Annotated in this window: 51 protein-coding genes and 2 pseudogenes (1 of these 53 cut by a window edge); 30 read left to right on the top strand and 23 right to left on the bottom strand. The window is 60.5% G+C overall.

The window, feature by feature from the left end; translation table 11 throughout:
• Positions 1-357: 357 nt before the first annotated feature.
• A complete protein-coding gene (locus HCN50_RS30115) occupies positions 358-894 on the top strand; it encodes an ATP-dependent DNA ligase (protein WP_311968249.1) in 537 nt (178 codons plus the stop codon).
• Between the two features lie 563 nt (positions 895-1,457).
• Positions 1,458-1,778: a hypothetical protein gene (locus HCN50_RS30110; RefSeq protein ID WP_171713496.1), complete on the top strand. Its 321-nt coding sequence runs from the start codon at positions 1,458-1,460 to the stop codon at positions 1,776-1,778.
• A 636-nt stretch (positions 1,779-2,414) separates the two neighbouring features.
• Here the strand turns inward: HCN50_RS30110 and HCN50_RS30105 are convergent.
• On the bottom strand, positions 2,415-3,296 hold the full coding sequence (locus HCN50_RS30105; RefSeq protein ID WP_171713495.1) for a LysR family transcriptional regulator: 882 nt from the start codon (positions 3,294-3,296) through the stop codon (positions 2,415-2,417).
• Between the two features lie 112 nt (positions 3,297-3,408).
• Between HCN50_RS30105 and HCN50_RS30100 the strand changes: the two genes are divergently transcribed.
• The 3 genes from HCN50_RS30100 to HCN50_RS30090 all read left to right on the top strand — a co-directional run bounded on the left by HCN50_RS30100 (position 3,409) and on the right by HCN50_RS30090 (position 5,613).
• Positions 3,409-3,954 carry a VOC family protein gene (locus HCN50_RS30100; RefSeq protein WP_171713511.1) on the top strand — a complete coding sequence of 182 codons (546 nt, stop codon included), beginning with the start codon at positions 3,409-3,411 and terminating at the stop codon, positions 3,952-3,954.
• A 630-nt stretch (positions 3,955-4,584) separates the two neighbouring features.
• Complete coding sequence (locus HCN50_RS30095) at positions 4,585-4,797, top strand: hypothetical protein (protein ID WP_171713494.1); 213 nt, start codon at positions 4,585-4,587, stop codon at positions 4,795-4,797.
• Positions 4,798-5,226: 429 nt separating this feature from the next.
• Complete coding sequence (locus tag HCN50_RS30090) at positions 5,227-5,613, top strand: hypothetical protein (protein WP_171713493.1); 387 nt, start codon at positions 5,227-5,229, stop codon at positions 5,611-5,613.
• 195 nt (positions 5,614-5,808) lie between these two features.
• Here the strand turns inward: HCN50_RS30090 and HCN50_RS30085 are convergent, their stop codons facing one another.
• On the bottom strand, positions 5,809-7,077 hold the full coding sequence (locus HCN50_RS30085; RefSeq protein ID WP_171713492.1) for an NAD(P)/FAD-dependent oxidoreductase: 1,269 nt from the start codon (positions 7,075-7,077) through the stop codon (positions 5,809-5,811).
• A 1,739-nt stretch (positions 7,078-8,816) separates the two neighbouring features.
• Between HCN50_RS30085 and HCN50_RS30080 the strand changes: the two genes are divergently transcribed.
• Positions 8,817-9,002, top strand: coding sequence for a hypothetical protein (locus HCN50_RS30080; protein WP_171713491.1), 186 nt, complete (start codon positions 8,817-8,819; stop codon positions 9,000-9,002).
• A 569-nt stretch (positions 9,003-9,571) separates the two neighbouring features.
• On the opposite strand, the gene HCN50_RS30075 is transcribed toward HCN50_RS30080, so the two are convergent.
• On the bottom strand, positions 9,572-11,878 hold the full coding sequence (locus HCN50_RS30075) for a DUF8189 domain-containing protein (RefSeq protein WP_171713490.1): 2,307 nt from the start codon (positions 11,876-11,878) through the stop codon (positions 9,572-9,574).
• Between the two features lie 66 nt (positions 11,879-11,944).
• Positions 11,945-12,392, bottom strand: a pseudogene (locus HCN50_RS33945) (integrase core domain-containing protein); the annotation flags it as partial.
• Positions 12,393-13,154: 762 nt separating this feature from the next.
• On the opposite strand from HCN50_RS33945, the gene HCN50_RS34540 reads away from it, so the two are divergent.
• The gene (locus HCN50_RS34540) at positions 13,155-13,364 is read left to right on the top strand and encodes a hypothetical protein (RefSeq protein ID WP_171713489.1); all 210 of its coding nucleotides are present in this window, start codon (positions 13,155-13,157) and stop codon (positions 13,362-13,364) included.
• A gap of 156 nt (positions 13,365-13,520) precedes the next feature.
• On the opposite strand, the gene HCN50_RS33140 is transcribed toward HCN50_RS34540, so the two are convergent.
• The 3 genes from HCN50_RS33140 to HCN50_RS30050 all read right to left on the bottom strand — a co-directional run bounded on the left by HCN50_RS33140 (position 13,521) and on the right by HCN50_RS30050 (position 15,726).
• A complete protein-coding gene (locus HCN50_RS33140) occupies positions 13,521-14,147 on the bottom strand; it encodes a hypothetical protein (protein WP_210265152.1) in 627 nt (208 codons plus the stop codon).
• Positions 14,148-14,197: 50 nt separating this feature from the next.
• Positions 14,198-15,433, bottom strand: a complete 1,236-nt coding sequence (locus tag HCN50_RS30055) for a TAXI family TRAP transporter solute-binding subunit (RefSeq protein WP_171713488.1) — start codon at positions 15,431-15,433, stop codon at positions 14,198-14,200.
• A 137-nt stretch (positions 15,434-15,570) separates the two neighbouring features.
• A complete protein-coding gene (locus tag HCN50_RS30050) occupies positions 15,571-15,726 on the bottom strand; it encodes a hypothetical protein (protein ID WP_171713487.1) in 156 nt (51 codons plus the stop codon).
• A 306-nt stretch (positions 15,727-16,032) separates the two neighbouring features.
• Between HCN50_RS30050 and HCN50_RS30045 the strand changes: the two genes are divergently transcribed.
• The 5 genes and pseudogenes from HCN50_RS30045 to HCN50_RS30035 all read left to right on the top strand — a co-directional run bounded on the left by HCN50_RS30045 (position 16,033) and on the right by HCN50_RS30035 (position 19,815).
• Entirely contained in the window at positions 16,033-16,386 is a 354-nt protein-coding gene (locus HCN50_RS30045) for a hypothetical protein (RefSeq protein ID WP_171713486.1), read from the top strand.
• 1,397 nt (positions 16,387-17,783) lie between these two features.
• A complete protein-coding gene (locus HCN50_RS33935; RefSeq protein ID WP_235977301.1) occupies positions 17,784-18,017 on the top strand; it encodes an Arm DNA-binding domain-containing protein in 234 nt (77 codons plus the stop codon).
• Between the two features lie 106 nt (positions 18,018-18,123).
• Positions 18,124-18,249, top strand: a pseudogene (locus HCN50_RS34890) (phage integrase central domain-containing protein); the annotation flags it as partial.
• Between the two features lie 64 nt (positions 18,250-18,313).
• Entirely contained in the window at positions 18,314-19,027 is a 714-nt protein-coding gene (locus HCN50_RS33930) for a tyrosine-type recombinase/integrase (RefSeq protein ID WP_311968248.1), read from the top strand.
• Positions 19,028-19,239: 212 nt separating this feature from the next.
• Entirely contained in the window at positions 19,240-19,815 is a 576-nt protein-coding gene (locus HCN50_RS30035) for a DUF1993 domain-containing protein (protein WP_171713485.1), read from the top strand.
• 143 nt (positions 19,816-19,958) lie between these two features.
• Here HCN50_RS30035 and HCN50_RS30030 read toward each other — a convergent pair whose 3' ends face one another.
• The 3 genes from HCN50_RS30030 to HCN50_RS33135 all read right to left on the bottom strand — a co-directional run bounded on the left by HCN50_RS30030 (position 19,959) and on the right by HCN50_RS33135 (position 21,637).
• Positions 19,959-20,756, bottom strand: coding sequence for an OBAP family protein (locus HCN50_RS30030; RefSeq protein ID WP_171713484.1), 798 nt, complete (start codon positions 20,754-20,756; stop codon positions 19,959-19,961).
• A gap of 277 nt (positions 20,757-21,033) precedes the next feature.
• Entirely contained in the window at positions 21,034-21,201 is a 168-nt protein-coding gene (locus tag HCN50_RS30025; RefSeq protein WP_171713483.1) for a hypothetical protein, read from the bottom strand.
• Positions 21,202-21,301: 100 nt separating this feature from the next.
• Positions 21,302-21,637: a hypothetical protein gene (locus HCN50_RS33135; protein ID WP_210265151.1), complete on the bottom strand. Its 336-nt coding sequence runs from the start codon at positions 21,635-21,637 to the stop codon at positions 21,302-21,304.
• Positions 21,638-21,744: 107 nt separating this feature from the next.
• Between HCN50_RS33135 and HCN50_RS30015 the strand changes: the two genes are divergently transcribed.
• Both HCN50_RS30015 and HCN50_RS30010 read left to right on the top strand, forming a co-directional pair.
• Positions 21,745-24,084 carry a hybrid sensor histidine kinase/response regulator gene (locus tag HCN50_RS30015; protein ID WP_171713482.1) on the top strand — a complete coding sequence of 780 codons (2,340 nt, stop codon included), beginning with the start codon at positions 21,745-21,747 and terminating at the stop codon, positions 24,082-24,084.
• Between the two features lie 330 nt (positions 24,085-24,414).
• Entirely contained in the window at positions 24,415-24,876 is a 462-nt protein-coding gene (locus HCN50_RS30010; protein ID WP_171713481.1) for a hypothetical protein, read from the top strand.
• 161 nt (positions 24,877-25,037) lie between these two features.
• Here HCN50_RS30010 and HCN50_RS34885 read toward each other — a convergent pair whose 3' ends face one another.
• A complete protein-coding gene (locus HCN50_RS34885; RefSeq protein WP_171713480.1) occupies positions 25,038-25,448 on the bottom strand; it encodes an SgcJ/EcaC family oxidoreductase in 411 nt (136 codons plus the stop codon).
• A gap of 373 nt (positions 25,449-25,821) precedes the next feature.
• On the opposite strand from HCN50_RS34885, the gene HCN50_RS30000 reads away from it, so the two are divergent.
• On the top strand, positions 25,822-26,283 hold the full coding sequence (locus HCN50_RS30000; protein ID WP_171713479.1) for a hotdog family protein: 462 nt from the start codon (positions 25,822-25,824) through the stop codon (positions 26,281-26,283).
• 1,138 nt (positions 26,284-27,421) lie between these two features.
• Here HCN50_RS30000 and HCN50_RS34880 read toward each other — a convergent pair.
• Complete coding sequence (locus HCN50_RS34880; RefSeq protein WP_171713478.1) at positions 27,422-27,718, bottom strand: HNH endonuclease signature motif containing protein; 297 nt, start codon at positions 27,716-27,718, stop codon at positions 27,422-27,424.
• A 615-nt stretch (positions 27,719-28,333) separates the two neighbouring features.
• Positions 28,334-30,526, bottom strand: a complete 2,193-nt coding sequence (locus tag HCN50_RS29990; protein ID WP_171713477.1) for a hypothetical protein — start codon at positions 30,524-30,526, stop codon at positions 28,334-28,336.
• Between the two features lie 511 nt (positions 30,527-31,037).
• Between HCN50_RS29990 and HCN50_RS29985 the strand changes: the two genes are divergently transcribed.
• From HCN50_RS29985 to HCN50_RS29975, 3 genes are all read left to right on the top strand, one after another.
• The gene (locus HCN50_RS29985) at positions 31,038-31,859 is read left to right on the top strand and encodes a hypothetical protein (protein ID WP_171713476.1); all 822 of its coding nucleotides are present in this window, start codon (positions 31,038-31,040) and stop codon (positions 31,857-31,859) included.
• A gap of 56 nt (positions 31,860-31,915) precedes the next feature.
• The gene (locus HCN50_RS29980) at positions 31,916-34,018 is read left to right on the top strand and encodes a M14 family zinc carboxypeptidase (protein ID WP_171713475.1); all 2,103 of its coding nucleotides are present in this window, start codon (positions 31,916-31,918) and stop codon (positions 34,016-34,018) included.
• A gap of 281 nt (positions 34,019-34,299) precedes the next feature.
• Positions 34,300-34,494, top strand: coding sequence for a hypothetical protein (locus tag HCN50_RS29975; RefSeq protein WP_171713509.1), 195 nt, complete (start codon positions 34,300-34,302; stop codon positions 34,492-34,494).
• Between the two features lie 219 nt (positions 34,495-34,713).
• Here the strand turns inward: HCN50_RS29975 and HCN50_RS29970 are convergent, their stop codons facing one another.
• Positions 34,714-35,328: a cell envelope biogenesis protein TolA gene (locus HCN50_RS29970; protein ID WP_171713473.1), complete on the bottom strand. Its 615-nt coding sequence runs from the start codon at positions 35,326-35,328 to the stop codon at positions 34,714-34,716.
• 548 nt (positions 35,329-35,876) lie between these two features.
• On the bottom strand, positions 35,877-36,227 hold the full coding sequence (locus HCN50_RS29965) for a response regulator (protein ID WP_311968247.1): 351 nt from the start codon (positions 36,225-36,227) through the stop codon (positions 35,877-35,879).
• A 1,085-nt stretch (positions 36,228-37,312) separates the two neighbouring features.
• Here HCN50_RS29965 and HCN50_RS29960 point away from each other — a divergent pair.
• From HCN50_RS29960 to HCN50_RS29945, 4 genes are all read left to right on the top strand, one after another.
• Positions 37,313-37,519 (top strand): YgaP family membrane protein, encoded by a 207-nt coding sequence (locus tag HCN50_RS29960; protein WP_027558682.1) that lies wholly within the window; start codon positions 37,313-37,315, stop codon positions 37,517-37,519.
• Positions 37,520-37,524: 5 nt separating this feature from the next.
• Positions 37,525-38,070, top strand: a complete 546-nt coding sequence (locus tag HCN50_RS29955; RefSeq protein ID WP_171713472.1) for an RNA polymerase sigma factor — start codon at positions 37,525-37,527, stop codon at positions 38,068-38,070.
• A gap of 382 nt (positions 38,071-38,452) precedes the next feature.
• Positions 38,453-38,962, top strand: coding sequence for a methyltransferase family protein (locus HCN50_RS29950; protein WP_171713471.1), 510 nt, complete (start codon positions 38,453-38,455; stop codon positions 38,960-38,962).
• A 614-nt stretch (positions 38,963-39,576) separates the two neighbouring features.
• The gene (locus HCN50_RS29945; RefSeq protein ID WP_171713470.1) at positions 39,577-40,212 is read left to right on the top strand and encodes a glutathione S-transferase family protein; all 636 of its coding nucleotides are present in this window, start codon (positions 39,577-39,579) and stop codon (positions 40,210-40,212) included.
• Positions 40,213-41,457: 1,245 nt separating this feature from the next.
• Here the strand turns inward: HCN50_RS29945 and HCN50_RS29940 are convergent.
• The 6 genes from HCN50_RS29940 to HCN50_RS29915 form a co-directional block, all read right to left on the bottom strand.
• Positions 41,458-44,151 (bottom strand): bifunctional acetate--CoA ligase family protein/GNAT family N-acetyltransferase, encoded by a 2,694-nt coding sequence (locus HCN50_RS29940; protein WP_171713469.1) that lies wholly within the window; start codon positions 44,149-44,151, stop codon positions 41,458-41,460.
• A 267-nt stretch (positions 44,152-44,418) separates the two neighbouring features.
• Positions 44,419-44,850 carry a hypothetical protein gene (locus tag HCN50_RS29935; RefSeq protein ID WP_235977300.1) on the bottom strand — a complete coding sequence of 144 codons (432 nt, stop codon included), beginning with the start codon at positions 44,848-44,850 and terminating at the stop codon, positions 44,419-44,421.
• A gap of 104 nt (positions 44,851-44,954) precedes the next feature.
• Positions 44,955-45,788 carry a universal stress protein gene (locus tag HCN50_RS29930; protein ID WP_171713468.1) on the bottom strand — a complete coding sequence of 278 codons (834 nt, stop codon included), beginning with the start codon at positions 45,786-45,788 and terminating at the stop codon, positions 44,955-44,957.
• Positions 45,789-45,927: 139 nt separating this feature from the next.
• Positions 45,928-46,818, bottom strand: coding sequence for a CHAD domain-containing protein (locus HCN50_RS29925; RefSeq protein ID WP_171713466.1), 891 nt, complete (start codon positions 46,816-46,818; stop codon positions 45,928-45,930).
• Positions 46,819-46,820: 2 nt separating this feature from the next.
• On the bottom strand, positions 46,821-48,392 hold the full coding sequence (locus tag HCN50_RS29920; RefSeq protein ID WP_171713465.1) for a bifunctional aminoglycoside phosphotransferase/ATP-binding protein: 1,572 nt from the start codon (positions 48,390-48,392) through the stop codon (positions 46,821-46,823).
• A complete protein-coding gene (locus HCN50_RS29915) occupies positions 48,389-49,372 on the bottom strand; it encodes a zinc-dependent alcohol dehydrogenase family protein (protein ID WP_171713464.1) in 984 nt (327 codons plus the stop codon). Before HCN50_RS29915 ends, HCN50_RS29920 begins: the two co-directional genes overlap by 4 nt.
• Positions 49,373-49,695: 323 nt before the next feature.
• Here HCN50_RS29915 and HCN50_RS29910 point away from each other — a divergent pair, with 323 nt between their 5' ends.
• Both HCN50_RS29910 and HCN50_RS29905 read left to right on the top strand, forming a co-directional pair.
• The gene (locus HCN50_RS29910; protein ID WP_235977299.1) at positions 49,696-50,331 is read left to right on the top strand and encodes a DsbA family protein; all 636 of its coding nucleotides are present in this window, start codon (positions 49,696-49,698) and stop codon (positions 50,329-50,331) included.
• A gap of 74 nt (positions 50,332-50,405) precedes the next feature.
• A complete protein-coding gene (locus HCN50_RS29905; protein WP_171713463.1) occupies positions 50,406-51,374 on the top strand; it encodes a Bug family tripartite tricarboxylate transporter substrate binding protein in 969 nt (322 codons plus the stop codon).
• Between the two features lie 21 nt (positions 51,375-51,395).
• On the opposite strand, the gene HCN50_RS29900 is transcribed toward HCN50_RS29905, so the two are convergent.
• The gene (locus HCN50_RS29900; protein ID WP_171713462.1) at positions 51,396-51,656 is read right to left on the bottom strand and encodes a PilZ domain-containing protein; all 261 of its coding nucleotides are present in this window, start codon (positions 51,654-51,656) and stop codon (positions 51,396-51,398) included.
• Positions 51,657-51,964: 308 nt separating this feature from the next.
• Here HCN50_RS29900 and HCN50_RS29895 point away from each other — a divergent pair, with 308 nt between their 5' ends.
• The 3 genes from HCN50_RS29895 to HCN50_RS29885 are packed head-to-tail and all read left to right on the top strand — an operon-like array spanning position 51,965 to position 53,578.
• On the top strand, positions 51,965-53,167 hold the full coding sequence (locus HCN50_RS29895; RefSeq protein ID WP_171713461.1) for an acyl-CoA dehydrogenase family protein: 1,203 nt from the start codon (positions 51,965-51,967) through the stop codon (positions 53,165-53,167).
• Positions 53,168-53,177: 10 nt separating this feature from the next.
• Positions 53,178-53,339, top strand: coding sequence for a VOC family protein (locus tag HCN50_RS29890; RefSeq protein WP_171713460.1), 162 nt, complete (start codon positions 53,178-53,180; stop codon positions 53,337-53,339).
• Positions 53,339-53,578, top strand: a complete 240-nt coding sequence (locus tag HCN50_RS29885) for a VOC family protein (protein ID WP_171713459.1) — start codon at positions 53,339-53,341, stop codon at positions 53,576-53,578. Before HCN50_RS29890 ends, HCN50_RS29885 begins: the two co-directional genes overlap by 1 nt.
• Before the next feature lie 270 nt (positions 53,579-53,848).
• Here the strand turns inward: HCN50_RS29885 and HCN50_RS29880 are convergent, their stop codons facing one another.
• A complete protein-coding gene (locus HCN50_RS29880) occupies positions 53,849-54,556 on the bottom strand; it encodes a Spy/CpxP family protein refolding chaperone (RefSeq protein WP_235977298.1) in 708 nt (235 codons plus the stop codon).
• 533 nt (positions 54,557-55,089) lie between these two features.
• On the opposite strand from HCN50_RS29880, the gene HCN50_RS29875 reads away from it, so the two are divergent.
• The 3 genes from HCN50_RS29875 to HCN50_RS29865 form a co-directional block, all read left to right on the top strand.
• Positions 55,090-56,430 (top strand): ABC transporter substrate-binding protein, encoded by a 1,341-nt coding sequence (locus HCN50_RS29875; protein WP_171713457.1) that lies wholly within the window; start codon positions 55,090-55,092, stop codon positions 56,428-56,430.
• Positions 56,431-56,559: 129 nt separating this feature from the next.
• A complete protein-coding gene (locus HCN50_RS29870; protein ID WP_171713456.1) occupies positions 56,560-57,492 on the top strand; it encodes a carbohydrate ABC transporter permease in 933 nt (310 codons plus the stop codon).
• Positions 57,489-57,671: the 5' portion of a carbohydrate ABC transporter permease gene (locus HCN50_RS29865; protein ID WP_171713455.1), read on the top strand. The gene runs 729 nt beyond the window's last position; only the first 183 of its 912 coding nucleotides appear in the window; it begins with the start codon at positions 57,489-57,491; the stop codon falls past the right edge of the window. Before HCN50_RS29870 ends, HCN50_RS29865 begins: the two co-directional genes overlap by 4 nt.

Genomic DNA, 57,671 nt, shown 5'->3' with positions numbered 1-57,671 from the left:
GGTAGTTGAGGAGTACCCGGTCTATGCTGCACGGCGAGTGTATGCGGCACCTCCCGTGTATGCGTACGCGGGTCCGGGTTGGCGTGGCGGATGGGGCCACCGGCGTCACTTCCACGGTGGTTGGTAAGGTCTCGGAGTTAGTTGCGCTGCCGCTGCGATCTGCAGATGCGCGAACTGTCGGCCGCGATCTCTGATTTTGCCGTGCGACGCGAGAGCCGAGATCGCGGCGGTTGATTCTTGGGTTGGTCTGGTTGGACTCGCATTTTCGCGTGCGGTTGCCTATTTATCCCGCATGCGTACGTCTGCATTTGATCCCTGCATTCCGACGCCGGGGACCAAGGTTCCTAACCGGCCGGAATGGCTCCACGAGATCAAGCACGACGGCTATCGGCTCATCATTGTGAAGGCAAGCGCGTTCGGCTGTTCACGCGCAACGGGTACGACTGGAGCCACCGGTATCCCCTCATTGTCGAAGCCGCTCTGAGAAATCGCCAGAGCTCCTTTGTGATCGACGGAGAAGCCGTGCTACTCGGCGTATATGGCAGATCCGACTTTAACGGCCTGCACTCGCGCCAGCACGACGAAGAAGTCCAGTTCTATGCCTTCGACATGTTGGTGAGCGACGGCGAAGATATCCGTAACCTGCCGCTCACCATGCGAAAGTCGAACCTAGCGAGACTCCTCGCGCGGCGAGTTGGTGGCATCTTCCTGAGTGAGTTTGAACAGGGAGAGATTGGCCCTGACTTGTTCAGGCATGCCTGCCTAATGGGGCTTGAGGGGCTTGTGTCCAAGCGCGCTGACAGCCGCTATCGTGGCGGCCGCCCGCCAGACTGGATCAAGGTCAAGAATCGCCAGCATCCGGCGCTGCAACGAGTCATGGAGGCAATGTCATGACAGTCTGGGTCAATGTCGATACGTCGCGCCAGGTTGGAGACGTCGACCACCTGAAGATTTTCAGGCCGAAGCCGCCGACGCTTGGTTCAAGGACAATGATCCGGAAGGCGTTGCCTTCGAATATCCGGTGGCTAAGCCAATGACAGCGGTTCTGCCTTTTTTCCGATGGCTGAGGTGGTAGCGTGAAGTTGCAACCGCGAAGGGGAGGACGCGATGAATTTCGCTCTCGTTCTGGCGGCACCACTGCTGTTAATTCTGACTGGCACGAGTTTCACTAGTTCACCAGCGCAGGCGCAGGTTTCCATCAGTAGACCACCCAGTCCACCTACCTGGTCCTTGTTGGACCGTTTTCCCGCTTAAAGAATACGAAGGCAAACGCTGGTTCGAGGCTCCTTCGTGCCAGGCCGGGTGGGCTCCCAAATGCGCCAGGCAAGCTGGTGTGTGCGTCACCCAGTTAGGTGAACAAGCGGCCCTCTGCAGGGAATGGCGATGCGTGCTTGTGGACACGAGAAAAGCCCCTCCCGAGATAAAGAAACCACGGTCGTCGGGCGGGTGAACGGGTGATGGCGCTGCTTCGGCGGCTCTACGGCAAGCTGCACTTTGAGGTCAAAGAGACCAAGAAGAACTCCCTCGTCCCCCGTTTCCGTGTGAACCTTCAAGTGCCCCTTCCCGTGGTAAAGCCACCACGTTCGGAGAGAAGCCCGAAATTATTTACCGAGGACGGTTTTGACACCGAGCCAGACCGCGCCGCAGAAGCAAGTAACGATCATGGTCAGCACCACCTTGAAGGTGAGGCCCTGGGCCTGCTCAACGCTCTTGCGCCATTTCCGCAGGTGAGCGAGATCTGCGCGCAACTCCTTGCCGTCCCCCTTCTTCCAGGATAGCGGAACGTCCATCCTCCCTACCCGCTTGCAAAGCACCTTGGAAACATTCAGCTTCCCTGCTCGGCGACCAATCATGGTGCACAAACCCACGGTCGAAAGCTACGGCGGAAGGTATTACACAAGCCCGATCTCATGACCAAACTCTCGGAAGGAAAGATGCGGGCGACGAGACTTTGCTGACGCGATATGGTCACCGGGTCAAATCCGGAAATGACCACCTGGGGCACTCCCTACCGCCAGCATCGCGTCTGTGCAGGATGTCAGGCAGGGCCTATGTCACCTTGCATCCGATCGCGGTGCAGTTGCAGCAGCGTTGGTGGAAAACCCGAAACAGGCGCCATGCGCTCGGCGATGAAGGCCACCGGAAATGGTCGCGGGTCACTCCGCACGACGTTTGGGTCGACGCGTTTTCGTGGCGTGACGCACCGAAGCTGATATCCGCTTTGTTCCTAAAGCGACGCGGCTGCTGCGCAGCAGCGAAATGACGCGATGGGCCAAGTCCGGACATGCCTTGGCACCGACATAGGCGCCACGGTCGATGAAGATGGGCACCATTGCTTCGCTGTGACCCTATGAGATTGCCTCCCGCGCCGCGCGCATAATTTGCGAGGCCGCTCGATCCAATGCGACCCTAGGTCACGGATGTAAGTGCAGGCGCTTCACACTGGATAATGCAAAGGTGATGAACTTCCTGACACGCGCCGCCACGAATTTCTGGGCGGGGTAGGCGAAATAGAGTCCTGTCAGCGGTGAGCGAAGATCTGGCAACACGCGCACTAGCCGAAGTTGGTCTGCGAGAAAGGCCGGGAGAAATCCAATCCCGAGCCCCATGGCGACAAACGTCCTGATCGTCAGCAGGTCGTCGCAGGTCAGGCCGCCCGACAAATCGACGCTGACCTTCCGGTTTCTCATCAGCATGGGCAGAGGTTGGGCCCAAGGCTTGCCGAATCCAATCAGGTCATGGTGCTTGAGATCATCCACGTAAGCGGGGACGCCGCGTCGGTTGAGATAGTGTTGGCTTGCGAACAGTCCCGAGGGGCCCGTTACAAAAGACCTTGTCATCAGACTTGAATCCCGCAATGGACCGACGCGAATAGCGAGATCGATGCCTTCTGCGATCATGTCAACGATCCGGTCGGTGACGATCAACTCGACTTTCACCGTCGGGAAGGCTTCGCGAAACGCGCTGATGATGGGCGGCAGCAGGCTTTGCGCGATATCGACGGCCGCTGTGAGCCGAAGCAGCCCGGTCAGGCCGCCCGCCTCTGCCGTAACCGCGGCTTCCGCTGCCTCGATCTCACGAAGCCCAATACGGCATCGTTCAAAAAAGATCTGGCCCGCTGGCGTGATGCGGAGCTTGCGGGTCGTGCGCTGGATCAGGCTGACGCCGAGGCGCCGCTCCAACGCCGCAACCTTAGCGCTCACTGTGCTTGCGGGCATGCGGAGCCTCCGAGCGGCGCTGGTAAAGCTGCCCGCCTCCAGCACCTGGACAAAGACACTGATCTCATCGATGCGCATCGTTCTATTATGCAGATTTGTGGATAATAAATCCAGATTATGCTATCTTGAGGAAAAACGGCTTCTGAGCAATCTGCTCTATCAGAGAAGGGCAATGCCGAGGAGCTGGAAGATGAATGGACTGATCACGCCGCCGGCCATCGCGACCGATAGCGCGCCGATCGACCCGCGCGTCCGCGTCGGACATGTCCATCTGAAGGTTGCCGACCTGGAGCGATCGCTCCAGTTCTATTGCGGGGTGCTTGGCTTCGGCCTCACCGGGCGGCTTGGTGACCAAGCAGCGTTCCTCGCGGCCGGCAGTTATCATCACCACCTTGCGATCAACACATGGGAAAGTCGGGGCGGTTCGCCGCCGGCACAAGGATCGACGGGCCTCCACCATGTTGCCTTCGTCTACCCCACGCGGGCCGCGCTCGGGGGCGCACTCTGCCGCCTTCGTGCAGCGGCCGTACCGCTCAGCGGCGCCAGCGACCACGGTGGTTCGGAAGCGATCTATCTCCGCGACCCAGACGGCAACGGCGTCGAGCTTTATTGGGATCGACCAGAGAAGGAATGGCCGCGCAATCCTGACGGTTCATTGAAGATTGTCAGCAAGCCGCTCGATCTCGAGGATTTGGCCGCGGACGGATCGTCCGCCCCGCCTGTCCAGCAAGGATAATCTGCGTTTGGTGAAAGAGGCCTTGGCCGATCTAGGCCGTGTACTCATTAAGCGGCTGGCCGCCTGATGTCCGCTCCCTCCAAAACCGGACATTAGAACGTCGTCAGCGTTGCCCTACTTGCAAACCGAAGTTTGAACCTCGCTTTCGACAGATCCATCTCCGAAACTCCCGGACGGATGGCGATGGTTCAGACACTGGATGCTCCACCGCCTTCGACAGGACAACTCGGCGTCAAAGCGAAGGCAATCCAAACAGATGGACATGCTCCGATTTTCGATATCACGGAATGCACTCTCGGCCGCTGTAGTGTCTCGGTCCGGCAGCATTGACGCCGTTGCGGCCGTTTGCAAACTCCCCTAAGTTTTCAAGCGAGGAAGGGAGACTTGCATGACGGAATCGTCCGGTTTCTTCGGTTTTGGCGAGGGCAGAACGTATCAGCTGGGAAGCGCCAGGTTAGCCTTCAAGCCCGTGAAGGGATTGGGGGACTATAGTGTGTGGGAGGCCACTGGTCCGGCCGGCTCTGGCGCAGGTCTTCATCGCCATCGTTATGATGAGTGGCATGTTATCATTGAAGGTCGATTCGAATCCAAGTCGGCGATGAGGTTCGCGTTCTCGGCCCGGGGGAGATGATGTTTGCCCCCGGCGGCACGCCGCACTCCATTAAGAGTGTCGGCCCAGGCGAAGGACGACAGTTGGGGATCAGTTCGCCCGCCGGCGCATTTGAGGCGTTTGTCGCCGATGTGGTCAATCTGCAGGTCGATAGCGGCAATCCGTCGAAAAAAGGATCGACGTCCTTTAGGGACATAGCTGCCAAACACGGGGTCGAGTTCATCGATGCTTAAGGCTTTGCGCTAAGTCCGGGTCGTGCCGACTGAGCACCTTGGAAGAACGTCTGCTGAGGGTCACAAGCGGCGGTCCGGCCACTCATCTCGTCAGGTCCGGTTGACCTCTGAGAGCGGCCTTTGCGGCGGCTCAAGGGCAGTTCGGCTGAGGGCCAAGTCCGGACATCCCACACCCAAGAAACCGGGGCTATTGACCCCCTATGCCGCCAAAAATTTGCGGAGCACGCGAACGCCCACACAGCTTGCCAGAACGCATGGCGTCACGAACGCGGTGCGCCAGAAACCACGCGCTCTTGTGCGCAATCGCCAGACCACATTCGGGTGTGAACTAAGCCACAGGTAGTTGCGCGTTCTGCGAGTATACTAGAACGGCGTTTCAGAGGTGCGAGAACTCAGGCCTCTTGAAGCCGTTAGCACTAGGAGGACAAAATGACGACCACGGCCACCAAGTACGAGGGATCGTCCGAGCCTTCGAACAGCTCCACGATAAGGATACTGCCACCCGTCGACGGTAAGCGCTTCGAGCCGGCAGATGATCCTGGTATTGTCCGTTCTTCCGCTTGGTTTGCGGTGATCAGGGCCCGCTGGAACTTCATTCAGCAGATTAGAATCCCCTGCAACCATAACAGCGTTGTCATGGCGAGCATTACCGAACTGCGACCAAATCCGGCCACCGGCCTTCTTGACCTCCCTTTTATCGGAGCTGCCCATATGTCCGTTCGATCGGTTGCGCCGCAGGACGGGAGCGTATTCGTGAACGGATATATCGATTGGGATAGGGATCTCGATATACGGATCAGTATGTTCATTGCCTGACGCACCCCGCTGATACCAGAGTGGCGAATTAGGAAAAAGCCCTCTGTCAGGGAGGCCGCAAGTGGAATCCGTCGACATGCCGACAGCGGTCCGGCGGCCGACTAAAATTCAGACTCGCCCTGAGCGGCGGTCCGAATAAGGTCAAGCCAACGTTTGCTTGCAGCCGGTGATGGATTCCACTGTCGTGGTGTCGTATTATTGCAATCTCGGTTGCATCTTTGCAGCGCTGAGCGCGTGGCGAGCGTTTACCCACATCGCGCGAGCCAACGCGTCGGGGCGGAGAAATCGGCGGACGCCAATACAACGACTTCCGAATGCTGAGAAAGTATCGGCGCACATCGGATCGCGCGCCGCCGCCGAGAACGTTAAGCGTTCGAGGAAGTTGAATGGGCGTCCCGTCGAGAAGTCCTCGATCAGAAACTGATGTCCAGCCAGTTCGGACCGATGCCGTTTTGCATAAGCCGACAGCCGGCGATCGAGATCCGTCGGACTCGTCCATGCACGGCCGACGGCGCCCGCCAGCCACTCGGCGGACTGCAACGCCCAGCCGCATCCGATTCCCCACAACGGATCGAGCGATAGGGCCGCGTCTCCGATCAATGCCAAGCCGGGTTTGGACACGCTGCGGTGAAGGTTCGGATAGTCGATGCATCCCATGAATGGGGTCACTCGCTGCGCCTGCGGCAGGTACGGCGCGCGCGGCAAGCGCTCAAACAGGCGCGTCATGGCCGCTTCCGGATCCGCCTTCCATTCCGCAGCCTTAGCACGTGCGGGCATGGCAGCCACAAGCGTTACACCGTCGTCGTTGGGAAAGGTGTAAGCGACGTCCGGCTCCAGGAACCAGAGTTGCGACCGTGTGCCACTCGCTAGCTGCAAATTGCGGTAGTGCGCGAAATAGAAAATGCGACCGTTTGCAGTCTCTTTGGCAGCCAAGCCGGCAAGCTCCGCGACGTTCGAATTCCGCCCGTCCGCGCCAACGACCAGCTTCGCTTCAATATCCAGTTTGGCGTCGCCTCCTCCTTGTGCCGACACGCCGTAAATTCGTCCTTGTTTGATCAGCAATTCGCGAGCCGAGAACCCCGGCAAATATTCGACACCGGCTGTTTGCGCCGCTGTCTTCCGCAGCATCGGGTCGAGTGTGGATCGCCGGATGTTGTACCCATAGGCGGGCCGACGGATCGTCTGTTCGGAGGGTGCAACGATCCATCCCCATCGCGTGAACACTTCCGCATCGTTTCGCACGCCACCGGCTTCTTCGATTGCCCTCGCAAGTCCGAGCCTTTCCAAGGTCGGGGTGGCGCTTGCCTGGATGTAGTGCGTGCAGAGCCTCTTGTAACCCGCGGGATCGCGATCACGCTCGATCAGCGCGACGCGGGCGCCGGTGCGGCCAAAGAATATCGCCGCCGCGCATCCGGCAATACTCGCTCCGACGATTGCGACATCGTATTGGGGGTGTGAAGGCATGATTCCTCCGAAATCCCAGTTGGGCACGAGGGGATTGCCACGAAGGCCAGGGCATTTGAGCGCGCAATGTGCGCTATTTCCCTGAAATTACACCAAAGGGTTTTTACTCCTGCAAAAGGGTATCCAATGTGATCAGATTCACATATGCGAGAATCTCCCGCGCCTGCGTAGTCTCGAGCGCGTCCTCCTGCCCCGCCAGCGATTGAGGTTGGCAAGGGCGCCAAAGACAGCACGCCATCTATAACAGTTCGATTGCTGTCGTTCGGCAAGAACTCCTTCCATGTGATCGGCCCGGATCAGCGCGGCGCAATTGTGCTGCGCCAAAAGGGGTTGCGCAGCCAGATCGAAGCCCAGGTTTACCAATATGCCGCCATGCCTAGTCGGAGGACCTGTGTTGAGGCGCATCATCTACCGGCGCGGAATGCTCGGTCAGCTTCGACTTCCGCTATAAGGGGAAGTCCGCTCTTCCCTTAAGACCAGACCTGGTCAGCCGGTACTGTCAGGTCCGTCGGCGCCTAACACAACGAAAAGCCCGGCTCTAGCGAGCCGGGCCAATCGCGAACTAAATACACGTGCTGAAAACGCCAACATTGAAGCATTGATCGATTCTGATGTCGGGTCGAACTACGACTCACGACAGGGATTTTCGGGACAAAATGGCAATTGATCGAGCGGGGACTCGCGGAGCCCCCAGCTCCCGGCGCTGGAGCTGAGGCCCTTGGAGGCCAGGCCCTTCACCCACAAAGGGGCGCGCCCAATCACAGCAGCGGACGACCATCATCGCTACAACAAAAGTTAGCCGCGCTATTATCGCCTGGAACGCGGTGACTGCATGAACATTTTCGTCGCGGAGGGTGCAGGTTGATGCGCTACTGCCGTAGGTGCGACAATACGCGGTGGGTTTGCGAAAACCTGGCGTGCTTACGTCGGCGGGCTACCCAATGACGCCCTTACCCTCGTCAAGCGCGCCTTCAACTGGCCCCTTCGCATAGTGATGCTCGGCACCAATCGAACTACTCGAAGTCGTGCGCGTACGGCGCCCGTGCGCAGACGGTCATTGCCGGGACGGCTGCTTAGCCGGCGGTCCGCTCTTGTTACCAGGCATGCCTTGGATATTCGAAGGGTCCTGCTGGCGCACCGTCGGATTTACCTGGTTCGGGGTAGAGCTGGAGCCAACAGTATCGGATTTCGCTGCAGGACCGCTCTCCGTCCCAGGCGTGCCGGGTATTCCGGCGCCCGAACTTTTTGCGCTCGGGCTGGTCGAAACCTCGGGCGTGGTGGTCTGTGCCAGGGCTGCGGGTGCGACGGCAAACAGTAGGAGCGTAGCGCTAATTGCAATCCGCCTCATGGCTGAACTCCCTTAAAACTCTTCTCGAAAGATTCGCTTCCGCCATGGCAATAGCCTTTCCGATGCCTTGGTTCCTAAATGGCGGCTGCGTATCCGAACGGGTCGTCGGTTTTATGATTGACGATACTAGAGTTTATTCTCAGCAGTTGCCCGGCACTAACATCTTAGGCAGAGCGCTGGCTTTGGGCGCCAGGGGGCGGGGAGGAAATGGGTTGATCTCACATCGTACGGTCGCTCACTGCGATGCTCAACCTGAAAGCGGATCTTTGGCTAGCTGCCAAAATGCTAGTTGCACCGAGCGCGTCGACAGCTCTGTGGCGCTATAGGAACTAATCGTTGCGCGAAGCCTAAACAGAGCAGCAATCACGTTGCGCTAACGGGGAGAAAAAACATGAGTTCTGATTCGAAGAGCCCTCTAAAGCCCGACGACTTCCCTGTGGATGTTGAAGGGCAGAAGATAACGAAGCAGGACGGCATTCCCATCGCAGATGCGGAGAATCCCGCCTTGGCCGTTGAAATCGCAGATCGCCTCAATGAAGTCGAGGCCAGCCGCGAAGAAGACAGGTGGTCAGCCTGAAGGCATGAAGGCCGCCAGCATTGAGTTGCGCTCACACTCAATTCCACTGAAAGCGCGAAGGGCCTCAAGCGGCGGCGCTGAGGCCCTTCTTGGAGCAGGTATCGCACGGGGGACGGAGTGCGATGTCGCTTCAACCCACCACCGTCACTTGCGTTCCTAACGTGCAAGCCGGCGCTCGACACGCTTCGTGAGAGTATGCGTTGCGCCCTAGCTCCAAAAGCCCCAGCTCAAGGCCAGCCCTTCACCCATAAAGGCCACGCCAAAATCACAGCACCGCACAGCCGTCTCTCGCTACAACAAAAGTTAGCCGCGCTATCGGCGCCGGAACCCAGGCTGCATCATCGAGCCGATTGACGACCCGTCGTTCGGAGTTGCTGACGAAGAACGACAGCGGTCGCATCATTTAGGGTGAACACGGCTCGCCGTTCTCACGTCGGCCAGCCGGTGGATCGATCACTGAAGCAAATGCGCCCCGCCGCATAGTCGACTCCATTTTGAAGCTTCGAAATTGCTAGGAGGTGGCATCAGATGTCGAGTCGCTCCGCAGAAAGCGATAGCGAGTAGGACGGCTAGCGATTCCAGCCATCGCTCGGAGCAACCTGCCAAGTGTGCCAAATGGTGTCGTTCGAAGCGATGCCGAACACCTCTATACGTCCGTCGGCGTTCTGGCCCACATCCAAGTTCCGCAGCCGGTCGCCCGGTACGTAGAACATCAACCAGCTACCGTTCCATCCGTTGCTGGGACCGACCTGCCATGTATGCCAGATCGTGTCGTCCGGAGCGACGCCGAAGAGCTCCAAACGGCCGTCACCGTTGCGCCCGACATCTAAGCTTCTCAGCTGGTCGCCCGACGAGTAAAGGATGTTCCAGCTGCCGTTCCAGCCGTTGCTGGGAGCGACCTGCCATGTGTTCCAGATCGTGTTATCCGGAGCAACGCCGAAGATCTCCAAACGGCCGTCCGCATTCTGACCTACCTCCAAGCTCCGCAGCCGGTCGCTTGACGAGTAGAGGATTTCCCAGCTGCCATTCCATCCGTTGCTGGGAGCCACTTGCCACGTGTGCCAGATCGTGTCGTCCGGAGCGACGCCGAAGACCTCCAGACGGCCATCCAGGTTGCGCGCCACGCGAAGATCCCTCAGCTGGTCGCCCGACGAGTAAAGCATGTTCCAGCTGCCGTTCCAGCCGTTGCTGGGAGCGACCTGCCATGTGTTCCAGATCGTGTTATCCGGAGCGACGCCGAAGACCTCCAAACGGCCGTCCGCATTCTGACCTACCTCCAAGCTCCGCAACCGGTCGCTTGACGAGTAGAGGATTTCCCAGCTGCCATTCCAGCCGTTGCTGGGAGCCACTTGCCACGTGTGCCAGATCGTGTCGTCCGGAGCGACGCCGAAGACCTCCAGACGGCCATCCAGGTTGCGCGCCACGCGAAGATCCCTCAGCTGGTCGCCCGACGAGTAAAGCATGTTCCAGCTGCCGTTCCAGCCGTTGCTGGGAGCGACCTGCCAGGTGTTCCAGATCGTATTGTCCGGAGCGACGCCGAAGACCTCCAAACGGCCGTCGCCGTTGCGCCCGACATCCAAGTTCCGCAGTCGGTCGCCCGTCGAGTGGAAAACGCGCCACCCACTTTGGGTCCCCGGCAGAGCTGTCCAAAGGGCGGCGTTGCGAAAACTAGTTCCCGCATTGGTTCCACCGCTAACAGCGCATCCCGCGTTGGTGTGGATGCCGATCGCGATATTGCCACCCTCGACGATCACCGGGCTGCCGGAGTTGCCACCTTGGGTATCGGTGTCGTACCGTAAGACACCTGAGGTCGCACCCCCCGTGTTTTGCGACAGCGTGCCGACATGGGTCTGCTGAGTCTGGCTCTGAGCGTTGCGCGCTCCACCACCCGCACCGAAGTTCGGGGCCGGCCCGTCGACGCCGTAACCGGTGACCCGGACTTGCGCCGGGTTGTCTGTGTTTGACAATTGGAAGGTCGCGCCTTGGGCAGCGGCGGGCATGAGACCGGTCTGAGTATTAGGCAAGACTTGGAACACCGCCCAGTCATTCCCGACGCCACCGTCCTGGCTGACAATCGAACCAGCGATAATGCGATACTGGTCGCGGACCGGCGGCGCGACCGTAGTGCCGTTGGCTAGCGAAGCCGGCACGTTGAATTCGACGGTTTGAAAAGTCGTGCCGACGCAGTGTCCGGCACTCAATAAATTACCGCCTTCAATCAGCCAGCCAGTGCAGCCTACCGGCATGATCCTTCCCGCCCGCGGATTGGCCGAGGCGACCCGGTCATCGGTCGATCCGCATATCGATTCAGTGTCGACGCCCTCGCGCGGCGCCACGCCTTCTTTCCGCAATTCGCGTCGCAGGTCACCGGGAATGAAGCGCTTGAAATCGGGGCCGAGCAGGTTGCGTAACGGCCGCGGTACCACAACCTCAGCTCGGCTGAGGACACCAGCGGGCAGGCCGATGATAATTTCCTTGATGCTGGCCGAGACAGGCTCCGTCGCGCCCTTAACCAAGCTGACGCGGAGTTCCGATCCGTTAAACACCGCAGTCAACCCGCCCCAGGCGTCGATCTGTGCCTGCGAAAACCGCTGGGACTCGCCCGAGGCGCCGGTGATCGTTAGCACGCCGTCGGGGCCGAGGCGTACCTCTGAGAACTGCAGTTGCAGCCACGCCGCCCCTGGCACAGAAATTGTTCTTTCGCCAGCGCCGAGTTTGGCAAACAACTGTGACATAGCCTCGGGCGCGGCATCGGCCGACACTACCGCGCGCATGGCTGGCGCAGGCTGGCCCCAGGCTGGCCGCTGCAGGGCTGACGCAGAGACGCCTACAAATGCTGCTACTAGCAAGCGGGTGATCTTGTTCAGAGTGCGCATGGAACGTCTCCAGAGTGTAACTCAGCGAAAAAGTTGCCGGCCCCATGGAGTAGTCCGGTTGGAACGTTAGCGCGGGGATTGTATTTGCGCCAGCGGTATTGCGGCGGGCCAAACGAGTGCTTCTGGTGCCGAGGGCTGATATCCCCAACCACGAGTGGGGCGGACGGTATTGTAGTGACGCCGCCAGTTTTCAATCGGGATATGGGCCTTCTTGAATTTGTAGAAGATCTCCCCGTTGAGCAGTTCGTCACGCAGTTTACCATCGAAGCTTTCGCAAGAGCCGTTCTCCCATGGGCGTCCGGGTTCGAGGTAGGCGGTCTTTGCTCCGACCGAAGCAATCCAATCCCGGACCGCCTAAGCGACAAGCTCAGGGCCGTTGTCGGAACGTATATGCGGAGGAATGCCCCGCCAGACGAACAGCTCTGACGTCGGTGGCCTTGAGCCTCCTTGCCACACGGATAGCTAGACTCTCACGGGTGAACTCATCGATGACGCACACTGGCCGCAAAGACCTCACCAGCGATTCTCTATGTGGCCGTTTGGATCCGCCCTAGCTCAGCCAATGACCGCACCGACATTGATTTTCCTTTGCTACCGGGCGAAATTCGATGCGGTACTGTCCTCGGTGTGACAACACTCGGTGGGTTTGTGAAAATCACCTCGATCGGCCGTTCTTGGGAGAAAGGGCGTGCGGTTGCGGCGGCGCCGGCGCGCGCCTCCAATTCGCGCTGTGTCGCCTCCCTTGCCGCGGCCTCTTGGTCGCGCTCTGCCGTCAGGCGGCCGAGATCGCGATGAGTCTGCTCTGCTCGCTTGCTGCCTGGCTGGCGCTGAACGTTGTCCCGAAGGCCTCAAGAAAGACCTTCAGGACAGGCGCAAATACCGCGTCAGCGGGCTATAGCGATGGGGATGTGTCGAAATGATCGCTCTGGGTCACAAACGGTGGTCGCGGAAGCGAGGTCCGGACTGCCCTCAATACCAGACCCGGCCGCAGGCGATGAAGTTGGTCGGCTTGGGCCAATTTCGGACATAGCGAGGCGCGACGCGCTCCGGATTGGGCTCTCATTTATGCCCAAACGGGAGTATGGTTTTCCAGTCATCTTCATGTCAGCAAGCGTCCAGCCGCGCGCTGCGCCTCTCGGAGGCCCTTGTCGAGGCGGCCAACTGATGAGTTGCGGTCGTAAGCCATTCCCTCTCAGCGTCGGTGTGGTGCACGAGGCCCCCGAAGCGCGCGCCGCTGCCGGCTGCGGTCCATTGCAGCATCTGCCAGACGAAAGATTTGGCGGCGGCCGATGCGCATCTGGATGCCAACCGGCCTTCCAGTCTTATCGTCTACAAAATCGAGTTCGGGCAGCTTCGTCAGTACGGGCTTGCCGTCACGTTGTTCAAATTTCAACTTGCCGCTGCTGCCGACGATCTGATGAAGCGGAATGCCACACAGCGAGCCGAGATGGGGGTGTTGTTCCCCGCACGTCGCTGGATGATCTGATCAAGCTGCTCAACGAGCGCAGATCGCGCGCACATCCGGGAACGAGGATCGGTGTGATTACTCACTCGCGGTTTCTGACGGAGTCCGAAGCCGCTTCACCAAAAATGTTCTGCGGGACAACACGATCCTGGCAAATACCTAAGATCCCAGTACTTGCTATTTCGCGACCTGCTCTTCCCCCTTCTTGCTCACGTGCCAAATGTGGATGTGATAATGGGGCTTATCGAGTCCAGGGTGACCGGAATTAAAGTAGAAGGTTACGTGATCGCCCTTTCCGGCGAGGCCTTCAAGATCGAACTGTTTCCGGTTCTCAAGGTCCTCGATGGGAAGCATGTAGATCGTGCTGCTCAGTCTACCCCGGCGGTCGAACGCACGGTACGGTCCGTTCGGGAGTTTTTCGGGCTGAACGTAAAGCACGCCAATACCGGGGAAGAAGGGCGGAAAATTCACGAGCGAGCTCACCTTCTTGTATCCTATACGCTCACTCTTCCTTCTGTCGCTTATGTGCATCGCCATTCGTTTCGGCCTGCGCGTGTGCATGTAGCGCGCGCGCATGTAGATCGTGCTGCTCAGTCTGCCCCTAGGGTCGAACGCACTGAACGGTCCGTCCGGGGGCGTTTTGGGCCGAATGTAGAGCGCGCCGGTACCAGAGAAGAAGGGCGGAAAGTTCACGAGCGAGCTCACCTTCTTATATCCTGTGCGCTCGCTCTGCGCGCTCGCCGCAAGAGGCATGGCGAGGATGGCAAGAAAGCCGATGGAACAAGCACGCATTATCATTGTCATGACCCTTCCATTGCTGCTCGAAGACTGCCCTGTAGCGGATGTGAGATCGATCAGCGGCCTTTCCCCTCCCGCCACCAGCGTAGGAAACCCTGAAACAAGCGTTCGCGCTCGGTGGCGGACGGAACGTTGCCCGACTGATCCAGGTACCGCTCAAACTCCGCCCGCGCGTCGGCATCGGGTGCCCCTAATCGGCGCTGCTTCAGCCAGCGTTCCGCGGGAGCGAAGCGGCTCCAGCCGGGCAACACTGCCGCAACATTGATCTCTTTCCATTTCGGGTGCCGCGCTGGACTCTCGAACTCTGAAATACGCGAAAAGAACGCGTTCACGAACGTCTCCAGGCGTTGGTAGCGCTCACTTGTCCGAGGCGAGTTGGAAGCAATGAGGACCGAACCAACCGCAAGCGTGGCGATGCGCTCGTCAGGGATCAGGTTCGGGTAATCCTGGTGGGTGAAAGTCGCCGGCAGATAGTCCTCTTCCAAGGATGATGTGTATGGCACCGGAATGAGATGGAAGCCGTCCTCGCGCGCGTATCGTTCGAGCCAACGGGCGGGTTTGCCCGTGATGAACACGGTGGCCGCGATGTCGCCGTTCCGCATGCCTTCCGCAGCTGCATTCTGATCAACATTAACTTCGGTCACTTTCAGGCCCAGTCGACTGAGGATGTCCCGCGCCAGGATTTCCGTGCCGCTATCCTCCTCACCAAGGTTGACACGTCTTCCAGCGAGATCGGCAAGGTTGCGGATCTCTGGGCGCGCAAGGATGTGGAGTTCTTCATGGAACAGCGGGGCGATGTAGACCAAGCTCTTCGAGATATCGCCCAACTCCTTGCTGGCGCGCAGGCGGTCGAGCAAAATTTTGGGCGCAATGCCCATGTCGGCGCCCGGTAGGGTTAGCACGTCACGAACGTTCTGAATGCCGCCCTTGCCGATCATCGGCACAATCCGCAATGCCACCTCCCCTCTCGGACCAGTCTCCTGTCCGTTCGCGAGAACCGTCGAAATCTCCTGAGCGATTGCGAAATCAGTCCCGTTTGGGCGGCCCGTCACGATCCCAACCGTGTTTGGGTTAGGAGAGCGCTTGGCTTGTGCCAGTCGAAGCATGGGCTGCATTGGATAGGGCTGCACCTGTGGTGCAGCTTCAGGCGCATTCGTTCGCGCGATCGATGGCACAGCCTGATGAAACAGGCAGGCCAATAGCAAGAAAGCGACGGTCGCCAACCGCATAGGCACAAGCTTGCCATGCGGTCTACAAGCTGTCTCCCGGTTCTCGACGATGGCAGTAAACATGTCTCTGAATCCTATGTTCATCGTAGCCTCCGCCTAGCCCAGTCGCGCCGCATGTAGCACTCTTCTGCAGGCCGGCCATCCGCCCTGGCCTCGCACTCGCGATCCGAGCGGCAGCGGCAGTGAACGGCAGATCGGGATCAAGCCGTCAGCCTGGGCCTTCGCCGAGCTGACTTCGCTGCTGCTTCGGCGAGCCGGATCTGCTCTTTGAGTTTCTGTATTTCGGCGAACTGTTTGGAAAGAGTTTGGCTGCGCAATATTGCTTTGGCTTTGGCTATTCGGACCTTCTGTCCCATTTACAATGCCCTCCAGCTACGCAATGAACCGAATACTAAAGCAGCCGCTCTATGTCAGCCATCTATCAATCGGGCTAGATGGCGATCACAAGTTATGACTTATCGAAATGCTGGATTACTCGCGTGACGCATCACTTTACGCCTTCTTCACCGCAGCTGCCGACTTCCGAGTTTTCCCAGTGCAATACCTCCGCTTGCAAGGCGTAACGCATCATGATGCACCAAAGTTCCTGAGCGACGGGCTCTGCCGGAACGATTTCGCAAAAGCCCGTTTGAGCCGCTTTCCATGTGGCGTGGAGTTCTCAAATGCGTAGGTCCAATTGGACGCCATCGATTGTCCCGAACGACGAAGATCAGACGGTCTACCTGGTGGCAGATGATTTCGGTCGATTAGGCCGCGCCTGGACGGAAGCCGATTACGACGCGACGGACCTTGAAACGGTCATCCAAGATCTTCTGACTGGCCAATACACCAACCCGATCCGCGTGATCGCCTTCAACACCGCCGAGCGATGGTCGCAAGACGTTTCCGAAGACGTCGCTCGCGAATTGCGCCGGCGCTGCGATCTGCAGATGCGCGAGATACCCGTTTCGATCTCTGATTTTGTGGAGAGGCATGAGGGGCCGGACCGGCGCCAGTTGACGCTTCGGCTAGTCTGAATCCGACTCGCAGGATTGCCTATTTATCCCGTATGCGTGCGTCTGCGTTCAACCCTTGCATTCCGACGCGGGACCAAGGTTCCTAGCCGGCCGGAATGGCTCCACGAGATCAAGCACGACGGCTATCGGCTCATTTCAACGTGAAGGCAAGCGCGTTCGGCTGTTCACGCGCAACGGGTACGATTGGAGCTACCGTTCGGATCGAGGATCCGCCGGGCAGCGCTGGGGGGAGCAACGTGCCCGGCGGCCCTGCAAGGGCAGCGCCATGATCGAAGCGGTACCAGCCGTCGCATCGTTACCATCGGTATTTTGGTTTGATCGGGGCCGCGCCTACGGACGAATTTGGTGGAGAGGCGATTACGCGAACTAGCAAGGCAGCTACTCTGCCTTTTTGCTGGTCGCTGAAGTTGCAACGGCAAAAGAGAAAGAGGACGCGATGAATTTCGCTCCCGTTCTGGCGGCATCACTGCTATTGATTCTGACTGGCACGAGTTTCACTAGTTCACCAGCGCAGGCGCAGGTCCGACCGGACTTCATTGCTAGACCACCCAGTCATTGTTGGACGGTTCTCCCGCTTAAAAATTTCGAAGGCAGCCTCTGGTTCGAGGTGCCATGGTGCCCGTCCGGGTGGACGCCCCGCTGCGCTAAACAGTCTGGTAAGTGCGTCACTCAGTTTGGTGAAACAGCAAACGTGTGCAGGGAATGGCGATGTGCCCGGACAGGTCTGGGCATCATCCGAGATGTTAAACGCGACGAGAGCAAGTGTGAGCCTCCTGCATGCCCGCTTCGATGTGATATTGAGCCTTTCAAGTGCAATCCGCCGCGCCCCTTCCTCTTTCGTTAAGAGCGGCAGCTCCGGCACCTGCAAACTGATGCGATCGCTACGTTTGGAGAGATGGCCCGAAATTATTTGCCGAGAACGGTTTTGACACCGAGCCAGACAGCGCCGCAGAAGCCGGTAACAATCATGGTCAGCACCACCTTGAAGGTGAGACCTTTCCATTTCCGCGGATGTGCGAGATCTGCGCGCCGCTAGAATCCTTGTCGTGGTTCACCCGCAATTGACAGCTCAGCAGCAGCGTTCCCTGTCACGCATCGTCCGGAAACATGAACCGGACGTTCACAGGCCAAAGCGCAGCGTGGCTCTGCCCCCACTCTGCCCCGGGGCTCAGACCGTGGCTTTTGAGTTGACGGAGCAAAGTCTGGGAGCAATTTCAATGGGATTGACAGGACACCCCTTTCCGCCATTACAGTGTTCTCCGTTGTTCTCCACTGTTCGGAATCCCCAGTAAATTCAGCGCTTTCGTCGGCAAGCTATCTTCCTTCGTTCGCCGTCGTTCCTCACAATGAGAGCGCAAACCGTAGCTTGGGCCCGTAGGTTCGGAGGACGGTTTTGATTGGAGGAACACATTGCTGGACGCCTGAAGCCGCTGGATGTCGAACGCGAAACGAAGCCGGGCAAGTATGCCGACGGTGACGGTCTCTACCTGATCGTCACAGGACCCGCGGCGAAGAGTTGGTCTTATCGTTATTGGAAGGACGGCAAAGAGCGTTGGCACGGCCTGGGTTCCTTTAAGACGTATCCCTCAAAAACGCGCGACTCGCCCGCGACGCGGCCCGCCTACGCGTGAAGGGTGATCGCAGCACTGCCGGCGTGGACATCGTGCAGGAGCGCCGCGAGACGCGGCAGGAGGCCAAGGCGGTAGAGGCGCGGCGCGCAGCACCGACGTTCGAGGAATGCGCCGAGGCCTATATACGCGCGCAGTGTCGACCTGGAGCGAGAAGCACCGCGACCAATGGCCCGCCTCGCTTAAGCGCTACGCCTACCCCACCATTGGAAAGCTGACGATCGCGGAGATCAGGCCGAGCCACATCCACGAATTGCTCGAGCCCATCTGGCTGACCAAGCGCGAGACCGCGAAACCGGGTGCGAGGCCGCATCGAGACAATCATCGCCAAGAACGCGAATATCGACGATCCCGATTTCCGCAATCCAGCCGAGCTGACAAAGCAGCTCCGCGAGAAGCTTCCGAAGCGGCCCAAGCGCGTCATTCGTCACCATCCTGCCCTGCCCTATGCGGCGCAGTTTATGAGCGATCTCTGCATGGCCGAGGGCCGCGCCGCGCTGGCGCTGCGCTTTCTCATCTTCACCGTGTGCCGCACCAACGAAATCGTCGGCGCTAAATGGACCGAGATCGATCGGACCTTTTCAACGGGTCCGGTGTGGCGGATCCCCGGCGTGCGGATGAAGATGGACCAGGACCGCTGCGTCCCGCTCGCTCAGCCGGCGCTCGATGTGCTTGACCAACTCAGCAAAGGCCAACAGAGCGACCTGATCTTCACCAACCCGGACGGCCAGGAGTTTTCCGAGAACGCGATGCTCGCTGTCCTCGATCGTATGGGCTACGGGCACGTTACCGTGCACGGCTTCCGCGCGACGTTCGCGACCTGGGCCGAAGAATGCACAGACTACCCGGATGGCGTGCGCGAGGCGGCTCTGGCGCACAAATACAAAAACGAAACGACCGCTGCGTACCAGCGCGGCGCTACACTTGAGAAACGGCGGACGCTCATGAACGACTGGGCTAACTTCATTGGCGCGCCGTCGAAGATTATCCAGTTAACCGCGGTTAGACATTAGGCGTGTACTCAATACAAACATCGCCATGTCCATAGTGATGTCCGCATTACGCTCAAGCGGCGGTCCAAGGATCGCTGACGCGAAGTCCGGACTGCCCTCAATACCAGACCAGCCCTAGGCGATGAAGTTGGTCGGCTTAGGGCCAAGAGGGTGCATCGGCGCGAGAGCCAGCAGCTGGTGTTAAGTTGTCCGCTCTATGATACAATTTCACCATGGCACGGCTTGCGACATCACTCTACGACCTCAGCGTTCCGACCTTCCTGCAGACGGCAAGGGCCGTCGGAGGCTTTCTCGACCGCACGACCAAACATTGCGCCGAGACCGGGGCCGGCCTGGAAGAAGTTGTGAAGGCCCGTCTCTTCCCCGACATGGCACCTTTTCACTTCCAGATCGAAGCCCTGACGCATCATGCAGTATGGGGGATGGAGGCTGTGAAGACCGGCGTGTTCGCCCCACCGCCCCTGGTCGGCGCGATGCCGTTTGCCGATCTACAAAAGATGGCCGGCCACGCAATAGTGGCGCTGGAAGCGTTCTCTCCCGATGAGGTCAATAGTTGGTCCGGCAAGAATCTGGATATCGAAATCTATCAGCCGCTCGACGTGGACAATCCCACAACTTCGGGCTGGGTCCCGCGGACATTGGCCCTCACGCCAGAGACTTTCCTCCTCTCGTACTCACTACCCAACTTCTATTTCCATGCTGTGACCGCGTACAACATCCTGCGCACGCGGGGCGTGCCGCTTGGAAAATACCATTTCCAGGGACAGTTACGCACCAGACCGATCTAAGCCACGCATTCACTCTGATGGAGGCGAGTAGTCGGCTAGCAGACCATGCATCTTGCCGACGGCACGCGCGACAGCGACCTGATTGTTCGCTCACGCGAAATGATGCGACAGGAGATGAAAAAGCCGTTCTCGCGCGTACTTCCTTATCGTTTGTTTCTCAAAGGCACTTCTGTGAGCGTTAGCTGGTGAGCCTTCCCGTCCTTCCATCCGTCTGCTCCGGGGTCTGGCTGAGTTGCAGATTTTGCTAAGTCTTCGCGTGACCTGCGAATGTCAGCCGTGCTGACACTCAGCTCCTTATCGCGGCTCTGTATCAATTCTGGCTTGATTTGACCGTCAGCCGTGAACCCCATCATGAGCTGCGGAATGCCAATTGGAAGTGCGGAATCCCTATCAATTTGCCACGTGTGCCAAGTCTTTCCATACGTGTTGACGAGCATTGCTATTGCAGTGTGCTCAACTGTTTGAGGAATGCCGGGCATCGTAAGCTCTCCCGCCGTCGTCTCATGGCGATGGCTGTGCCAGAGAGCTTTCTCGTCGTCCGGCAACGTTTTGAAAATGCGTTCTGAAACGATGTATTCGATACCGATAAGCCGAGAGTCTGACTTGTTTCCATCATAAATGACGCACTGAAAGAACTCCTCGTTGATGTGAGTGCAATAATGGTGCGCTTCGATCTGCCGTCCCATATCGTCCGCGTAGAAGTGAAAACCATTCAGATACATATTAATTGAATTGATAGGGCTGTGCCTTTGGAGCATATCGGCACCCATGCCAAGCATCGTGCTCTTGGTGGATTTCTCTGCACCGGGAATTGCGCCTCCTTTTTCGGAAGGTTGCTGAGCGTGGACAGAGCGACCGCAGAAACAGGAAAGAACGGCTGCTCCCGATCCGACTAGGCCAACAAACCCTCTCCGGTCAAATTTCGGATATTTCAATGCCATGCACCACGCTCCTTCCTGGGTCGATGCGACGGCAAATCGCGGATTACCTTGTTGGTTCCTATCAGTTGCCCGCTTCAGCTATGGGTCATTCGCGTCGGTTTGACCGGACCACGGCGAATTCCGGTATACCCGCGTGAACAGACATTCTCAGGATAGGCGGGCATGTCTTAAAGGGGCCAGAAGCGGGCCTGCTACGCGGATAGTCCAGGAGTGAGCGTGCGCGGATGCGTGGGCCAGCGCGCCTCTAGAGACCCTTCGAAAGCCCTCGCAATCGGCCTCACTTTGCAGAATCCGCAATGATGCGGTTATCCCGGCGCAAGGTGATACGGCGCTGCGGATGGTCACCCTGCGCCGCCTTGAAGATCGCACGGGCGAGCTGAGCATTGGCGGCGCGGGCAAGGATGCGTTCGACGGCATCGTGGCCGCCGTCGTGCCACAACTCCACGCGAAAAGGGAGCTCTTCCGTTGGCGCGGAAGTCCCCTCATTCTTCGCTGCTTTATCCTTGCTCTGCCTCATTGTTCGAGCGGACCGTGCCGCAGGCTTTTCAATGCTGCGGAGGGTTGGAGCGGGATACAATGCTATTCTTGTGACGCAAGGTGACGTAACGGTCAGGGTATTCCCGCGTTGCAGCATAGTAGGCGGCGTATCCGATGCTGCCATTGGCGGTGACGGCCAGCACCTGCTCGACCCTAGTCCGGCTCTCGTCCCAGAGTTCCACCTTGTAAGGCAGATCCTCGCGGCCGGCGGTCGACTGGCCGGACCACGGCAACCGGTGGGCAGGGTCACTGGGCCCCTCATCCGGAACAAAGCGGTAACGGGCCGTCGCAGCAAGATGGCCGGGAGGAAGATCGGAGAGGAGAAGTTCGGAACGGATGTTCATGATGATTCATTTATTGTAAAAGCGGAACTGGCGCTTTTTCAACGCGTCAGTCGGGTACGCGCGAGAGGGCGGCGTCTGTGAATATAACGGCCCCGCAAGGCTCTTCAATGGAAAACAGGCGGCTCGAACTGCTGCTTGATGCCGTCGCCGACTACGCCATTTACATGCTCGATCCGGAGGGGTTCATCACGACCTGGAATGCCGGTGCCGAGCGAGTCAAGGGCTACCAGGCCGTCGAGATCATAGGCCAACATTTTTCAAGGTTCTTCACGCCGGAGGATCGGGCCAGCGGCCTGCCGGAAAAAATCCTCGAGCAGGCCCGCACTAATGGCCGGCACGAAGCGGAAGGCTGGCGCGTTCGCAAGGACGGCAGTCGCTTTTGTGCCAACGCAATCTGCCAGCCGGTGCGCGACGATCAGGGGGCCTTGGTTGGTTTTGCCAAAGTCACGCGCGACATCACCGAGCGCGTGCAGGCGCAGCACGCCATTCTGGAATCCGAGCGGCGCTTTCGGATTCTGGTCGAGGGCGTGATCGACTATGCGATCTACATGCTGGACCCCAGTGGGATGATCACCAACTGGAATAAGGGAGCCGAGCGCCTCAAGGGCTATTCCGCCGAAGAGATCATCGGCCAGCATTTCTCAAAATTCTATACCAAGGAAGACCGGAACTCGGGCTTGCCTATTGACGTGCTGGAGACGGCTGCGCGCGAAGGCCGCTATGAAGCCGAGGGGTGGCGCGTGCGCAAGGATGGCAGCCGCTTCTGGGCATCGGTCGTGGTGGACGCCATCCGCGACGACACCGGTAGAATCGTCGGTTTTGCCAAGGTGACACGCGATATCACCGAGCGCCGCGTTGCGCTGGAGGCCCTGCGCGAAAGCGAGCGTCAATTTCGCCTTCTCATTACGGGCGTGACGGACTACGCGATCTTCATGCTGGATCCGAACGGAAACGTTGCAAGCTGGAATGCGGGCGCGCAACGGATCAAAGGCTACACCGCCGATGAAATCATCGGCCTTCATTTCTCGCGCTTCTATACCGAGGCCGAGCGTTCTGCGGGAGCGCCGGCGCGCGCTCTTTATACGGCCTCACGGGAAGGCCGCTTCGAGGCGGAAGGCTGGCGCCTGCGCAAAGATGGATCGGTCTTCTGGGCCAATGCAGTCATTGATGCGATCCATGACGAGGCCGGCGAGCTGATCGGGTTTGCCAAAATCACGCGCGACATCACCGAGCGCCGGAACGCGCAGCTCGAACTGCAGGAAGCGCAGCGGCAGCGTGCTCATGCCCAGCGCATGGATGCCTTGGGACAACTGACGGGCGGTGTGGCGCACGACTTCAACAATCTTCTGATGGTGGTGAGCGGGCATATCCGTACGCTTCAAAAAGCTGTGGCCCACGACACCAAGCTTGCGCGGGCAGCCAACGCCATTTCTTACGCGGCGGAGCGCGGAGCGGCCCTGACGCGTCAGCTTCTCACTTTCTCTCGCCGGCAGACGCTCAATCCGAAGATTCTTCAGATTGCCGAAAGCGTCAACGCCTGCCGCACGATGCTCGAAAGTTCAGCGGGTTCTGCGGTGCGATTGAATTTCGCTATCGCGGCCGACCTTTGGCCGGTCAATGTCGATCAAAGCGAGCTGGAGCTGGCACTGGTCAACGTCACGCTGAATGCGCGCGATGCAATGCCGGCTGGTGGCGCGCTCCTTATTGCCGCAGACAATGTGACCCTCATCGGCTCTGAGACCGACGCTAGGATCGCGGGCGAGTTCGTCGCGGTCCGCCTTATGGATACCGGCTCGGGCATTGCCCCGGACGTGCTGCCGAAGATTTTTGATCCGTTTTTCACGACCAAGGAAGTTGGCAAGGGAAGCGGGCTTGGTCTGTCCCAGGTGCACGGATTTGCGCATCAGTCTGGCGGTACGGTGCACATCGAAAGCCAAGTGGGCCGTGGGACGACGGTCACAATCTATCTGCCGCGATCCGATGGGATGCCGCATGCCGTGGCTCACGAGAGCCAGGAAGAGAGTTCAGCCGGCGGGACGGTGCTGGTCGTCGAGGATAATCCCGAGGTGCTGTCGGTCTGCATCTCGATGCTCGAACAGCTTGGTTATGAGACTTACGCGGTGTCGGGCGCCCCCGCCGCGCTGGAGGTGCTCGTGCAAAAGGATTTCGATCTCGTGCTGAGCGATATCGTGATGCCGGGCGGCATGGACGGGGCGGCGCTGGCCAACGCGATCCGCGCGCGCAAGCCGGGACTTCCCGTCTTGCTGGTAACCGGCTTCAGTCCATCGGGCAGCCACTCGGATTTTCCTATCCTACGCAAGCCCTTCGATCTTTCGGAGCTGAGCCGGACCGTCGCGCGGCTGATTGCCGAAGCCAGGCAGCCTCCCGGCAGCAATCTGGTGCGACTGAGCGAGGCCCGGCGCTCTCCGGTCCGTAAACCTGATTAAGCGGGCCGCTTCTCCGTTGCGTCTGCTCGACTCAGGATGTCTGAGCAGGCATTTGCGCCTTAACGAGCCGACATCGAGACAAATGTCAGCTTCGGGTCAATCGCGTCGGTTTAGACTTCTGCCGGTCGCTTCCGGTCCACCCTTAATTCCGGACATGCCGCTGCATCGCACCAAGTGAAGCGATGGGCCACAAGCTGAAATTTCTAATTTGATGAAAATTTCGCTGTTGAGTTGGTGTTAGGACGCTTCTGATATCGGAATGCCTCACTTTCTTTGAGCAATGCTTGCAATGTGAATGCTCCGTACTCTACGCGCATGAACGGACAGGTCATGAACGTTCGAACGAAGACAGTCATTGTCACCTACCTGACGATCTGGACCACGACGGTGGCATATCTGGCTGTGGTGACGATGCGGCCACTATATCCCGGCCCGGTGCAAGTTTTTATCGGCGCGCTGGGGTTGATTCCGGCACTGACTCCAATCATCGCATTCTTCCTCGCTTTCGGCCAGGCAATGAGCGTGACACGGAAGCGCAATGCAATTGATCAATGGATGCTCGCCTGCTACTTCGTCGGAGCCCCTATCCGCATCTTTCTAACGCTTCTGACCATAATCTCTTTGCTCACGTTTACCCTCGCTCCAATCACCTTTGTCGCTGGGCTCACCTACGGCGCTCTTCCTCTCCTGGTCGGGACAGCAATTCACTTGTTCGGAATGTTGCCGGTGTACTTTCTCGATAGATGGCTGCGACCGCCCGCCTTGCCTCTCGCCCCGTCGGATGTCTGCTGAGGGTAAAATGCGAAAAGCTCAACCTGAGCAAATCCAGTCCGCCATGCCCCATTGAACGGACCTCAACGAGGCGTACCGCCACTTCGCTGAAGGGCCACAATCAGACAAGTGTATGCCGAGACGAGAGGGTCGTCATCGGGTGACGGCGCAACCAAATTGCTTTAGTTCTTCGGAAGAACGTGAGGCGAGGAATGGTGATGTGCGGTGCACCACTCATTTCCTTGCTTGGTGACGAGCATCGTGAAGCGCGACGGACCCGGTACTGGCTTGCCATCCACCATGCGAGTGAACGTGTAGAAGCCGGTGACCACGGCGGCGCTGTCGTTAATTATTATCGTGCGTCGCTCTTCGATCGCATTCGTGTTGCCACTCCGTTTTATGGGTGTGAAGTAGTTTATTATCGCTTGCGTCCCTTCGGAGATGACCGGACTAACAGTTCCGAGAAGGACTGCGGTCGGACAATAGGTCTTAGCAATAGTTTCTGGCTCATTGGCGCCATACGCAGCTGACCAACGGTCCACTGCAGCGTTTGCATCTTCCGACGGGCCAGCCAAGGCCTGATTGGGAGCCATCAGTATCAATTGCGAGGGATGCGAGTTTGACTGTTCGTGTCATTACTTTTCCCCACTTACTACAGGCACGACCTCTTGTAAGGGCAGCATAACAAACACGGTTGCGTTAAGCCACTGCGCAGCAAGACCGCTTGGGTCAATCGCGTCGGCTCAGCTCTCTGCCAGTAACCCCCGGTGTACCCCAAATTCCGGACATGCCGCCGGATCGCACTAAGTGAAGCGATGGGCCAGAAGCGGGCGCATTCACCGCAAATGGGCGGCCTTTGCCAGCCGCTCCGCTATGCGGGTGTCTTCGTTTCGAACATTTCCGTCGACAGAGCTGGCGATTTACTGAAGAATTGCCGCCACCAGTGAGCGTGCTGGGAGCGGTCTGATGGGCGGCTTATGTTTTGAAGACGTAGAAGTCGGCAACAGGTATACAGCCGGACCTCATAGCGTCACGAAGAGCGAAATCATTCGGTTCGCTCAACAGTACGATCCGGTGCTCGAAAAAATAGATGAGGAGGCTGCAGCCCATTCGATTTTCGGGGGCCTGACAGCCAGCGGTCCCCTTATTTTCTCAATTTATATTTTGCTGACCTCTCAGCTTCAGCCACGCCTCCACTTTCTTGGGGGACTGGGCTGGGATGAACTGCGGATGCCAAATCCGGTACACCCGAGCGATGAACTCGATCTCGAATTGATAGTTCTAGAAAAGCGCGAGTCGAAGTCCAAAGCCGACAGAGGAATTCTTCGCCTCCGCATCATCTTGCGCAACCAAAGGCGAGAAACAGTGCTGGAATGTCTCGTCGCTGTTCTGATCGCTCGGCGACCGGACGCGAAGGCGTCGGGGTAAGCCACGTGCATGACGAGCGAGGTCCGCCATGGGTCATTTTCGACCGATCCAGCGGTCGCGCCTGCCATTTGGGCTCCGCTTTGATCGGAACGCGACCTGATTGTTGCGCGCACGCGAAATGACACGAATTGAAAGAAACCGAAATTGCGGGATTCCTGCGAAGTCTTGAACAAGCGCATGCTGGCATTTCCCAGCGAGCTTTGCACGCGGCTCGATATGTACGCATATCGCTGGCATCGGCTAGGCCTGTCATGTCGGAGGACAGTCCCTCCTCCCTACTCGTCTGCAAAGCACCCTGTGAACATTCAGCTTTTGTGCGCGGCAAATCAATCATAGTTCACAAAGCCACGATCGAAAGCTACGGCCACGGTATGCGGCCTCTCGCGACCCAAAGGATATGCGATGACAAGACAGGATCCGCCCTCCTCCGCACCACTGCGTTCAACAAGGGGTTAGAATCTTTTCCGTATGTCGGTGATCACTTATTTAACCGTCTCGCATGAATCGTCGAAAACATTCTCACTCACCCGCATCACCATCCATGTGCCGACAATCCACCTCCATGCCGCGGAATCCTCGGCCACATAATTTGACGATATCTGTCTCATGGTTGAATCTTGATCCATGTTGTTGTCCTCCCTGGGCTCATGGCCATCTCGGATCACTGACGCACGGCGGCTTTCCCGGAGCCTTGGCGGCAGGAGATCTTCGAGCTCAGACAAGAGGCCAATTTTTCGCAATGTGTGAACTGCTTCACCGATCGCAACACGCGACTGCGGTATCTAACGGAAGAAGCCGCACCGGCAGGACGGAACTTCTAGCTATAAGGAGGGAACCATGGCTATCGAGTTACGGGCTCTTCCGCGATTTACGTTCCCCTCGAAAACAGGCGGTCCCCAAAACCAAGCCCTAACCGTCGGATTCTCTACACTCCCGCGGAGTGCAGTGGCCGCGATAAATGGTTTCAGTATTGGTTACACGAAGAGCGACCACCATTTGCTTCGAGAAGAGATCGATGTTGGTACGCAAATACAGAATGGCACCGAAGGCCCCGAGGTTAGGGTAGGAGTCAATTTCTCACTGCGCGATAGTTCCGGGACTTTCGATGACGCGTACAGTGGTTTTGTTGATGTAGTGCTTATTGTGGATCGCCCCTAGATCGAGACGATTTCACCCACGGGTGACGATGTCGGCGGTCGCGCCGTTGTGGCTGATGCTCGCGTTGGATGCGCCCGACCCATTGTTCCACGGGTGGTCCGAGTTCATCGCAGCCTAACTTACGGCGCGAACCCGTGCGCGGCTCGATGATGTTATGGCACTCGGGGCAGACCACCTGAAGATTTGCCGGTTCGAGTGCCATCGCGGTCGCCACCGGCTTGCGATGGTGCACATGCAACTCACGAAAGGGCCAATTATGGTCGAGCTGCTTGTCCACTCGCTCGCATCGCTTCACTTCCACGCCGGATTGCGCGGTCGGGCGTATCTCTCGCGCCAAACAGTGCCACGACGAGCAGCAGCGCTCGTCTCGGAAAGGGGGCGCCGTTATTTCTCACTTCTGCGTGAGAGTCTTGAACGGAAAGGAAATCGCCGCAGTCTCGCCTGCTCTCATACCCGACGCGATCACGTCCCGGTGTCCCGTTAGTATGCGGATCGTGCGCACGGGGTCCTCTGATTGTATTGTCGTCAAGCCACGCACGATGAGCCCACACCGCTCTCGCGGTTGCAGTGCAGGTTTTGAAGAGTAAAGGTTGCGACTATTGGCATGGGCTTCCCTTCTCATGTTTGCGGACTGATGGTTGACATCGGTCTAGCCATGCAATGGCGTGCCCCACGCCATGGGAAATGTTAGCCCGGCTGCTGCGCCCGAACGGCGAGCGGCCACGCGGCAGCCTTGCTGCCAAGCGTCACAACGAATTCTCGCCGTCTGATGTGGGTTGCGATGCGACCTCCCGCGGGGGCCATGTCCACGCAACGGAGGGACGATATCACGCGTTACAGAAGGAACGAGCGAAGTCGCCCTCGATCATTAATGAGGCCTGGTTGGCCCGGTTCACAGATCAGCTCCGGCAAACACCCGTCCGGTCGACGTGTTCCGGTACCTAGGCTTGTTAGGCAGGTTGTCCGCGAGCCTCGCTGCAGTTGTAGGCTCCTCCTCCCGGACATAGCGGTCACGATAGTAGTATCGTCCCGCGTCCTCGTCCTCCTTGATTTTGACGAGTTGGTATTTGGCGATCTTCAGTAGGCCCGCTATCTGCAGCCGACCAAATTCGTGCGGCGACAGCTCGAATGAAGCAGCGGCTAGTTTCGCCACCTTCAAGTCACCCTCCAAGAAGTTCGTCTCGTAGTTGGCAATGGCAACTGCAACGATCTTTTGCTTCCGGGCCACGACCGCCGCCTCCACCTGCTCGTCGGTCGGGATGATTCCCTGCGCAGCGAATTCGTCGAGGACCTCGCTCCGGATGATCGGGTCCTGTGCCTCGGCTGCAGCTTCGGCCGTCGCTCTGACCTCGCCAATTAGGCGGTTGTGCTGCTCGTTGATCTCACGAGTGCTAAGCACAAGCATGTTCGCGACCTCGTTTCCGATATATTCGACCGCCTGGACCTCATACGTCACGCTTCCGTCCAACTCCTTTGCCTCAATGCGCGCGATGGCATCATCCACCGCGAGCTGAAATAATTCCGGGTCTGTGTTGGGATCGGGTTGAGTAGAGGGACCGCGGTGCATGCCCGGTGCAACGGCCTCGAGATATTTGGAGCCCGCTAGTCCCTGCACTCGGTAAATAAGATCCGTGGCTTTGCCCTCTGGGTCGCGCACTGCTTCGCGGATGACGATTGACTTAGCAGGGTCAACGGCGCGCGCTAGCGCTGCCGTTCCCCATAATGCCAAACCCTGTTCGGTGATCAGCGTGGCGCCTGGCCGCAGCCCGATCTGGTGTCTGGTCGTGAAGAAGGGATCCCATCGCCGGCTGACGATCGTGAAGCGATTGGGGGCGACGTCGAGAAGGGCTGCGTCAACCTTCTTGTCCGTCCTCTCCTCGACGACCCATTCCGCAAGCGCAGCCTGAGTGATGTATTTCGCTTCCTCTAGCGCAAACAAAACCAGCAGCGAATAGGGGCCTAATATTGGAACGGTAGCGAGTGCGATTACGCCGATGATTATGTCAGCGAGGACGCTCGCCTCAACATCGGCATCCGAAGCCCAGGACATTATTCCGTCCGCGTCGACATCTTCGAGGACGTATATGTGCACTGTGAAATTGGGGTCGGGCAGGTAGCTGAGCTCGTATTCGCCCTCGACCGACACTCTCAGCCTCTGCTCACCACCCAAGATCTCCTCGGGCCCGGCATCAATCATGACGACGTCGAAGACCTTTTCTTCGTTCTTCATGACCGGGTGGTGGTATCCAGACCCCTTCCGCCGCGCCATCCGGTGATAGGCGTCGGTCGCGAAGTCGCCGTAGATGCCGGCCCTCGTCGCGAAGGTTACGTCGGCGCCCGGTTCGAGTATGTTCTGAGCGAGGGCAAGCTGGCCGTGCGGCCCGAGGACGTTGTCCTCTTGCGGACCGGCGCGAAGGATCAGATTGATGTAAAGCCCCAGCGCTGCCTCGACATGCCGCTGCGCATCCGCCGCCAGCTTTTTAAAATGAATCAACGCGATCCGGCCACCGGTGCCGAGGTCGGCCATCGAAAGGTCTCGATTAATCACCGGTTGCAGCTTCGCGAGCAGCTCCGATTTCGGCACGGGGGGTGTTTGGCTTGCCGCAACATTGACCAGGTTTCCGTCGATATCGAGTAGCTCGAGCTTGAGGGTAATCGACCCGAGTCCAATCCCGTCGGTGTCCGGTTCAGAGTCGATCGTAATGCCGATGAACAGACCCATGTCCACGTTCGCCACTTGCGCGCCGCGCGTGAGGCGCACGAACAACGTGACCTTTACGTCTGCCGCCTGAGCCGGCAGGACCTCCACCATAAATGGATCGTTAGTGGACCATCGAGGCGGCTCGGGAGCACCATCATCGAGGGCGTAGGTCCGGCCCTTTGCGATTTTTGAGCTTGGATCCGGCTCGAGATCCTCCGGCACCAACAGCTCAACTTTGATCGGGTTGCCCCCGCCGTCAGGCGTGAATGTGGCTTCCGTTGGGAGTTCTCCGGTCTCGAGGGCCAATAGCAGCAGGTACTGCAGGTACCTGCCGCCCATGGCTACTTCGACGTCGTATCCGCTTGTTACGCGCGTCTGGTCCATGACAGCCCTCCATTCCGGCCATCAGCAGAAGCGTCAAATGCGAGATTCGGCTCCTATGCCGCACCGATAGATTGTAAACCCCGGGCAGATCAGACCAGCGTGATCTGGTTCACAGTACGCTGAGGAATGTCCGATATGGGGTAAAAGCCGGCTGCAGGATTTGGTTGCTACGGGGCCTAGCGAACATCGATCAAACCGCACCAATCAAGCTCCGTTTAGGCGTGCGCGCCGGCGCTGCGGTGAGCGAAGCAAAGCGGAACGGCGCGATCTTCGATCGCACCGAAATGCCCTGTCGCACTGGCGATGGCCATGCGGTCGGAACGTGGAGCTGGCGGCTAGTCACATATAACCACTGCCTGAATCGCAAGACTTAACCGACTCAAACAAGCAACCTGAACGATGAGACGGCGCGCGCTCGGTGCGTCGCCGGTGACGCTGACGCTTGCGTCGCCTCCCCTGAAATGGCTTGTGATCGCCTCGCCGGTGCAACGAGATTGCAATCTTAACGTGATTGATCTATCCTCTTGGGTTGAATCCCTGGACTGCTCTGATGCCGTGTGGCCGGAGCCGGGAGGGCGGGAGCGTCGCGTGTTCCCAAGAGGAAGGGAGCGTCATGACCTTTCCTGCAAATACGGGGTTGCTTTCGTCGACATCGCGTTTCGGCAGGTTGCTAGTGCGCTGCGGACTTGCTGTCATTACGCTCCTGGCGGTGCAAATGATTGCATCCTCGGGCGCGCTGAGCCAGGCGCCGTCAACAATGCCACAGGCAGGCCAGAGCGGGATCATCGTCAAGGTCCGTTTCGACGGCGACTACCTCCAGGTCGACGAATTCCTGAAGCGATTTGCCGCCAGCGTGCTGCGCCATGATCCCCCATTTCTTTTCCTGCAGCTCGATACCGGGCGGCTGGCGGAGCTCCGCAACGTCGGCTACGAGCCCCAGGTCGTGGAGCCGGCCGACTTCATCCAGAAAGTCGTCCGCGTCGACAAACCAAGCGAGGACATGATCGCCCGCATCCGGGCGATCGGGGCCGAACTCATCCTACGCGAGCCCGATTACATCGTCGTCCAGGCGATCGAGCGACAGCTCGACGCGATGAAGCGCCAGCAGATCGATTATCGCCTCATTCAGGAGAGTGATCTCACTCCACGCTTCGTGCGGATTGCGGCACCGGACCGCGGCTCGGTCGCCCTGGTAGTCGGGGCCGGCATCGACATCTTCGAGATTCACGAAGGGATTGTTACGGGGCGAGCTTTCGACTCTCAGATCGAAACATTGCGCCGACAAGGGCTCAAGGTGGACATCTCTCCGCCGCCATCGGTCCGGCAGCCATAGGGCGCGCCGGTCGACCAGCAAGGCTCGCGCCGTCGCAGCGACACGGACGAACGACCATGGCACGCAACGGATTGTTGTTGCCCTTCGCTTTACTGACCGCGTTCATCGGCGGCGGACCGGCCATGGCGACGCATCCTCCGGATCTCGGCGCCTACCATACCTACGACGAGCTCACGACCGAGCTCGCGAGCCTGGCTGCAGCTTATCCCACCCGCGCCCAGCGCATCTCGATCGGGCACGGATGGGAGATGCTTGGCGAATTCGGGCAGCGGCAGATCTGGGCTCTCAAGATCTCCAGCGACGTGGACAAGACTGAAGCAAAGCCGGAGATCGTACTGGTCGGCAACCATCACGCGCGGGAATGGATCTCCGTCGAGGTGCCGCTGGCCATCGGACGTCATCTTCTCGACAATTACGCAACGAACCCGGCCGTGCGGGAAGTGGTCGACAGCAAGGTCGTCTGGATCATCCCCATGCTTAATCCTGATGGTCACGCCTACTCGGCGACCACGAACCGCTGCTGGCGGAAGAACCGGCGCAATAACGGCGATGGCACGTTCGGTGTCGACCCCAATCGCAATTATGGATACCAGTGGGGGCTTGCCAGCGGGTCGAGTGGCACGACATCCGTCGACAGCTATCGCGGGCCGTTCGCCTTTTCGGAGCCCGAAACTCAAGCATTCAGGGACTTTCTGCGCAGCCGCAGCAACCTGCGCGCAGTCATCAGCTATCACAGCTACACCCAGGCTTTCCTTCGCCCCTGGTCTTATACCCTCGATTTCGCACCCGGCAATCCGCCGCCTCCTGCCGAGCCGCTGCTCAAGGACCTGAGCGACGAACTGCGTTCCCGTCTGCAGTCGGTGCATGGCCAGGTGTACAAGGACTGTCTCTTTCAGGCCGATCGCGAGCCGAGCGGCGCATGTCGCTCGCCGCCTCATTATGAGGCGTCAGGCGAGATGGCGGACTGGATCCACCACGAATTCAACATTCCTGCGTTCACGATCGAGGTGCGGCCGCTGAGCTCTTCAACGTGGCCGGCTTCGCATTCGTGCCCCGGGTTTGAGCTGCCGGAGTCGGAGATCACGCCGACCGTCGAGGAAAACCTCGCGGCCGCGATGCGGCTCATCCACTACGCGCAACCCGGCGACATCATGATCCGCGATCACGCTGGCGACACCGGAGCGGTCCCCTCGTCAACCCTGACTCCCTCAGGGTGGAGCCCGGTCTTCTGGCTCAGCCCGGACATCTGGAGCGATCCGCCCGTTCCCATTCGCGGCGACCCCGCAACTGTCACCGCGCGGGTCCATAACCTGTCGAGTTCGCCCATTGCCGGCGTGACCGTGCAGATCTGGTACACCGACCCGAGCATCACGACCGAATTCCCGTCGCCATATGCCACGTTGCTGGGACAGGGCGTGATCGCGCTCCCTGCGAGCGGGACCGCCGAGTTCAGCGTGCCATGGAGCGTGCCGAGCACGCCCAACTCGGTGGGCGAGCATCACTGGTGCGTCGGCGTCGTCATCAAGCATCCGACCGACCTGCCGCTGAGCACGCAGGCCATCTATTCGAACAACGTGGCATTCCACAACTTCGTGCCGGCCGAGTTGACCATTTCGCCGCAGGCCTTGCGCTTCGAGGCGCGTAACACCGCAACCATCGACATGGATTTCGACGTCCGCGTGACGACCGACCGCCTGCCGCCCAGCTGGCGGGTCGTACTCGATCCAGGGCGGCCGAAAGTGCTCAAACCCGGCCAGCGCTATCTCGGTTTCGCCCAGGTCGCCATCCCGGCCGGCGCGAGCGCCGGCGAGGGCACTGTTTCGATCCACGGCGTCCTGACGCCGCACCACCCTGGCGTGCGTCGCCCGATTGGGAGCGGCGTCACTTATCGGGTGCGCTATGTGCCGCCCGACCGGCTTCCCGCCGAAGAGCTGGGACTGATCCGCAGCCATGAAGACCTGCTCAAGGGTCAGCAGCGCCTACTCGAAAAGCTCGGCACCGTCTACACGGAGGTCCTGACGACACGAGGAATGTCTGATGATCGTGCCGTCAAGCTCGCCGAGGAGTTGCAGACACTGGTTCGCCGGCAAGCCGACCGCATCGACAGCTTCGAAGACTTCCTGCGGCGGGCTGAAAAGCCGCGGCCCAAGCAGCCATAGGCGATCGCCTCCGGCACTATATAGGGACAGCCGAGGGCAGCAACGTAGCGGTCGAATACTGGTGGCGGAGGTCACCACGATCGGTTCGCAAACGTTTTCTATGTGCTTGGGCGCAAAAAAGAGCAGCCTGTACCACGGGCGATCTTGCCTTCGCTTTGGCCTGGCGCACCCCTACCGGCCTCAGAGACTTTCGTAGCTGAAACCGTAGCTTCAGTGGCTCCCCATTCGAGAAATATGCTTACTATCAACGCAGTTGACAGGACACCCCTTCCGACGAGGGCATCGTGGCCGGCGAACCCGTCGAGTGCTTCAACCCGAACTCGGCGGTCATGAAGGCCGAAGCCCTGGTACGGAAGCCCGGCTACGTGGGCGCCATCGCCTTCAGCCGCAGCGGAGACCCCGCCACCGGCGACTTCGGCGACGCCAAGCTGATCCGGAAGTTCGGCGAGGTGCCGAGCGATCTGAGCGCGCTCTGACTAACGGCAATCTCGTTCACTCGTCACTCGGGCTGACGACCTCTCGCGGTGCGAGGCGGCTCGGCAGAGATCAAGTGCGACGCCTGCAACGGCACGGGCGGCCAGCCGGCGCGCGAGACCGCGCCCGGCCGCAGGATCTTTCCGGGCCGCTGCGCGAAGTGCGGCGGCAAGGGGTGCCTACCCAAGGCGAGGTGAAATTCTGCCGGGACCCGGCCGCTGTCACTCCCGTGCGCGGCGCAGAGCGCCATCCAGCTTCGCCTTCTGCTTTTCCCACCGGGTCTCTTCGGCTTCCGCGCGTTCGTCCAGAGCGGCGCGTTCGGCCTCGAGGGCGCTCACCTTCCCTTCGTGCTCCCGCCGGGCCTTATCCAGCGCCGCCTGCGCCTTGGCAACCACCTTCTCGCGCCGCTCTCGCTCCTTCTCCCTCGCGGCCTCCTCTTTGCGACGTTCGCTATCGCGCCGTGCCTGCTCCCTTTCGAAGGCCAGCGCCGCCTTGCGATCCGTCTTGTCGTCGCTCTTCCGAGGCGGATGCTTCTTCGGCCTTGACTTGGCGCGGACCTTCCCTGGTCGGCGGGCGTCGTGACCGGCTAGGTCCGTTGGCAACTCCGCGCTTTCCTTGAAGGGCCCGTCCGACCCGACAGGCCGCCTGAGCACTACGCCCGGTTTCGCCATCGTCGCAGCGACGATCTCGGGATCGTCGGTTTCCGTAGCCACACCCTGATGAAACAGATTGCTGTCGGCACCCCACGCCTCCAGAGCCGCCTTCATCGAAGGCGCCGCGATGGCCTGGTCGAAGAAGCCCAGCGAGGTTTGGTAGGTCTTCAGTTTTCTCGGCATCGCGCCCGCGAGGTAGCTGCAACCACCTAGTTATAACCGAGCCCGTGCACTCACGTCTCGCCCCGGGTTGCGGCTTCCAAGACCTTCGAGCGACATCCGTGCTCGGCAACCGACCTCTCGCGCCTTCTCGGCGGATCTGTCCGTGAACTAACGGTCGCCCTTGACGTTGTGCTGCATCCGAGTAGCCACGATGAGCGCGTCCAGGGCAACCATGAGGACCAACGCGCGACAGCATCTCGATTCGATCAGCGAGGGGGACCGGACCTATCTCGAGTCGCTGATCCGCGAGGATTTCGAGCGATGCCATCCCGGCGAAACACTGGAGGATCTCAAGCGGCGAGCGTCCTTTTCAAAGGAGGACAGAGGCCTGCTGCGGGACTGGATGGCGGTAGCGGCCGGTCGCGCCGCAGCCGCGTGCGAGGCCAAGGCATCCCCACCGCGCCCGATCACATCCGCAGTTTTCGCTGGTCCATCGCCCGATGTCGCAGACTCGATCGAAGGATCGCCCCCTCACCGCGATCCCCCTTCAGCCAGGCGGGGTGCCGGTGTCAAGTAGCTGCGACACGGCCGTCGCCAATTGCGCCGGCGCAAACGGCTTCTCGATCAGGATGCTGCCAACGACGCCCTGGGATTTCCATTCTCCCGCTTTGGCACCCGGTCATGTAGACCACCAGAAACCCAGGCGTGATCTCCCTGGTCTGCCGCGCCAGCTCCCATCCGCTGATGCCATCACCTAGGTTGACGTCAGTCAGCAGCGCCCGACACTGCTCGCGGCCATCGCGAAAAGTGGACAGGGCCGCCTCCCCCGAACGAACCGTGCAGGCTTCGAAACCTCCGGCCAATCGAGCATCCTCGATGAAGCCGCTGATCGGAGCCTCATCCTCCACGACCAGACACAAACGGCCTCGCTCACTTCCAACTCTCCTTTCCCGGCGCTGCGGCCTGCACCGTTCGCGGCGGGCCAAGCCTCAGACACATCGTGCCGCCTCAAGCCACCGGCACACCGTAGTAGGCGTTCACGGCGCGCGCGGTCGCGGGGTCGCTCCAATTCCAACTGCTCTCGTCGGCGTATTTGGGGGGCGCCCCTCCCGTCCCCCTCATCGCCTGTGAGGCCCGCGCGCCTGAAGCGCGCGGCCTCGGTCTGAATGTTGCCGGGGCCCTGATTAATATAGAGGTAGGGTGGGATTCCCTACCTAGGCTAATAGATGGATTTGCCCACCATGGGAACCGGCCTCCACAGGATGGGTTTGCCCGCCCGGTACAGGGTGGGTTTCCCCCATGAGTTGTGTTTTTTCGGGCGACGCTTTTTGACTTACGGACTGCGCTCTCATCCTTGGCTGCTCGGGCCACCCGAGCAATTTCGCGGGCCGCATCCATCGTCTTAATGCGTCGCCACTCGTGCGTGTTGTGGGGCGAGCTCTTGCTGTTGATCCAGGTGATCCGAAACAGGTTCGGCACCCGGATATCGCCAGCGCTGTGTCGGCCCTTCGCTGTGACCTCGACAAATCCGAGCGCGACAAGCTCGCGTATGGCTGGAGGGATGGCCTGCCGCTCGACCCCGTACTCGACCAGCTGCTCAGCACGCGGCCGACGAGCGATCACCATGTCGAAGTCCGCTTTGGGTTCACAAGCGCCATTCGGAAGATCGTCTGGCTACTTCCGGTTCGCCTCGATAAGCCGACAGTCAAAGAGCCAGAATGGACTTCGCTTTCGGGCCAATTGGCGACTAATGCAGTGCAACAAATAGCGTCCTATTCGATCACTTCTTCGGCGCGGGCGGGAGTTTTGCCGGATCGTATGTACCCCTGCGACCCGATGCCGGCGTTCCTCAGCGGCCCAGGCCCGCACCCGACGCCCACGCCAGCCTGCTGAAGCTGCCACCCCCTCAAATTATTTTTTGTGCCGCGACCCCGGCGCCGGGTTTGCGCCCTCTTGTCTAAATGAATGCGCCATAGCGGCGTGTCACGAACCGGAGCACAGAACCATGTGGTATAGGAAGAACGTTGGCGGTTGGGAGCGCGCGGCTAGGCTGATCGGCGGGGGCTTGATGCTCATCTGCGGCGTGGTCGCGCTGCACGCTTCGCCGCTCGGGCTACTACTCAGCGGTGCGGGTGTGGTGACGCTTGTCACTGGCGTGTTCGGCTATTGTCCTGCCTGCGCCGTCGCCGGGCGCGAGCCACTGAAGGGGTGACCGCCTTGGCGCGCGTATCAGACGATCTCTTGCTCGCGGCACAGTCGGGCGACCGGCACGCGCTCACACAGCTCTTGGTGGCGCTGCAGCCGGACATTCGACGCTACGCCCAGCGCCTTTGCTACCGCACCTCGGTCATCGAAGATGTGGTGCAAGAAGCACTCATCGTCGTGTACCGGCGCATGGGCACGATCCGCAGTCCAGCCGCACTCGCTGGCTGGCTGCTGACCGTCATCGCGCGCCTTTGCATGCTGCCGGCGCTGATGCTCATGCGCGGAGTCGAGGAGCTCGCCAGCCTGGAAGAGTCACGCGAGCTCGCGAAGGTCCCGCCGGACGAGCTACGCATGGACTTGGTCAATGCGATCGAGTCGCTTTCGCCATCCCATCGCGAAGTGCTGCTGCTGCGAGATCTCGAAGATCTGACGATTGGGGAAATCGCCGGGCGGCTCGGCGTGACGCGCGAAGCGGCCAAAAGCCGCCTGCGCCGCGCCCGCACACTGGTGCGCGAATACCTGCTCGGCACAAAGGACAGCGGACGAGAGAGCACATGAATTACTTTCGTGGAGTCGGCATGTTCGGGAGCGCCTTCCTGGGCGCACACCTGATGCGCGGCGCAGCTGCGGCGGCGCTACTCGCTTGGGCCATCGTCCACCAGACCGCGCACCCTTGGCTATCCTTGGGCGCGGGCGTTGCCGCCCTCGTCGCGCTACGCGGATGCCCGATGTGCTGGACTGTGGGCTTGGTCGAGACCCTTTCGCAGGGCCGTCGCGATTCAACGATAAGATAGTTGTTGGCGTGCGTGAGCCGGCGCCTCGATGTCGGGGCTGGCGCGCCGTGGCCGATGAAGATGGGCACTACGTGTTCGCCGTGGCGCCATGATGCAACGGTTCAATTTTTGCCGACCGCCTTGCGACAGGACGGGAAGGAGGTGCCATGCCAAAAACGATCGCGGTATTGGGCTCTGCCCTCTTCTTTGCGGTTGCGCCCACGACGGTGGCCGGTGTCGTGCCGTGGTGGATTTCGCGATGGCGGCTGCAAGCGCCGTTCTTCGATCTCCAGCTTATCCGATGGTTCGGCGTGGTTCTGATCCTGCTCGGCATTCCGGTGTTGGTCGAAACCTTCACACGATTTGCGCTGCAAGGCGGCGGCACGCCAGCGCCGGTCGCACCACCGCAACATTTGGTGATCACCGGCCCCAATCGCTATGTCCGCAATCCGATCTATCTTGCCCTAGTGGCGATTGTACTTGGCCAAGGACTGATCCTCGGAAACGCAGGGCTTCTGGTCTACGGCGCGCTACTGTGGATCGGCTTCCACATCTTCGTACTGGCTTATGAGGAGCCGACGCTGCGTAGGACATTTGGAGCGGAGTACGACACCTATTGCGCCAACGTGTTGCGCTGGTTGCCACGCTTGCCCGGCTCTACGTCGGCGGGGTTATGACCGGGCAACCCCAGATCAGGGCGCGTAGCGCCTATCTCGCATTGCGGGATTTCGTCCGGCTAATGTCTCTTGTGGGTCATGAGCGCCGTTTTGGCGGCCAAGCGGTCACTGCCGGTCTACCCGGAGCAGCAGACGTTGTGACCGGCTGTTTGGAGGTCCCTGAAGGCCCATCAACGGACACTTGCCTAAGCAACTAACTGCGTCAATCGTGACCTCAAATAGTTCAGTCACGCCTGAGGAGGACATCAAGGGCCGGCGTAAACTTATTAAAATCCCGGATCCGATTCCGCAGAGCATCTCTTTGCGAGACGAGGAACGGTAGTCGCGCTTCAAGACCACGAGTTACGGGATCTTTTGTCATCTCAATGACAGCACCGCGCCAGTGAACGTTCTGGCCAAAGACCTGATCGAGACAAGACATCCCTTCCGCCCGTTCACTCCCCGAGCGGGCACTGTGTTTGCGCTGCCGTTCGCTACGAGCGTCTGAAGCAGCCGCGACTTCGATCCCATGATGCGGACCTCGCCTTTGGCGACCTCGAAGCGCCGCCGGTCATCGCGCGGCTTGCCACGCAATGCAGAGTATCCGGATCCAGGTTTAGAATGGATTAGATCGTATGAGCGAACTGATCGTTTGGACCTATGATTGGGTGCCCGAGGGCCCCCGTGGTTTTGTGCGCGACATACGGCTGAGATGGGCGTGCGAGGAAGCTGGGTTTGGCTATTCCGTGCGAACAGTCCCTTTCAACGGCCCGGGGGCCGACCATTTGGCGCGTCAACCTTTCGGCCAGGTCCCGTTCCTGAGCGATGGCGAGCTTGAAATATTCGAGAGCGGAGCGGGGCTGCTGCATCTCGCCCGAAAAAGCGAAAAACTAATGCCACGCGATCCTGTCGGAGAAGCTCAAACGCTGCAATGGACGATCGCCGCGCTCAACTCGATCGAGATGGTTACAGTTCCCTGGTGGTTTCTGGAAGTGACGGGCGCTGAGGACAACCATCTGACCGGCTGGTTGGAAAGCCGCCTCGACCACATGGAGAGCGTCCTGAAGGAGCGCGAATGGCTGGCCGCCGACCGCTTCACTGTCGCAGACCTGCTGATGGCCGATGCTCTCCGCGTGGCAAGAGTTCGTTCTTTCGGAGATCGAACGGCGACGGAATCCTATGTGACGCGGATTACCCAGCCCTCCTCATTCAAGAAAGCCCATGCCGATCAGATGGCGCACTTCGCGGCAGCCGATAAGATACGCTCGTAGCCCTATTTGGGCAGATATGGGAATGGTCGAACGATCGTTTCTACGCATGCGGCATTGCCGCAAGCACGCTTCATGAACCGTCCGGCAGCCCTGGCTGAGATTGCACCAAAAGACCAAACCGTAATCTTTACCCTCATCGCTGCTATAACGCCTCGGCGAAGCGCTCAAGGCCGTCGTCGAGCTGCTGAACGCCAAAGTCCGGCAGTTGAAAAAGGGGCGGCCTAGCGTCGCCTGCTTGCCGGTCTTAACGGGCGGCACCCAATCCGATCGCAGGTGCTTTCCCAGACGGCGCCTGTCCCTCGTTCAATGCAACGGGCGCGGTTGCACCTGAACCCGCTGTTCGTCTGCCGTAGCATCCGTCGCTTTTCTCGCGCGCTGAGACGACCGACAACACCACCCAACTGGCGGCAGCCAGTGGCATCGCAGGCTGACTGGGTATAGTCCCCGGTCCGTGGGTCGATGCAGCTCAGCGATGAGCATTGAAGCTGCGGCCGAACATCGTCGGAAAGGTCTGCCTTGGCGGGTCCGGTACCTATAAGCGCCAGCAGCAGCAAGAACGCGAGAGCTATTCGCTCCATGGTCAATAATATCGCTGGCGTGAAGGTCGGAGCGGTCGGCAGCCACCGTAGTCGCAGGTGCTTTCCCACACCCTGCCGCTGGCCATATCGATGCAGCGGGTCGGACTGCAGTCAAACTGGCCATACTGATTGCTGGGATACCTTGGCTGGTCATAACCACCAGGACCAAGACGGCCGACCGCGCCGCCAAGCGGCCGGCAGCCATATCGGTCACAAGTTGATTGCGTGTAGACGCCCGTCTGCAGGTCGATGCAGCTATTCGGGGTGCAGCGGAATTGGATTTCTAGTACCGGCCCTGCGACCAAAGGGGCAGGTACGAACGCCGCAGTTGCCGCCGCCGCAGGCGCACTTATCATGGCCGAAATGATCGCAATACCCAGCCCCTTCATAGCCCGTCCTCCTGATTACCAGCATAACATAACTAACGTGTTCGCGGTTCCCGCGCCAGCGTCGCAGTCAGGTCGCTTTTTGAACCCGTGAAGATGATGCTAAGGGGTCCGCCCCACCCTTCGGGCGTTTTTGTTTCAGATGGCAAGCTCCTTGCTCCCGCGAGTTCATCCTCGGCGGCGCCACCAGGAGCCTGTTGTCCAAGCCGCCGCTTCCGATTCTGATGTCGCCTTGACGGCCCGCTGACGACCGCGTGCGGCTGCGCCGCGCTTGAGGATGGCTAGAGCGCCAGCCTGACGTTGCAGATATCGTGCTCCTGCGGGTCCGACTTCACCTCGAAGCCGAGGCTGCGGCACATCGCCAGCATCACGGTATTGTCGGCCAGGACGTCGCCGGAGATCGCCTTCAGGCCTTCCGACCTCGCATATTCGATGATCATCTGCATCAAGGCCCAGCCGAGCCCCCTGCCCTTGAGGTCGGAGCGCAACAAGATCGCGTATTCGCCGCTCTCGTAGATCGAGTCCGAATGGATTCTGACCACGCCGACGAGATCGTTCGTCGCCTCATCGAAGGCGACGAAGGCCATCGCTCGGGCGTAATCGAGCTGGGTCAGGCGGGCAATGAATTCGTGGGAAAACTCCTTCATCGGGGCGAAGAACCGCAGCCGCAGGTCATGCATCGTGACGTGCTTCAACATCTCGTGGATCTCCGGCTCGTCCTCGGGCCGGATCGGACGGACAAACACGCGCCAGCCGTCCTTGACCTCGATGTGCCGCTGCCATTGCGAAGGGTACGGCCGTACGGCGAAATTCGCAGGCCCTGAACCGCGGAACTTGCGCTCCACGCGCCCGATCACGACGCGCGCGTCGACCGCGAGGACGCCAGCCTCGTCTGCCAAGAGCGGGTTGATATCGAGGCCGCGGATCTCGGGAATGTCGGCGGCCATCTGCGCCAGCTTGACCAGAACCATCGCGACGGCGTCCTGCTTCACGGCCGGCACGTCGCGATAGGCGCGGAGCAGCCGGGAGACGCGGGTCCGTTCGATCAGGCTGCGCGCCAGTTGCAGGTCGAGCGGCGGCAGCGCCAGCGCCTTGTCGTTGATGATCTCGACCGCCGTCCCGCCACGGCCAAACACGACTACCGTGCCGAAGGTCGGGTCGTCGGCGAGGCCGAGAATGAGCTCGCGGGCCTTCGCCCGCACCACCATCGCCTGCACCATTACGCCTGAGATCCGCGCCTGCGGCCGCAGCGATCGTGCCCGCGCAAGAATCTCGGCGGTTGCCTTACGTACCGCGTCGGCACTGGTGAGGTTGAGCACGACGCCGCCAACGTCGGACTTGTGCACGATGTCGCGCGACATGATCTTGAGCACGACGGTCGAACCTTGCGCAAAGATTGCATCCGCATGCGCAACCGCCTCGTCGGCATCGGCGGCGGCAAAGGTCGGTACGGCGGCGATGTCATAGGCATCAAGCAGCCGCTTGACCTCGATCGGATCGAGCCACGAACGGCCATCGGCGAGCGCTGCGGCAACGATCCGGCGTGCCGCGTCGACATCGGGCACGAAGTCGCTCGGCATCGCAGGCGGGACCTGTGCCAGCGCCTCGACCAACTCACGATGGCGAACCAGATGCATGAAGCCGCGCACCGCGTCATCTTCGGTCGGATAATTTGGAATGCCGGCCCCGCTCAAGAGATCGCCGATCGACGGCTCCGCGCCGACCCAGGCCGCGAGAACGGGCTTCGGCGACATGCGATGCCGGGCGCGATATTTCTGCACCACCCCGGTCACAGCTACGGCGATCTCATCGGCCCGCGCGATCGCCGTCTGCACGTTCACGACGAGTACGGCGTCGTTTTCGGGATCGGCCAGCAACGCTTCGAGCGCTGCGGCGTAGCGCGCGGGATCGGCATCGCCGACGATATCGACCGGGTTCGATTTCGACCATGTCGGCGGCAATGCCGCGTCCAGCTTGTCGCGGATGGCTGGCGAAAGGGCTGCAGGAATGCCACCCAGTTCGACCAGCCGGTCGACAGCGAGCACCCCGATGCCGCCGCCATTGGTGAGGATCGCAAGCCGCTTTCCGGGCGGCGATTTGACCCGCCCCAGCGTCTCGGCGCAGTCGAACAATTCGCGCAAATCGGATACGCGCAGGATGCCGGCGCGCTGAAATGCGGCGTCGTAGACGGCGTCGGCTCCGGCAAGCGCGCCGGTATGGGTCGCAGCCGCCCGCGCGCCTTGCGTCATCCGGCCTGACTTGACGACCACGACCGGCTTGATTCTGGCAGCCGCGCGCGCCGCCGACATGAACTTGCGGGCATCCTTGATCGCCTCGATGTAAAGCAGGATGGCGTGAGTCTTTTCATCCAGTGCGAAGTAATCGAGCAGATCGGCGATATCGACATCGAGCTGGTCGCCGATCGAAACAATGCCGGAAAACCCGACGGCCCGTTGTGCCGCCCAATCCACCATGCCGGCCGCAATGGCGCCGGACTGCGAGATCAACGCGAGATGTCCGGCGGCCGGCATATGCGCGGAGAAGCTCGCATTGAGGCTGACGCCCGGGATCATGATGCCTAGGCAATTCGGCCCGATCAGCCGCATGCCGTACTTTTGCGCGGACCGCTCCGCGGCTTCCGCCAGAGAGCCCGGACCGTGGCCAAGCCCGGCACTGACAATGACTGCACCGGCCGCTCCGCGGCGGCCCGCCTCGTCGATCAGATCCGGGATGGTGCGGGCCGGTGCCGTAAGCACAACGAGTTCCGGCGCAAACGCCAGCTTTGCGATGCTGCCGGCGGTCGTGACGCCATCGATCTCATGATAGCGCGGATTGACGAGACCGAATTCGCCCTTGAATTGAGCTTTGCGAATATTGTTGAGAATGGCGCGGCCGACCGAGCTATGGCGCGGACTGGCCCCGACCAGCGCGACGGAATGCGGCGACAGTAGGTTCTTCAGGCGATAGGTGGACATCGTTCTCCGGTATCGGCAGGTCCCAGCCTACTGCGAGTCCAGGCGGATGTTCCGCGCAATGCGAGGTTTGTGCGACAGGGTAGCAGGGAACCATTCAGGTACGATGACAAATCGCATCGCCACTCTCTGCCGACAGGGAGACGTGCGATTCGATCGGCACAGCCGGGTTGCCTGCCCTCGCCCTGACGCGCGCCACGAGGGCGAAGCGGCAAGACGACAGCTTCCGCCATCGGCAGAGGCGATTTCCGGTGCATGCTACTCGGCCGATCAGTTCATGGAACGGCCGTTGATCAGGTTCGAGGTGGCCGCGATCATCCGTTCGCCATGCCTGAACAGCCGTTCGGAGTCGCGGCGGAAGAAGTCGAGCTGATGCTGGCCGCATTCCTGGCACATCGTCTGGACGTCCCGAACTGAATGCGCCGCCGCCATCTTCGCGACGAACTCCGTGAACAGTTCCATCTCGGTCCGCGTTCGCTCCAGCATCTCTTCACTGAGAAATACCCATTCCTCGAACATCATTTTCTGCGCACCGAGCATAAGCTCCAGCGCACCCTGGTTTAGCCTGGTGGCTTCCGCTTCTGCGTTTGCGACTGCTGGGAAGGAACCGGAAGCGGCCCGTGCAGATGACGACTCTGACATGACAATCTCCGATTTCTGAATTTCTGCCGAAATGATAGTGACACGCGCCAGACCGAACATTGAGCCGCATCAAACAGGCGTGATTGCGACCGCAGCTACAGCAAGAGGAGCCAGGCGCAAGGAACTCCCCGGGACGAAAGGTCACATCCCCTACCCGCGCGAAGTCAGTGCGACATCAGCACCGGCACCGTCATGCACTCGAACATGCTGCGCGTGACACCGCCCAGAATTCGCTCCTGCAATCGCGAATGGCCGTAGCCGCCCATTACCAGCAGGCCCATATTGCTTTCGGCCGCGACCGACAGAATGGCTCCCTGAACGTCGCGATGCTCCGTGATCAGCCGCTGCACCCGTGCCGCAATGCCGCGCCGCCCGAGATGAGCGACGAGTCGGTCGGAGGAGGCTTCACTCGCCTCCTCATTGATTGCAATCACGGTTACAGCCTTCGCGCCCATCAGAAATGGCATCGAATCGTGCAGCGCGCGAGCTGCAGAACGGCTGCCGTCCCAGGCGATCCCGACGTGATGGGCATCGAGCGGCCCCTTGTGGATATGGGGGACCATCAACATCGGCCCGCCGGAATTGAAGAGGATCTGCTGCGGGATCTCGTTGTCGTAGCTGACCCTCGAGGAGTCCGGCTGCAGCACGATCGTCATGTCGTAAAGCCGGGCAAGTGCCCCCATCGTCTGGCCGGCCTCGGCAGGAAGCGCCGCGAGGGTCCTGGTGCCGTAGGCGATCTTGGCGAGCTTGGCCTCAATCTCGAACACGGCGATCGCGGCATCCGCCCTTTCCCGGGCACGTTCCTGTTCCGCCCCCATCACCGCGGCAACCGCGGCGCCGCCACCCTCCACGATCATCGCGGCGGCGCTCATCGATTCATAGCCGATGGCTACAGCATCGAGATGTGACCTGCGCGCAATGGTCAGCGCGACAGCGACATCAATCACGGGCCTGACTGGACGCTCGGAGGCAATATGAACCAGAATGTTCCTGAACATCGCCATTCTCCCACGTATTCGCGGCGACTACCGTTCCTGTTCCGGGCTTTTCCCGACAAAGGTAACCGATGGATGCAGGCGGAAATTGACGCACATCAAACCCGGGTACCGATGGGCGACACCCCTGCGAATGCCGACGTCACGAAGCGCCGCAGTGCTCAAGGTCGCGATGCGCCGCAATGGCAGCGTCGAACAGCTTTTGCCGTCGATGACCATAGCCCGGCGGACGCTTCTTGGCTCGTTTGCCGCTATCGGTCTGCGGTGATCCATCGGCCAAGCCGGCGAATCGCCTGAGATCACGGAGGTCACCCAATGCGCGCTGCAGCCGCTTTGCCGGCCGGTGCCGCTCGTCCTGCTCCCGCAAAATGCCAGTCTCCGCCAGTGCTTCAAGCATGTAGCGGAGGCGTTTGGCCTTGATCCGCAGCCGGTGACGGGGCGACGCTCCCAACGTCTTCAATTGCCGGCCTCTACGGACCAGCCGTCTGTGCCAGCGGTCGAGTTCGCGCGTGCAATAGCTTTGCAGAGCCTCCGCATTCCTACGCTGATTGTGGCGTTCCAGCCAGGATCCGTGCCTGATCCAGTCTGCCAGCGCTACCAGCAGGCGCTGCGTTCGCACAGAGCGCAGGCAGCGAACCAGGGCGCGATGATTCTGCATCTGGCGCTGATCGAGGCGCTCGCCAATCATGCGCTGCGCCCATGCGCCGTACCGCTTGCGGCGCGCATATTCGACAACGACATCGCTGTCGCGGGCGGCGCCGAGCGGGCCATTCAGCCAGGCAATCTCCTTCTTCAGGCGCAGCCATTCCGCATCGGCTACGATCGGCGCGAAGAACGCCACGGCGGCGCGCAACCGCGTGATCGCGATCCGGATCTGATGCACGGCCTCGACGTCGCCGGCACATGCGCTGCTGTGATGGGCCTTGATGGCGGCGAGGCAGTCGAGCGCCAACGTCTGGAATGCGCTTGCACAGTCGAGGTTAGCCGCGGAGGCCCTATGCCGGCCGGATGTTCTGGTGGGTCGGTGGCTCATTATCAGGGTTCGTCCGGCACCACAGGCAGGAGAACGCGGGCGCGGCGCAGCGACTGATCCGGCGTCCCCGAGGCGTCGATCATATGCCATTTTACCATGCCGATCGCGAAAGTCTCCTGCTTCAGAGCAACGTTTCGTGTCGCGTCGGACGCATCATCCTTGCGTTGCTCGATCCGTGCCAGCCGCGTCGCGAGATCGGTCGTCAGAAACAGGCCGACGAAACGCACGCCATCGCTCGCCGCAAGCCTCTCGATTGCCGTCCGCTCCGCCTCCTGCAGGTAAGTGGCATCGAGCACAACCGAGCAACCCTGCGTGAGGATACGCCGCGCGGTGCTCAAAAGCGCATCATATACTCGCTCCGTCGTGACGGACTGATAGGCAGATTCCGGCAGCGTGGTGGTATTACTGGTGCCGAACAGGTGCTTGCGAACAGCATCCGAACGGACAATGACTGCGCCGGGCGGCGGCTCAATCAGGCCGGCGAGCCCGCGCGCGAGCACCGACTTTCCCGTACCCGACAGCCCGCCGACGGCTACCAGCAGGGGTCTCCTGGGCGTGATGAAACGTCGTGCCAGATCGAAGTAGCGCTGGGCTTCCTGCCAGATAGCGGCGTTCTGTCCGGCATGTTCGCTCTTCACGAACAGCACATGCGCCCGGATCGCCGCCCGCATCGACAGAAACAACGGCAGGAGCTGCAGGCCATCGAGACCATCTTCCGTGGTTCCCGCCAGATAACGATTGAAGACTGTGTTTGCCGCCGCTCCCTGATTGAAGTGGATCAGATCCATCAGCGTAAATGCAAGATCGTAAAGAACGTCGGTCGTGGCAATGACGGAATCGAACTCGATGGCATCGAACAACAGGGGCCGGCCGTCCGCCAATGCTATGTTGGCGAGATGCAGATCGCCGTGACAACGACGCACGAACCCTCGTTCGGCGCGCTGCCGAAGCAGCGATTGCAATGTTATCGCAAAGTTGCGGCTGGCGGCATCGAGTTGATCGATGGCGCCGACATCAAGTCCGCGCACGGTGCGAAACTTTGCGGTATTGCGTTCGATAATGGGCAGGATGGACGCCAGCCAGCTTTCGCCTTCGGCGGGTGGCGCCCTGTCGTGGGATCGAAGAATCGCGTCGGCTACGGCCGTCGCTAGAGACGGATCAATTGTCTTCGATGCTGCAACATGATCGAGCGACTGGTTCTCGTCGAACCGCGCCATTTCGACCGCCCACTCGACCGGAGCGCCCTCGCCGCCGATTTCGAAAGCGCCATCGGAATTGCGCGTGATGGCAATAACGCGCCGGTAGAGCTCAGGGGCGTTGCCGGCGTTGACGTTCAGTTCCTCCTCACAGGCACGCTTGCGCTTCTCCAGTGTCGAATAGTCGAGAAACGGTAAGCGCACGGCGCGCTTGATCTTCAATGCGCGATCGGCTCCGAGAAAAACCATGGAGGCGTGCGTGTCGATCCGCTTGCCGCCGGTGGCCGGACCGAACTCGGAATTGTCAAGGAAAGCAAGCACCTGCTGCTGCAGGTCGGCATCAGTGGCGGCTGTGTCGGCAGGCGGTCGCGCGGTCATGGCTGCAGCACGGCGGCGCCGGTGATCTCTCCGGCCCGCAGCTTCGCAAGGACTTCATTTGCTTCGCGTAACGGAAACACGCTGGTGTGCGTCCTGATGCCCGCTTGCGCGGCCACCTTGAAGAATGCGATGCCGTCATTGCGCGTGAGGTTGGCGACCGAAAGCAGTTGCCGCTCCTCCCAGAGAATGGAGTAAGGAAACGACGGAATGTCCGACATGTGAATGCCGGCACAGACCACGCGCCCGCCTTTGCGCACGGCGCGTAACGCGAGCGGAACAAGATCGCCTACGGGTGCGAAAATGATTGCGGCATCGAGCGGCGCCGGAGGTTGATCCTCCGACCCGCCCGCCCACTCGGCGCCAAGCGATTCTGCAAGACGCTGCGCCTCGACATCGCCGGCGCGCGTGAATGCATAGACGGAACGCCCCTGCCAACGGGCGACCTGCGCAATGATATGACCGGCCGCACCAAAGCCGAAGATGCCGAGACGCCGTCCATCACCGGCCATCACCAGCGAGCGCCAGCCGATCAGCCCTGCGCAAAGCAAAGGCGCGACGGCGACATCGTCGCCGGCGTCGCCGAGCGGAAAGCAATAGCGGGCGTCCGCGACGAGATGGGTGGCAAAGCCGCCGTCACGCGTGTAGCCGGTGAAGCGCGGGCGGTCGCACAGGTTTTCTCGTCCGCTCCGGCAATAAGGACATTCGCCGCAAGTGTAACCCAACCAGGGAACGCCTGCGCGTTGGCCGATTTTCAAGGCCGCAACGCCGGCGCCAAGCGCATCTATCCGGCCAACCACTTCATGACCGGGAATGATCGGATAGGCAATGTTGGGCAATTCTCCGTCAACGACATGCAGATCGGTGCGGCACACCGCGCAGGCGCCGACCTTGATGCGCACATCGCCGGGACCAGGTACCGGATCCTCTCGCGATTCAAGCCGCAACGGCGCGCCGGGCGCTGTCAGGACCATGGCGTGCATTTCGTCCGTTATCCTCACGCAGGCGTGTGCAGCCTATCCGGTGCGACCGGATCATGGTTGATCCGCATCAATCGAACCCGGGCGCACTTTCCCTAACATGGGTACGTCGGCAGTACTGCGCCAGTCGGGCGTTCTGCCATTGTTGGGTTTACGGAGCTTGCTGCCTTGCGTTCCTCTCGCCTAATGATTGGACGCCATCAATTCCCAGTTAACTGCGAGTGCAGCCAGGCCAGATGGCCTTTGGCGCGCGAAACCGGTAGAATGGTCGATAGGCCGCGGCCTTTGCCCGCTCGCGTTTTTGCCAATCCGTTTCGGAGCAACCGTTGAACGTTCGCCGCCGCATTGCCTTCGCTGCCCTCCTCGCTTTTGCATCGCCGGCCGTCCCGCGCGTCGCCGTCGCACAAAGTGCGATGGCCGCAGCCGTCGCCAAGCCGGTCTCTCTGCCGGACATTGCTGTCGGATCCGAGAAAGCACCAATCACTATCACCGAATATTCTTCGATGAGCTGCCCGCATTGCGCAGCCTTCGGCCAGAATGTGTTCCCGATGTTGCGCTCTAAATATATCGATACCGGCAAGGTACGTTTCGTGTTCCGCGAATTTCCGCTCGACATCAAGGCCGCTGCGGCCTCGATACTGGCGCGGTGCATCGGCAAGGGCGATTCCGAAAAATACCTCGGCGCAGTCGAGATGCTGTTCAAGCTGCAGGACCGGCTAATGGCGCAGACCAAGGATACGCTGCTCTATGTCGGGAAGCAGCACGGCATGAGCGAGCAGGACGTCAAGACCTGCGAGGAAGACCAGGCGCAGTTCGATAAGCTGAACGCCGACCAGCAGTACGCCGTTCGCGAGTTGAAGGTCAGGTCCACGCCTACGTTCTTCCTCAACGGTGTGCGGCTGCAAGGCTCAATGTCGTTCGAAGAACTGGAAGAGCGGATCAAGCCGCTGCTCAGGAAATAACGCCGCCCCAGCCTCTTGTCCGGCGCCGCCGCCTCGCCGATGATGGCCCCAACAAACATATTGGGGAGAGCGCCATGGCCGCGGCTTTACGCGTATTGTTGGCAGCGACATGGCTTTGGTCCGGCGTCGTTGCGTCCGCGGCGCAGGGCTATCCGAGCAAGCCGGTGCGGGTCGTGGTCGGCTTTCCCGCCGGCGGACCGACCGATGCCATCGCCCGCATCATCGCGCAGAAGCTGACCGACAATCTCGGCCAGCAATTCTTCGTCGAGAACATTGGCGGAGCTGGCGGCAATACCGCGGCCGGCCAGGTAGCACGCGTGACGCCGGACGGCTACACCATCATGGCCGTCAGCACCGGCTTTGTCGTCAATCCCAGTCTTTACGCCAAGGTGCCGTATGATCCGATCAAGGATTTCGCGCCGGTGACATTGGTCGCGGTTTCGCCGAACGTCGTGGTGGTCAACCCGCAGGTTGCGGCCAAAACGCTGCCCGAACTGGTGCAGTTGATCAGGGATAATCCAGGCAAGTACAGCTTTGCCGGGCCGGGCGTCGGATCGACGCCGCATCTGGGCGGCGAACTGTTCCGGCTCGCCTTCAAGCTTGATCTGGTGCATGTGCCTTTCACCGGCGCTGGTCCGGCGATTCAGGCAACCGTCGGAGGCCACACGCCGATCGCGTTTACGGCGCTGCCGCCTGCCCTGTCCGCGGTGCAGAGCGGACAATTGCGCGCACTCGGCGTTGCGTCGGCCGAGCGCGCAGCAGGCCTGCCTGATGTGCCGACCTTTGCTGAACAGGGGATAAGCAATCAGGACGCCGACACGCTGACCGGCATTGTTGCGCCGGCCGGAACGCCGAAATCAATCATCGAGCTGCTTCATCGCGAGATCGCCGCGATCGTCGCCCAGCCGGACGTCAAGGAGCGCCTCACGACGCTCGGCTTCAAGGCCGTTGCAAATACGCCGGATCAGTTCGGCGCGCGGATCAGGCTGGAGATGGACAAATGGGGCAACGTGGTGCGCGATGCGAAGCTGCGGATCGAGTAGCGGGCGGTTCGAAGGCGATCGTTACGAGCCCATGTCGGAGCTCATGAAAGTCAACCCGACACGATTCTTCTGGATCCAGGCGACCCGGCACTCGTGCACGATCGAGGGATCCTTTGCCATCACCAGGCGAAAGCGCGGCGGGACGAAGGCCGGGTTGTCGACATCGATCGCCGCTCCCTCGCGCGAGATGTTTCGCACCACGCAACGCATGACGGAACCGCCCGACGAAACATAGGCAGGCTCGTCGATCTCCGCGCGCGGATATTTGCGCTTCTCTTTCATCCCGTCCGTCCCGTTCTGGATGCCGGCCGATCGCAAAGCTATCGCAAGACCTTAAACAAACACGTCGACGCGTGCGCTGCACCGTCCGCCGGGAAGCCGTAACAGGCGCGGCCTGCCGGGATGTGGCATCGATGTGCGTGGTGAAGTGATGGTCTTCAGGCTCCATTGTGCAGAGCGGCACGCCACCCAACCGCTCTCATGCAGAGATGCTCCGCGTTGCCATGGACTTGCCGATCGCCGCGATGGCGCGATAGCCTTTGGCGCCAATACAGCGATGACTGACGCGCGAACGCCAGGGACCGGCAGACATGGCCTTGACTATACCGATCCCAAACTCTGCCGATCTTGCCGGCGACCAGACGGTGGTCGCCCGCGCCGAGGCGGTACGCCTTGATGTCGCGGCAGCCTCCGACGACATCGAGACAACGCGCCGGCTGCCGCCCGCTCTGCTCGACAAACTGCACGAAGCACAATTGTTCCGCCTGTTGTTGCCCCGCTCGACCAACGGCATCGAAACCGATCCCGTCACGTTTTTCCACGTCATCGAAACCATTGCCAAGGCGGATGCTTCCACCGCCTGGTGCCTCAGCCAGGCCGGCGGTTGCGCGATATCGGCGGCCTACCTCGATCTTCCGGTGGCGCAAGCGATTTTCAGCGATCCGCGCGCGGTTTTGGCGTGGGGGCCCGGCCCCAAGGTTCGCGCGGTCGAATGCGAGGGCGGCTACCGGGTGACCGGCGTGTGGTCCTTTGCATCCGGCGGCCGGCACGCGACCTGGCTCGGCGCGCATTGCCCGATCTTTGCCGCCGACGGCTCGCCCAAATACGATGCGAACGGAGTTCCGCTCGAGCGCACCATGCTGGTACGCGCCGAGGACGTCGAGTGGACCGACATCTGGAACACCGTCGGCCTGCGCGGCACCGCCAGCGACCAGTTCGCGCTCAACGACTTCTTCGTGCGCGCGGACCATTCGATTACCCGCGAGTTCGACCGGGAATGCCGCGAGAGCGGCCCGCTCTACCGCATGAGCAACCACACCTGTTACCAGGTCGGTTTTGCCGCCGTTGCCTGCGGCATCGCCCGCACCGCGCTCGATAACTTCGTCGAGACGATGCGCAACAAGATTCCGCGTGGCGCGAAAATGTCGTTGCGGGACAATGCCGTGGTTCAGAGCAACCTCGCCCAGGCGGAAGTCAATCTCCGCGCCGCCCGTGGCTACGTGCTGCAGTCGATGGCGGACACCTGGAAGGATCTCACGGCGGGAGCCACGATTACGGTGGCGCAGCGCATGAATATCCGCATGGCCTCGACCCACGCCATCCATAAGGCGCGCGAGGCGGTCGACTTCGCCTACAATGCCGCAGGCGCCACGGCGATCTTCGAAGACCATCCGCTGGAACGGCGCTTCCGCGATATTCACACCGTGACCCAGCAGTTGCAGGGCCAGCTCCGGCATTTTGAAACCGTCGGCGCCTGGATGATGGGCGTCGATACCGACCTCAGTTTCGTCTAGGAGAACGACGATGGGACTTGGCGCGCTGCAACACTTTACGATCGAGCCTTCTGACCTTGAGCGCTCCAAGGATTTCTATTGTGACGTGCTCGGGCTGGAGAATGGCGACCGCCCGCCGCTCGGTTTCCCCGCTATTGGCTCTATTTCGGCGGCACCGCCACAGTGCATCTGATGGGCACGCGCACGCCACGCGAAGGAATCATGGTGCGCGGCACCGAGAAGAAGTACGAAGATACCGGTCGGCTCGACCACATCGCCTTTGCGGCGACCGACGTCGACGGTATGCGCAAGCGCCTGCAGTCGAAAGGCGTCAAATTCCGCGAGAGCATCGTGCCGCGCACCGGAGACACGCAATTCTTCCTCTACGTCCCTGACGGCGTCGGCGTTGAACTGAACTTTCCAAAGGCCTGAGCTCAATTCGGCTCGTCTCGGCCGAAGTGGCGCCGGTAGGACAGACCGCGTCCGGGGGACGTGATGTTGTGGTGCAACACCGTCCCTCAAAGATTGAAGTTCCCGACAACGCCGCAAGTCAGCCACGACTAAGGCACTAGTTCGTCAGGGTTTCTTCATCATTGCAATGAGATTGGAGCAGCCGCGCCGCTGCGGCAGAATAGCCGGGTGCCGCGCCTTTCAACCTACCCCAGGGCACGCGTACCCGGCTATTCATCCCGCGCGGAGCCGCTAGTCGAGGCCGCGCTCGTGGCTCAGCTTGACCATTTCCTGAATAAAGACCGCCTTTTGCTTGTCGTCCAGACTGGCAAATAACGGCTCGGCCGCGTCGGCCACGTTGCGCTGATCGACCGCGCGGTCGTTGAGGAATTGGGCCTCGTTCCGCATCTGCTCAATGATGTCGTCGGGGGGATCACGCTTGGCCCGGGCAATCCGGAGATTGAGGCGATCGGCACCATTATTGCCGAGATAATGCATCGCACTGTTGAAGCCCGCCCAATGCTTCTCCTGTTCGGGTGTCAGGTTCAGCTCTTTCTTGATCCGCTCGATATTGGCATCGCTGTTGGCCACGATCTGTTCGGCCGTCAGTTGCGGCGCACCGGTCTGGGTGAGCACAGCCGGCTGCTGCGGTTGCTGTGACTGCTGCTTGGCAATCTTCGTCGCCTTGTTTCCCTTCGGAGGCTTCGAAGCATCGCCTTGCTTGGCGGCAGTCTCGCCTTGTTTGGTTTCCTTTGTGGCAGGTGCCTGACCACCCTTGTTATTGTTGCCGCCGGTCAGGACGCCGGTAACACCGCTGACCACGCCGACGACGCCTCCGATCGCGCCGCCCAGTACGCCGCCGACCGGTCCGGCGGCCCTGTTGCCCTCGCGAGCTCCCTGCTGCACGCCCTGCACTAAACCCTGCGCGTTCGCGGTGGCAGATGCGCCAAAAACCAGCATGGCAGCGGCGCCAAGCACAACAAGCAATCGCGACGGTATCGGCGGCGCAATTTGCTGAGGACGGGTCATTATCTGGTCTCCATCGTGGATCGAGAAATTTGCCGCGCGCGATCTCCAAGGCGCGCGCAGAATCCATCTCTGCCTAAGTTATCGTTTTCGCCCCAAACTCGTCCACCGTGCGCCCGGATGGTTCCACGGCAGGAACGCCCTCGGGCAAGCAGCCTCAACGCGCTGCGGCGTGATCGCAGCCCATCGTCCGAACCCGCAGCGGGATCGCAGCCAATATGTGCGGCGCAATATTGCGGCGCCCACAATTTGCGATCCCGCAGCGATGACATCGTCGCTCCCGCTGCCCGGAATTTCCACGCAACGTTAGTCCAATGACAGCGGCCGATGTGTTTTCTCGACAGATGCAAACAATTCTGGTCTGATCCAATGACATAATCTCCGCTGGCCGCCGCGCCGATGCGGCGCTCCTCCAAACGGAGAAGAAAAACAAGAAGCAAAATCTGGCTCAGCAAAGAGGAAACCCCATGTCACGCAGGAAGCTTTCTCGCCGCCAATTCGTTGCTGCGACAGCGCTATCATCCGCAGCTCTCATCACCGCACCCTATGTGCGCGGCGCCTATGCCGCCGGCTCGGTGTCGATCGGGTTCTGGGACCACTGGGTTCCCGGCGCCAACAAGGCCAGCACCGACCTCGTCAATGAATGGGCTGAGAAGGAGAAGGTCGAAGTCAAGATCGACTACATCACCAGCAACGGCAGGAAGAACGAGATCACGATAGCCGCCGAGGCGCAGGCCAAGTCCGGGCACGACATACTGGCCATGCCGACCTGGTGGCCGCACGCCCAAACCGAGCTGCTCGAGCCGATGAACGACGTCATGACGGCGCTCATTGCGCAGAACGGCGCGGTCAACGACACGGTGAAATATCTCGGCCAACTTGATGGCAAATGGCACGCCGTTCCGTTCTGCATCGGCAGCCAGATCAAGGGGCCCTGCACCCGCATCGACCTGATGAAGAAATTCGCCAATATCGACGTGCAGGAGATGTATCCGGCGGGCTCCGAGCCCAAAGCGGACAACTGGACGATGGACACATTCCTGAAGGCCGCGGAAGCCTGCCACAAGGGCGGCGTCCCCTTCGGAATTGGCCTGGGCGAAACATCGGACTCGGTCGACACGGCCGGCGCGATCTTCCAGTCCTTCGGTGCGCAGCTTGTCGATGCCAAGGGCAACCTCACGGTCAAGACCGACGAGGTGCGGCAGGCGCTCGAATACTACAAGAAGCTGATCGCCTTCCTGCCGCCTGACGCCGGGGCATGGGACGATGCGTCGAACAACAGGTGGTTGGTGTCCGGCAAGGGCGCCCTGATCATGAACCCGCCGAGCGCATGGGCTGTCGCAAAACGCGACGCGCCGCAGGTGGCCGAGCAATGCTGGACCCATGGCTTCCCGAAAGGGCCGAAGGGCCGCTTTGCGCCGCACCTTCCCTACTTCCTGGCAGTGTGGAAATTCTCCAAGAACAGGGAAGCCGCGAAGAGCCTCATTACCCATCTGTCGCAGTCGAAGTCGATCGAGAAGCTCGTTGCAGCCAGCGGCGGCTATGACCTGCCGGCATACGAGAAATTGACGACGCTGAAGACCTGGGCCGAGGAAGGGCCGCCAAAGGGCACGCTCTACCATTACCCGAACCCCTACAACCATCAGATCCTGTCGATCGCTGCTTCGCCGGCCCCGCCGAAGGTCGCCCAGCAGATCTACGTGCAGGCCACATTGACCAAGATGTGCCTGCGCTACGGCCAGGGCGAGAAGATGGAGAGCACGCTCGCCTGGGCCGAAGGCGAGTGTGAAGGCTTCATGCGAAGCTGAGACGAACGATAACAATCCGGCGGTCTGCCGAAAGCGGATCGCCGGTTGCATCACAGGCTCCCTCATCCCAATGCGGATTCCGGCCATAAGCCGGCTCCGCGGCGAACGATCCTGCAAGGACGATGCATCATGGTCGACGTTGCATTTCAGCGCACCGCCCCCGCGAAGGCCACGAGCGCCCGCACGAGTCTGCACCGCGCGCTCAAACGCAAGTCGACCATGGCGTTCTTCCTGACATTGCCGCTCATCCTCCTGGTGGCGGGTCTGGTCATTTATCCGGCCTTCTATGCTATTCACCTCGCGACGCTCAACAAGGCCATGACCAAATTTGTCGGGCTCGGCAATTTCGAGTTTCTGTTCAAGCGCGACACTTTCTGGCTGGTGGTCAAGCAGTCCTGTATCTTTGCCATTACCGCCGTGATCTTTAAGGCGCTGATCGGCTTCATCGTCGCGCATTTCGTCCACAACGTTCCCGCCAACAAGCAACGCCGATGGCGCGGCATGCTGCTGGTGCCATGGGTGATCCCGCCGGCAATGAGCACGCTTGCCTGGCTGTGGCTGTTCGATCCCTCCTATAGTGCCTTCAATTATACTCTGTCGTTTTTCGGGATCGGGCCGATCCCCTGGACCGGAGATGCGGCGTGGGCGCGCTTCTCGGTGATTCTGGTGAACGTCTGGTACGGCGCGCCGTTCTTCATGATCATGTATCTGGCGGCGCTGAAATCGGTGCCCGAACAACTCTATGAAGCAGCCGCGATCGACGGCGCCAACTGGTGGCAGCGCATCTGGTATGTCACGCTGCCGATGATGCGAAACATCATTGCAATTACGACGCTGTTCTCGCTGATCGTGACATTCGCGAATTTCGACATCGTCCGCATCCTCACCGCGGGCGGGCCGCTCGACCGCACCCATATCTTTGCAACCTGGGCATTCCGGGTCGGCATCGAAGGCAGCGATATTCCGCTTGGCGCCAGCGTCTCGCTGTTCATGGCGCCGATTCTTGCGATTGCGGCAATATTCATCCTTCGCGATATCTCGAAGCGCGGAAACGAAGCATGAGCACGCTCACCGTCGACAAGGCCGGCCCGACCCGCAAAGTCAAATACGGCAGCATGAGCCGCGACCGCGCCTGGGCATTGCGTTGGTCCTATTTCTTCCTGATTCTGTTTGCGATCTTCTCGCTGGTGCCGCCGCTTTACATGCTCATCACCTCGCTGAAGAGCAGCGCCGAGATTTCG

It is taken from the genome of Bradyrhizobium archetypum, from assembly GCF_013114835.1.
In the GTDB taxonomy this organism is placed as follows: Bacteria; Pseudomonadota; Alphaproteobacteria; order Rhizobiales; family Xanthobacteraceae; genus Bradyrhizobium; species Bradyrhizobium archetypum.
This window is presented reverse-complemented; position numbering and strand designations above follow the sequence as displayed.

Coding starts and splice junctions, on each gene's coding strand:
- HCN50_RS29930 (WP_171713468.1), bottom strand. CDS start 45,788: ATGTTCAGGAACATTCTGGTTCATATTGCCTCCGAGCGTCCAGTCAGG.
- HCN50_RS30105 (WP_171713495.1), bottom strand. CDS start 3,296: ATGCGCATCGATGAGATCAGTGTCTTTGTCCAGGTGCTGGAGGCGGGC.
- HCN50_RS33135 (WP_210265151.1), bottom strand. CDS start 21,637: ATGAACATCCGTTCCGAACTTCTCCTCTCCGATCTTCCTCCCGGCCAT.
- HCN50_RS29935 (WP_235977300.1), bottom strand. CDS start 44,850: ATGTTCGGTCTGGCGCGTGTCACTATCATTTCGGCAGAAATTCAGAAA.
- HCN50_RS29950 (WP_171713471.1), top strand. CDS start 38,453: ATGCCAAAAACGATCGCGGTATTGGGCTCTGCCCTCTTCTTTGCGGTT.
- HCN50_RS29925 (WP_171713466.1), bottom strand. CDS start 46,818: ATGAGCCACCGACCCACCAGAACATCCGGCCGGCATAGGGCCTCCGCG.
- HCN50_RS29920 (WP_171713465.1), bottom strand. CDS start 48,392: ATGACCGCGCGACCGCCTGCCGACACAGCCGCCACTGATGCCGACCTG.
- HCN50_RS29905 (WP_171713463.1), top strand. CDS start 50,406: ATGGCCGCGGCTTTACGCGTATTGTTGGCAGCGACATGGCTTTGGTCC.
- HCN50_RS30015 (WP_171713482.1), top strand. CDS start 21,745: ATGGAAAACAGGCGGCTCGAACTGCTGCTTGATGCCGTCGCCGACTAC.
- HCN50_RS34885 (WP_171713480.1), bottom strand. CDS start 25,448: ATGGCTCCCAATCAGGCCTTGGCTGGCCCGTCGGAAGATGCAAACGCT.
- HCN50_RS30035 (WP_171713485.1), top strand. CDS start 19,240: ATGGCACGGCTTGCGACATCACTCTACGACCTCAGCGTTCCGACCTTC.
- HCN50_RS30085 (WP_171713492.1), bottom strand. CDS start 7,077: ATGCCTTCACACCCCCAATACGATGTCGCAATCGTCGGAGCGAGTATT.
- HCN50_RS29890 (WP_171713460.1), top strand. CDS start 53,178: ATGGGACTTGGCGCGCTGCAACACTTTACGATCGAGCCTTCTGACCTT.
- HCN50_RS30110 (WP_171713496.1), top strand. CDS start 1,458: ATGGCGCTGCTTCGGCGGCTCTACGGCAAGCTGCACTTTGAGGTCAAA.
- HCN50_RS30095 (WP_171713494.1), top strand. CDS start 4,585: ATGTTTGCCCCCGGCGGCACGCCGCACTCCATTAAGAGTGTCGGCCCA.
- HCN50_RS30050 (WP_171713487.1), bottom strand. CDS start 15,726: ATGGGACAGAAGGTCCGAATAGCCAAAGCCAAAGCAATATTGCGCAGC.
- HCN50_RS30010 (WP_171713481.1), top strand. CDS start 24,415: ATGAACGTTCGAACGAAGACAGTCATTGTCACCTACCTGACGATCTGG.
- HCN50_RS30030 (WP_171713484.1), bottom strand. CDS start 20,756: ATGGCATTGAAATATCCGAAATTTGACCGGAGAGGGTTTGTTGGCCTA.
- HCN50_RS29870 (WP_171713456.1), top strand. CDS start 56,560: ATGGTCGACGTTGCATTTCAGCGCACCGCCCCCGCGAAGGCCACGAGC.
- HCN50_RS29880 (WP_235977298.1), bottom strand. CDS start 54,556: ATGCTGGTTTTTGGCGCATCTGCCACCGCGAACGCGCAGGGTTTAGTG.
- HCN50_RS30100 (WP_171713511.1), top strand. CDS start 3,409: ATGAATGGACTGATCACGCCGCCGGCCATCGCGACCGATAGCGCGCCG.
- HCN50_RS29915 (WP_171713464.1), bottom strand. CDS start 49,372: ATGCACGCCATGGTCCTGACAGCGCCCGGCGCGCCGTTGCGGCTTGAA.
- HCN50_RS29875 (WP_171713457.1), top strand. CDS start 55,090: ATGTCACGCAGGAAGCTTTCTCGCCGCCAATTCGTTGCTGCGACAGCG.
- HCN50_RS29940 (WP_171713469.1), bottom strand. CDS start 44,151: ATGTCCACCTATCGCCTGAAGAACCTACTGTCGCCGCATTCCGTCGCG.
- HCN50_RS29990 (WP_171713477.1), bottom strand. CDS start 30,526: ATGGACCAGACGCGCGTAACAAGCGGATACGACGTCGAAGTAGCCATG.
- HCN50_RS29980 (WP_171713475.1), top strand. CDS start 31,916: ATGGCACGCAACGGATTGTTGTTGCCCTTCGCTTTACTGACCGCGTTC.
- HCN50_RS30115 (WP_311968249.1), top strand. CDS start 358: ATGGCTCCACGAGATCAAGCACGACGGCTATCGGCTCATCATTGTGAA.
- HCN50_RS29960 (WP_027558682.1), top strand. CDS start 37,313: ATGTGGTATAGGAAGAACGTTGGCGGTTGGGAGCGCGCGGCTAGGCTG.
- HCN50_RS30080 (WP_171713491.1), top strand. CDS start 8,817: ATGAGTTCTGATTCGAAGAGCCCTCTAAAGCCCGACGACTTCCCTGTG.
- HCN50_RS33140 (WP_210265152.1), bottom strand. CDS start 14,147: ATGACAATGATAATGCGTGCTTGTTCCATCGGCTTTCTTGCCATCCTC.
- HCN50_RS30090 (WP_171713493.1), top strand. CDS start 5,227: ATGACGACCACGGCCACCAAGTACGAGGGATCGTCCGAGCCTTCGAAC.
- HCN50_RS29970 (WP_171713473.1), bottom strand. CDS start 35,328: ATGCCGAGAAAACTGAAGACCTACCAAACCTCGCTGGGCTTCTTCGAC.
- HCN50_RS30045 (WP_171713486.1), top strand. CDS start 16,033: ATGCGTAGGTCCAATTGGACGCCATCGATTGTCCCGAACGACGAAGAT.
- HCN50_RS29900 (WP_171713462.1), bottom strand. CDS start 51,656: ATGAAAGAGAAGCGCAAATATCCGCGCGCGGAGATCGACGAGCCTGCC.
- HCN50_RS29885 (WP_171713459.1), top strand. CDS start 53,339: ATGGGCACGCGCACGCCACGCGAAGGAATCATGGTGCGCGGCACCGAG.
- HCN50_RS30055 (WP_171713488.1), bottom strand. CDS start 15,433: ATGTTTACTGCCATCGTCGAGAACCGGGAGACAGCTTGTAGACCGCAT.
- HCN50_RS30075 (WP_171713490.1), bottom strand. CDS start 11,878: ATGCGCACTCTGAACAAGATCACCCGCTTGCTAGTAGCAGCATTTGTA.
- HCN50_RS29895 (WP_171713461.1), top strand. CDS start 51,965: ATGGCCTTGACTATACCGATCCCAAACTCTGCCGATCTTGCCGGCGAC.
- HCN50_RS30000 (WP_171713479.1), top strand. CDS start 25,822: ATGGGCGGCTTATGTTTTGAAGACGTAGAAGTCGGCAACAGGTATACA.
- HCN50_RS29945 (WP_171713470.1), top strand. CDS start 39,577: ATGAGCGAACTGATCGTTTGGACCTATGATTGGGTGCCCGAGGGCCCC.